Source organism: Janthinobacterium sp. SUN073 (assembly GCF_030397665.1).
Classification (GTDB): domain Bacteria; phylum Pseudomonadota; class Gammaproteobacteria; order Burkholderiales; family Burkholderiaceae_D; genus Janthinobacterium.
In genome coordinates this window covers 57,672-114,756 of sequence record NZ_JAPUBT010000010.1, presented here as the reverse complement: position 1 = coordinate 114,756, position 57,085 = coordinate 57,672, and the positions used below count along the sequence as shown (strand labels likewise).

The following is a 57,085-nucleotide window of genomic DNA, read 5'->3' as shown; positions in this document are numbered from 1 at the left end:
TCTTGATTTGAGTAAAACAAAAACACCACACGGCAAGTCAGCACGCCGCCCGACCTGCACCCTGCCACTTCGGGCGACTGTCGCTTTCTTGCCGCGTTCGTCATGGCAACGTCCCGGATAGTCGCTGAATTGCACTCTCTGCGCGGCAACGGCAACGCGAAAAAATGAATTTGCTTATATGTATTGTATATAAGCGGGATTTGTGAGAAATAGCGAATTGCCTTAAAATACAATGCTTTGCTTTAGTATGCGCCGCCGAGGTTCCTGCAGGCGCTACAGCACCTCCCCCAAAATTGATAGGACTGTTATGACCCACGTTGTCACCGAATCCTGCATCGCCTGTCGCTACACCGACTGCGTCGATGTCTGCCCGGTAGATTGTTTCCGGGAAGGCCCGAACTTCCTGGCGATCGATCCGGACGAATGTATTGACTGCGCCGTCTGCGTGGCAGAGTGCCCGGTGAACGCGATTTTCGCGGAAGAAGACGTGCCGGGCGACCAGCAAGCCTTTATCAAGATCAACGTCGATCTGGCCCGTAACTGGCCTTCGATCACCAAGACGAAGGCTGCCTTGCCGGAAGCCGAGCAATACAAGGACGTCAAGGACAAGCTCGACATGCTGGTGCGTTAAGCGCACGGCAGTTGCGGCGGTCATTCCGGCGGGGATCGCCTTCCCCGCAGGGGTGTAGCGGCAAATAAAGGTACAAAAAGCAGCGGAAACGCTGCTTTTTTTTGCTTTTAAAACATCATTGCAGGTCTATCCACGCAAGTGTGGCGCGCTGTCACATCGATGCGCAAACTATGGACCTATGCGCGGTAAAGCACATTTTGTCCTCAACAAATATCGTAGAATTGGATTATGATATTTGAGCCGATATTGGCGCTTGGAATTAAACAAGGACTCTATATGCTTTACCAACTGCACGAACTGCAACGCTCTTTCCTCACTCCGGTGATGCAATGGGCAGACATGTCCTCCAAGTTATTTACCAACCCGGTTTCCCCACTGGCCCACACTCCGTTTTCGCAACGCATCGCAGCCGGCTACGAGCTGATGTACCGCCTTGGCAAAGACTACGAAAAACCGCAATTCGACATCAAATCCGTGCTCGTCCAGGGCGAGAGCGTCGACATCCGCGAACACATTGTCGTCACAAAACCGTTTTGCCGCCTGATTCACTTCAAAAAAGAAGCCACTGGCTTGCAACAGCCCAAAGTTTTGCTGGTTGCCCCCCTGTCCGGTCACCACTCGACCCTGCTGCGCGACACCGTGCGCGGCTTGCTGGCCGAGCACGATGTCTACATCACCGACTGGACGGACGCGCGCATGGTACCGCTGACGGAAGGCCCGTTCCACCTGGACGACTACATTTATTATGTGCAAGAGTTCATCCGCCTGCTGGCGCCTGACTTGCACGTGATTTCCGTCTGTCAACCGACCGTGCCTGTGCTGGCTGCCATCTCGCTGATGGCGACGGCCAAAGATCCGCACATGCCGAAAACCATGACGATGATGGGCGGCCCCATCGATCCACGCCGCTCGCCCACGCAAGTGAACAATCTGGCGACGGAAAAGAAATTCTCGTGGTTTGAAAACACCGTGATCTACGCGGTGCCGCCGAACTACCCTGGCTTTGGCCGCAAGGTGTATCCGGGCTTCCTGCAGCACGCCGGTTTCATCGCCATGAATCCGGGCCGCCACGCACAAAGCCACCGCGAGTTTTATATGCACCTGGTGACGGGCGATGACGAGCCGGCGGAAGGCCATCGCCAGTTCTACAACGAGTACAACGCCGTGCTGGACATGCCGGCCGAGTACTACCTGGAAACCATCAAAACGGTCTTCCAGGAATTCAGCCTGCCGATGGGCACCTGGAAAGTGGGCGGCCAACTGGTGCGTCCGCAAGACATCACGAACGTGGCGCTGTTTACCGTAGAAGGCGAACTGGACGACATTTCCGGCGCCGGCCAGACGCAGGCGGCGCATGACCTGTGTTCCGGCATTCCCGCCGAGATGCAACAAGACTTCGTGGCGCCGAAATGCGGCCACTACGGCATCTTCTCGGGCCGCCGCTGGCGCGAGATCATTTGCCCGAAAATCGGCGAATTCATCCAGAAACACGGCTAATACACAGCATATCCATCAAAACGCCACGCCAGTTCACACTGGCGTGGCGTTTTTTTATGCCCAACTCATGCGCGCGACGTTTCGATTTTCACCGTCGGGCGCGTATTGACAAAAATCTGCTCGACTCGTGGCTCGCCCGGCCCCGGCTTCTTCATCGCGTAGCCATTCACGGGCTGCGAACGGTTCACCCACAGCGCGTAATACAGATGGTCGGCACGGGGATCTTCCGTATTCGGGTGGATCAATATCGTCAAGCCCAAGCTGTTGAGCTGCAGCCACGGCACGATCACGGGCAGCAAATCATTGGTGAAGCCGAAATAAAACGAGGGCGTCACGTGCGGGCCGCGCGGCTCCAGGTTCCAGTCGCCCAGCTCGATCTGGAAGCGCTCGGCCGCCCACTTGCGTATCAGCGCCGCCTTCTGGTAACTGTCTTCATCAAAATAGATATGCGCGTGATAACTCTCGATATCCGTGTAGGCGCGCGGCTTGCCCGGCAAGGTTTCCTCGCCGGGCCGCACGCTGACAGGGCGCGGTGTGGGCGCCGTATCCGTATGCTCGCCCCACGGACTTTTACCGGGTGCTGGTTTCGCGCGTTTGACGGCGCCATCCTGCGCCAGCGCCGAACCAGCCAGGCTAGAGGCGGCCAGCGCCGCCACCAGGCCGCCGCCACGCAAGACCGTACGGCGTTGCGGCGAGAGGAGATTGGCCCATTCCAGATCGATGGCCGCGTGTTGATTTTTGTCAGACATAGAGGATTTCCCGTTCTTGATTATAAGTATGGAGATAGCGATGGCAGATCAAAAGTGAATCGTGGCGCGGGCGTAGTAATAGCCGCCCAGTACGCCCAATGGGCCCGAGTTGTCATACGCGCCCGTGTACTGCGCCAGATTCGACGCGCTGCGTGCCTCGCGCGGCACCTGGCTGGGCTTCTGGTCGAAGACATTGTTGGCGCCCACCGTCACGTTGATGCGCTTGCTGATGTCGTAGCCGACGCTGACATCCGTCACGAAGGCGGCCTTCAGTTGATAATCACCGCCTGTGATGGCGTTCAGGCGCTTGAGCTTGCCGTAGCGCGTCTCGCGCAGGTTGAACGTCCAACCGGCTTTTTCATACGCCAGGGTGACGATCTCCTTGTCGCGCGGGGCCCGGTACAGCAAGTCGTACTCGGCCGATTTGCTCAGGGTGCCGATGTTCGGCAAGCCTTGCAGCACCGTTGGCAAGGCCGCCTTGCCAACCAGGCTCGTGTGGTTGAAATTCGCCGCCGCCGTCCAGCGTAGCTTGCCATCGGCCACGCGCAGCACATCGTCCGCCGTGAAATCGATGCCGCGCGTGCGCGTGTCGCCCACGTTGGCAAAATAATGCGCGACGAGGCCATTGCCTACCGTCAAACCCGCCGAGCGCAGCAGGTTTTCAATGACGGTCGCTTGCGCCGCCGTCAGCGGCCGGCCGCTGCCGTCGAGCGCCACGCCCGAGCTGCGGTCGATGCCGATGTTCGACGACACGCCCAGGCGGTCGCTGACCTTGATTTGATACGCATCAACGGCCAGGCGCAGGGTGGGCGTCGGATTGAAGGTCAGCCCGGCCGACAGATTCGTCGATTTTTCCGGTTTCAACGCTTGCGCACCCAGGGCCCGCGCGGCGGCCGAATTCGGCTGCGCCAGGGTGTAGGGAACGCCCGCATGATCAGACGTGTTCGAATACGATTGCGTCACCAGGCTGGGGGCGTGGAAACCATTGCTGACGGTGCCGCGCACGGCCACGGCGGGTGTGACGTCATAACGGGCGGACAAACGGCCCGTCGTCTTGCTGCCGAAATCCGAATATTTTTCGGCACGCAAGGCCGTATCGAGCAACCATTGCGGCGTCAGTTTGGCGCCCAGGCCGATATACGCGGCATAGCTGTGGCGCGCCGTGTCGGACGCATCGACGGGCAGATAACCGGCCAGCGCCGACGAGCCGCTGCCCTGCCAGGAAGCAGGTTCACCCGGGCTACGTTGCTGCGTTTCATGCGAATACTCGAGACCGACGCTGAGGTCGACCGGTTCGCTCAATCCCAGTACCACGGGACGGCGCAAGTCGGCGTTGGTGGTCGAACGGCTGTAGCGCTGATTGCCGATCGTAAAATCGGTCTTGCCACCCGGATAAGGCAGCGAGTAATTGGCCGAGTTTTCCACGCCCACGTCGATATCGTCGCGGCCGTAGGTGCTGCTGATATCCCAGCTCCAGCCCGCCGTCTCGCCCTTGATGCCACCCGTCAAGGAAAAGTCGTTTTCGCTCGTCGTTTCATACGGCGTGAAGCCATCGGGATACACGGACAGCAAGCCTTTGTTGTTATTGAAAATGGTGTTGGGCAAGCGGAAATTCTGCGCCGAGCGGGCATTGCGGTGGGCATACGTGCCGAAGCCGTACAGCTGCACTTCGTTCGACACGTCATAGCCGAGGTTGGCGCTGAGCGAAGCGGTCGTGCTTTGCGGCACGCCCGTATTGCGCCATGGATTGCTGTTGCGGCTCGCTTCGGCCGGGTTCGGCGAAGCGCCGGCCGGCAAGCTGTTGTTCGGTCCCAATTTCACCAGTTGCCCATCGCTGTTGCGCACGGCAGGATACGACAGATAGCCGGGATTCAGTCCGAAATTGCGCACGGCGATGCCCTGGCGCTGGACTTCGGCGCCGAAGTGGGCAAAGCCGTGTTCGCCCAGGCGCGTGCCGCCATCGATGCGCGCGGAACCGTTCGTGCCGTCGCCATCGTAGCTGGAACCGAGCTGCGTGCTGAAGCTGCCCTTGTCATCGGCTTTCAGGATGATGTTGATGACCCCGGCGATGGCGTCGGAGCCGTAGATGGCCGAGGCGCCGTCGCGCAGGATTTCCACGCGGGCAATGGCCCCCGTGGGGATCAGGGCCAGGTCGGTGGCGACGGAACCGGGAAAGCCATCCTCATTGACGATGGCCGTCGTATGCCGGCGCTTGCCATTCACCAGCACCAGCGTATGCGACGGGTCGAGGTTACGCAGCTGGCCGGCGCGCACGATGCTGCCCAGGTCCGGCTGCACGCGGGCCGGCAAGTTAAACGATGGCAAGGCCGTGTCCAGCGCATCGAGCAGATTCAATTTACCGGTGGCCAGCAATTGCTGGGCGCTGATCACGTCGATGGGCGCGGCGCTGTTGGCCACGGTGCGGCCCGTGCCGCGCGCGCCCGTGACGATGACGGCGTCGAGCGGTGCGGCGGCCAGCGCGGCTTGCGCATGCGCCACGCCAGGCGTTGCCAGCGCCAGCACGGCCACCGAGACGGCGTGCGCCAGTTGCCGCAGGCGTGCTGCGGGGTAGTGCTTGTGAATCAGTTCCAGCATACGAAAACATCCTTTCAAAGTCGTCAACACAGTGGTTGCAGACTAAAGGATGGACAAACAAACAAGAACGAATGGTTTCGTATTTAGATATTTCGTTTTGGCAACGAACAACAGTGGCGCGACAGCTCAGGGATTCGGTGGAGCCGTCGCCAGACTCTGGTCGAGCCGCTTCCAGTAATCGCGTTCCAGCCTGGCCGTGTCGATATCGCGCGCCGCCTCGTTGAAGCGCTTTTGCTGCACTGCGCCGTCTGCTGTGCGCTGGAAGCACACATGCACGGGGCGCTCCTTGAAAACGGTATCGATAATGGCGATGCGCTCACGCTCGGCCTTGCTGAAGTTGCGTCCCATCAGCAAGTGCTGCAGGACGTGGCGTTCGATGACGATCACGCGATATCGCTTGATGAACAGTTTCTTCAAATTCGTCGCGTCGTTCAAGCCCTCTTCCGTCTTCAGTTCGCCGCGCGCCACCATGCCATCGAACTGCTCGCCATTCGAATAGCCGGCCACGGTGCCGATACGCAGCTGGCCCAGTTCGGCCAGGTTGGTACCGGGCACGCCATCCTCCTTCAGGTAGGCCAGCACCCCTTGTGTGTTGCCAACCGGAACAGAAAAGTGGCAGAGTTTTTCCCGTTCAGGCGTGCGCCAGACGGCCAGGAAGCCAGCATAGCGGGGACTGGCCAGGCCGAACTGCATGGCGCGCTTCCAGGGAAAATATTCATATCTGACCGTATAACCGAGACGCTCGAAGACGGCGCTGACCATGGCGCCCGACATGCCATCAGCAGGCAGGCTATGGGAAATGAAGGGCGGCCAGTCTTCCGCCGCGAAGCGGACGATGCGCGAACTGGCAGCGCCCGGCGCCGCCATAGGAGATCCTGCCTGCCCGTGCGCAAGGGCAAGCGCAGAGTGCATGAGCAAACAGAAGGGCAAACCAACTGTCCGGAGGAAACGCATGTTTGGCTCCTATGGCCTGGCGCGCCTTGCAATGCAGGCGCGGCAACAGGACTGGCGGTCGGCTTTTTTTGATCACTGGCTTGATAAAAATCATGCTCCCACAAAAAAAAGAAATTTCAAAGTTGTTTATTTGCACTTTGACATTCCTACTGGAAATAAAATACGATTGCGGCGCACCTGCAACAGGCCTGCCATGGCACGTGCTATCCCCTTTCACGACACAGGTTTTTACTTGTGCGCGCGCCGGATGGCCGATAATGGCGTTTTACCGTGGAAAATGACCGTGCCGCACCCTGCCCCTCCCTCACTTGCCGACCAGATTGAAGACTTGCTGCCGCAAACGCAATGCACCAAATGCGGCTACAACGGCTGCCGCCCGTATGCGGAAGCGATTGCCGCCGGCAGCGCCGACATCAACCAGTGCCCACCGGGCGGCGCGCAGGGTATCGTGCGCCTGGCCGGCTTGCTGGGCAAAAAAGTCATTCCGCTCAATCCCGTCAACGGCCTCGAACGTCCGCGATCGGTCGCCTATATCGATGAATCGCTGTGTATCGGCTGTACCCTGTGCATCCAGGCCTGTCCCGTCGACGCCATCGTCGGCGCCGCCAAGCAGATGCATACGGTGGTGACAAGCCTGTGCACGGGCTGCGACCTGTGCGTGGCACCCTGCCCCGTCGACTGCATCGTCATGTATCCCGTCAGCGGCGACGCCACCGGCTGGGATGCCTGGAGCCAGGCGGAAGCGGACGATGCGCGCGCGCGCCATGATTTCCGCACGCAGCGGCTGCGCCGCGAAGCCGAGGCCAACGACGCGCGCCTGGCCGCCAAGGCCGTCGCCAAGATGCAGGAAGTGACGCAGGAAGTGCCCGTCACGCCCGACGAACAGGCGGAAAAGGAACGCAAGCGCGCCATCATCGCCGCCGCCATGGAGCGCGCGCGCGCCAAGGCCGCCGCCAGCGCCGCCACCCAGACCGAACCGCCCACCCCCACCACGCCGAAAAAAGACGCATGAACGCTGCCAAACGCCTGGAAATCTTTACGCGCTTCCGCGCCGCCAACCCTTCGCCGAAAACGGAACTCGAATACACAACGCCGTTCGAGCTGCTGATCGCCGTGCTGTTGTCGGCGCAGGCGACGGACGTGTCCGTCAACAAGGCCACGCGCTTGCTGTATCCGGTCGCCAATACGCCGGCCACAATACTGGCGCTGGGCGTCGACGAGCTGGCCAGCTACATCCGCACCATCGGCCTGTTCCGCACCAAGGCGAAGAACGTCATCGCCACCTGCCAGATCCTGCTCGAGCAGCACGGCGGCGAAGTGCCGCGCGACCGTGCCTCGCTGGAAGCCTTGCCCGGCGTGGGCCGCAAGACGGCGAATGTGGTCATGAACACAGCGTTTGGCGAACCGACCATGGCGGTCGACACGCATATCTTCCGCGTATCGAACCGCACCGGCATCGCGCCAGGCAAGAATGTCGATATCGTCGAGCAAAAACTGCTCAAATTCATCCCCAAGGAATTCCTGCATGACGCTCACCACTGGCTGATCTTGCACGGCCGCTACACGTGCACGGCACGCAAGCCGCAATGCTGGAATTGCATGATTGCCGACCTGTGCGATTACAAGGACAAGTCGCCGATGCCGGCCGTGGTGTAGGTAAAAAAACGGCCCGAATAGGGCCGATGGAGTCGCTGCGTCGGATTAGGCGCAAGGCGCCGTAATCCGACGACATTGTTGGCCTGTGGTGGTGTCGGATTACGGCCCTTCGGGCCTCGGCGGCCCCACCTAATCCGACCTACAGCAACACCATATTGTCGCGATGAATCAGCTCATGGCCTTCCATATAGCCGAGGATGGACTCGATCTCGGTGGAGGGTTTGCGCATGATGCGGCGCGCTTCGCCGCTCGTGTAGTTCGACAGGCCGCGCGCCACGGGCACGCCGACTGCATCGACGCAGGTGATCACGGCGCCGCGGCCGAATTCGCCGTTCACACCCGTCACGCCGATCGGCAGCAGGGACTTGCCTTCCTGGCGCAGCTTTTGCACGGCGCCCGCATCCAGCACGACTGCGCCGGCCGTGTGCAAATGATCGGCCATCCACTGCTTGCGCGCTGTCAATTGCCCTGTTTGTGCCAGCAACTGCGTGCCGATCGCTTCGCCCTGGGCCAGCCGGCTGAGCACGTCGCTGTCGCGGCCCCAGGCGATGATCGTATGGGCGCCGGACTTGGCGGCGCGCTTGGCGGCGAGGATTTTCGTCAGCATGCCGCCACGCCCCAGGCTGCTGCCGGCGCCGCCGGCCATCGCTTCCAGGGCCGGATCGCCTGCCACGCCTTGCGTGATCAGGTAAGCGTTCGGGTCCTTGCGCGGATCGGCCGAGAACAGGCCGTGCTGGTCGGTCAGGATGACCAGCGCATCGGCCTCGATCAGATTGGCCACCAGGGCGCCCAGGGTATCGTTGTCGCCGAACTTGATTTCATCGGTGACGACGGTGTCGTTTTCATTGATGATCGGCACCACGCCCAGGCGCAGCAGGGTCGTCAGGGTGGAGCGGGCGTTCAGGTAGCGTTCGCGGTCCGCCAGGTCGGCGTGCGTCAGCAGCACTTGCGCCGTGCCCAGCTGGTGGGCGCGGAAGCTGCTTTCATAGATTTGCGCCAGGCCCATCTGGCCGACGGCGGCGCACGCCTGCAATTCGTGGATATCGGTGGGGCGCTGCTCGAAACCGAGGCGCAGCATGCCTTCGGCGATGGCGCCGGAGCTGACCAGCACGACTTCCTTGCCCAGCGCGCGCAAGCCGGAAATCTGCGCAGCCCAGCGGGCAATGGCGGCATGGTCGAGTCCGCGGCCATCGTTGGTGACCAGCGAGGAGCCGACTTTGATGATGATGCGGGTAGCTTTTTGAATCACGGAATCCATGGGGCGGCGCTCTTCACTTAATAGACGTCAGCGCGCAGGACGCAGCAGCAGCAAGGCCAGCCCCGCCGTCAGCTCGATTGCGCACATGAACAACACAAAACCCTGGGGCAAGCCGAAGCTGATGGCCGCGTACAAACGGCCGGCGGGCTGCGCCAGGACCAACATTGCAGTGATATCGCCGAGGATGGGCGGTTCGCCCTGCCGTGCTGCGAACAGCGCCAGGAGCGCGGTAGCGCCCCAGACACCGACATGGGAGGCGTAGAACTGGCTGTAGCCATTGACGCCATTGAGGAAGATGCCCATGCCGGCCGCCATTTCATCGGCGAACAGCAGGCAGGCGACCACGCTCAGCCCGTAAGCATACGCGATCAGATGCAATACACGGCGCTGCCACGCTTGCTTGCGCGAGGACGCGACAGCGACCGTCTGTACCGACATCAGGGTAAGGCGCTTAGTCGAGGATCTTGAAACGCGGATCATCCGGGTCGATCGACGAGATACCGCGTGCTTCTTCGGTCATCTGCGTTTCTTCGGCACGGCTTTCGCTGTGTTTCTTCGCTTCCAGATGTTGATAAATCGCATTCACCAGTTCCGGGCAACCCTGATGGTTCAGCGCAGAGATCTCGAAGACGGGACCTTTCCAGGCGAAACGCTTGAGGAAGTCCTTCACCAGCTTCTTGCGGTCTTCTTCCGGCACCATGTCGAGCTTGTTCAACACCAGCCAGCGCGGCTTGTCGACCAGCGACTCGTCGTATTTCTTCAGTTCCTTGACCAGCGCCTTGGCTTCCTTGACAGGATCGACGTTGGTTTCAAACGGCGCCAGGTCGACGATGTGCAACAGCAGACCCGTGCGCTGCAAGTGACGCAGGAATTGATGGCCCAGGCCCGCGCCTTCGGAAGCGCCTTCGATCAAGCCGGGAATATCGGCGATCACAAAGCTCTTCTCGTGCGACACGCGCACCACGCCCAAGTTCGGGTGCAGGGTGGTAAATGGGTAATCGGCAATTTTCGGGCGCGCGTTCGAGACGGCCGAAATGAAGGTCGACTTGCCGGCGTTCGGCATACCCAGCAGGCCCACATCGGCCAGTACTTTCAGTTCCAGGCGCAGTTCGCGGCGTTCGCCTTCCTTGCCCTCGCCTTTTTGGCGTGGTGCACGGTTGGTCGAGGACTTGAAGTGGATATTGCCCCAGCCGCCTTCGCCGCCCTTGGCCAGCATTTCGGTCTGGCCGTGTTCGGTCAAATCGGCCAGGATTTCGCCGCTCGCGTTGTCGATGATCAAGGTGCCGACGGGCATGCGCAGATGGATGTCATCGGCGCCCTTGCCATAGCAATCTGCGCCACGGCCAGGCTCGCCATTGCGAGCCTTGTGCATTTTGGAGAAGCGGAAATCGACGAGCGTGTTGATATTGCGGTCGGCGACTGCCCAAATGGTACCGCCCTTGCCGCCATCGCCGCCATCGGGACCGCCGAAAGGCCGGAATTTTTCACGGCAGAAAGAGGCGCAGCCGTTGCCGCCATCGCCCGCGATGACTTCGATTTTTGCTTCGTCGATAAACTTCATAATTTTGCCGCCATAAAACTAAAAAGGCTCTACCTTGGGCAGAGCCTTTCGATTGAAGGCTTGCGCCTTACATCATGCGATCACGGCGGAGCGAACTGGCGCCCCGCGATGAATTACGCTGGTACTGCTGCGTTAGGTACAACGGTCACGAATTGCTTCGAGCCAGCACCTTTGACAACGAACTTCACTTTGCCCGCGATCAACGCGAACAAGGTGTGGTCTTTGCCCATGCCTACGCCTTCACCGGCGCGTACTGGCGTGCCGCGTTGACGAATGATGATGCCGCCAGCATTGATAGCTTGGCCGCCGTAGACTTTAACGCCCAGACGTTTTGATTCTGAATCACGGCCGTTTCGCGTTGTGCCGCCGCCTTTTTTATGTGCCATTTAAGACTCCTTGATAGCTGATTAATTCAAACAGCGGCGATTAGCCGTTGATCGAAACGATTTGGATTTCGGTAAAATTCTGGCGATGGCCTTGATGCTTTTGGTAATGCTTACGACGACGCATCTTGAAAATTTTGACCTTATCATGGCGACCATGCGCCACAACCGTAACCAGTACCGTTGCACCTTCGACCAATGGCGCACCAAATTTAATGGTGTCGCCCGCGCCTACTGCGAGAACTTGATCGATGGTGATTTCGGAACCAATGTCTGCCGGTATCTGTTCTACTTTAAGTTTTTCGCCAGCGACAACTTTGTATTGTTTGCCACCGGTTTTTATGACCGCGTACATGATTTGAAACCTCATCAAATGTTGAAAGAATTTGTCCCACTGTCACGCAAAGCAAGCCGTACACAACAGGGGGGAACCAGCGATTATACACGGACTGAGAAATTGCGTCAAAAACTATTCACAAAGCTTGACGATCGTGGTATGTCGACAACCTGACCATCATGTCAGGCTTGCGCCAGGCGGACAGAAAAGCACGCGCCAGTGCCAACAAGGTCAAACAATTGCTCTACAGTCATAGGCAAACATCACGTTCGCGCAAGCCTTGTCGTATAATCGCCGCACCCACAATCTAATGCAGGTTCGCCTTGTCTGACGCTAACAAACACGTTAACCAAAACACCATCGTGCAAACGATTGCCGCCGATATGGACGCAGTCAATACGGTGATCCGCCAAAAACTGCACTCCGACGTGATTCTGATTAACCAGATCGCTGAATACATCATCAGTGCAGGCGGCAAACGCATCCGTCCCGTGCTGATTTTGCTGGTGGCCAATGCCCACGCTTATCGCGGCACGGCGCACCATGAACTGGCTGCCGTGGTCGAATTCATCCATACCGCCACCCTGCTGCACGACGATGTCGTCGATGAATCGTCGATGCGCCGCGGACGCCAGACGGCCAACGCCCTGTTCGGCAATGCCGCCTCGGTGCTGGTAGGCGACTTCCTGCACTCGCGCTCGTTCCAGCTGATGGTGTCGCTCAATAATATGCGCGTCATGCAAATCCTCTCCGACGCCACCAACGTGATCGCCGAAGGCGAAGTGCTGCAGTTGCTGAACATGCACGATCCGGATGTGACGCAAGAGAGCTACCTGAACGTCATCCGCTCGAAGACAGCCAAGCTGTTCGAAGCGTCGGCGCAACTGGGCGCCCTGATCGCCGGCGCCAGCGAAGACGATATCGAAGCGGCTGCCGAATACGGCCGCTCACTGGGCACGGCCTTCCAGCTGATCGACGACGTGCTCGACTATGCAGGCGACGCCACCGAAATCGGCAAGAACGTGGGCGACGACTTGCGCGAAGGCAAACCGACCATGCCGCTGATCTGGCTGATGGAAAACGGCACGCCAGAGCAACGCGAACTGGTGCGCAGCTGCATCGAGCAAGGCGACGAACAGCATTTCGACGCCATCCTGGCCGCCATCACCAGCAGCGGCGCCCTCGACTACACGCGCAAGCAGGCGGAAATCGCCGGCCAGCGCGCCGCCGATGCCATCGCCGGCTGGCCGGACAGCGTCTACAAGCAATCCATGCTGCAACTGTGCTCGTTTGCCGTGGACCGCAATCACTGATCGCGTTTCACTATCAGCAATAAAAAACGGCGCCACTGGCGCCGTTTTTCATGAGTCGCTGCTGCGTTCGTGCTCCATCGCCGCGCCCGCCAATGCCTGGACGATGGCCGGCTCCGCCTCCAGCCGCTCGCTGTAGCGGCTGCCCAGGTAATCGCGGCGATCGCGTACCAGCAGGGTGAATTTGTACAATTCCTCCATCACATCGACCAGGCGCTCGTAATACGGCGACGGCTTCATGCGGCCCGCATCGTCGAATTCCTGGTAGGCCTTGGCCACCGAAGACTGGTTCGGAATGGTGACCATGCGCATCCAGCGCCCCAGCACGCGCAAGCCGTTGACGGCGTTGAACGATTGCGAGCCGCCCGACACTTGCATCACAGCAAGCGTGCGCCCCTGCGTAGGGCGCACGCTGCCCGTTTCCAGCGGCAGCCAGTCGATTTGTGATTTGAACACGCCGGTGACGGCGCCATGCCGCTCGGGACTGCACCACACCTGCCCTTCCGACCAGAGCGACAGCGCGCGCAGCTCCTGCACCTTCGGATGCTCGGGCGAGACGCTGTCGACCATGGGCAAGCCGTGCGGATCGAACACGCGCGTCTCGGCGCCAAAATGGCGCAGGATGCGTTCCGCTTCCAGCGTCAGCAGCTTGCTGTAGGAGCGCTCGCGCAAGGAGCCGTACAACAGCAGGATGCGCGGCGCGTGGGTGGACACCTGCGCCGGCGCCAGCTTGTCCAGATCCGGCACGTCCAGGTGCGCGGCGCTGATATTCGGCAAATCCTCCATGGCCGGCCTCTCAAGCCACCGGCTTGCCGTCGGCGCCCACCACGGGCTGGCCATCTTCCTTGGCAAAGGCGCCTTGCTGCGGCAGCGGCAGGATCTCCAGCACTTTTTCCGACGGCCGGCACAGGCGCACGCCCAGTTCCGTGACGACGATGGGGCGGTTGATCAAAACAGGATGGGCTTGCATGGCGTCCAGCAGGGCGGCATCGCTCAGCTCGGGATTGGCCAGACCCAGCTCCTCGTACAGGGCGCCCTTGTCGCGCATCACCGCGCGCACGGACAAGCCCGCACGCTTGATCAAGTCGACCAGTTCCTCGCGCGATGGCGGGTGCTTGACGTAATCGATGATGACGGGCTCGACGCCCGTGTTGCGGATCAGGGCCAGGGTATTGCGCGAGGTGCCGCACGCCGTGTTGTGATAAATGGTGATCGTCATGTCGTCGTTTCCTTCAGTAAATGTGGTTCGCTGACGCAGCAAGGCGCGCCAGCGCAGCAGTTCTCGCTCAAAAAAGCCAGCAAGCCGTTCATGCCCGCATAGTTGGCGGCATAGATGATGGAGCGGCCCGCCTTGCTCGCCGTCACCAGATCGGCGTGCGCCAGTTCCTTCAGGTGAAACGACAGCGACGATGGGGCAATGGCCAGCGCCTCGGCGATTTTCGTCGCGGCCATGCCCTCCGGTCCCGTCTGCACCAGCAGGCGGAACACGGCCAGCCGCGATTCCTGTGCCAGCGCGGCCAGCGCAGCGATGGCGGCCGTGCTCGTCAGCGGCCCGGCTTGCAGCGTCATTGTGTTTTCATTTTCCATACTTCAATAATAATCGAATTATGGAATCAATGCCAGCAATCGCGATGCGTACGTAACCCAGCGCACCGACCAGTATGGACAATCGGCCTACCTTGATGACAAATCACTGCGATTGGCATCCCCATGACACGTTCGACACCCCTGAAAATCCTCGGCTGGAGCCTGGCCGCCCTGCTGGCCCTCATCGCCCTCCTCGTCATCTTCGTGCTGACCTTCGACTGGAACCGCGCCCGCCCCTACATCAACCAGAAGGTGTCGGAAAGCACGGGCCGCAGCTTCGTCATCGCCGGTGACCTGCAAGTGAAATGGAAACAAGGCCTCAAAACGGAGCCGGGCTGGCATCGCTATGTGCCGCGCCCTGTCATCAGCGCGCAGGACGTACGCATGAGCAACCCGGACTGGGCCACGGCCGGGCCGCAACTGGCCAGCGCAAAACGCATCGACGTGGCCCTCCATCCACTGCCCCTGTTGCAGCATCGCGTGGTGCTGACGGACCTGGCGCTCGAGGCGCCAAACATTGCCCTGCAGCGGCGCGCCGATGGCAGCAATAGCTGGACCTTGAAGGATAACGGCCCTTCGGCATGGGAGGTGGAAATCCAGCGCATGGCCTTTGGCGACGGCGCCATCCGTTACCTCGACGAGGGCATCGCGCTGGACATGCGCGCCAAGGTCAGCTCGACGGCGCCCGATGCCACGCCGGGCGATGCACCTGGCAGCGCCCCCGTGCAGAAATACGGCATCGCCTTCACCCTGGGCGGATCCTACCGCAAGGCGTCCGTGACGGGCGGCGGCAAGGCCGGCGCCGTGCTGTCCCTGACCGACAACAACACCGTGTATCCCGTGCAGGCGCACGCCGTGCTGGGCAAGAACAAGGCTGCCATCGCCGGCACCCTGACGGACCCGCGCTCATTGTCGGGCATCGATTTGCAGCTGAGCCTGGCCGGCGCCAGCATGGCCGATCTGTATCCGCTGATGGGCGTGCTGTTGCCGGAAACGCCGGACTACGCCACCAAGGGCCGATTGTTGGGCAAGAAGGACGGCACCAGCTGGAGCTGGACGTACCAAAACTTCAAGGGCACGGTGGGCCAGAGCGACCTGGCCGGTACCCTGCAGTATTTGCCGCGCCAGCCGCGTCCCTTGCTGCGCGGCGAGGTGACGTCGCAGCAACTGCGCCTGGAAGACCTGGGCCCCACCATCGGCGCGGACAGCAATGCGCAGAAACAGGCGCGCGGCAAGGCGCCCGTGCAACCCGACAACAAAGCCTTGCCCGTGGAACAGTTCAACACGGCCAAATGGAATGCGCTCGATGCCGACGTGAAGTTTACGGGCAAGAAACTGGTGCGCACGCACGACATTCCATTCAACAACGTCGTCGCCAACATCCACATGAAAGACAAGGTACTGAGTCTGACGCCGCTCAACTTCGGCATGGCTGGCGGCGACATCACCTCGAACATCACGCTCGACGGCCGTCAAAAGACCATCGCCGCGCAAGCCAAGGTGACGGCACGTCACCTCAAAATTCGCGAACTATTTCCCAAGCTGCAATCGATGCAAGCGAGTTTCGGCGAAGTGTATGGCGACGCGGCACTGACGGGCCACGGCAATTCCGTCTCGGCCATGCTGGCCAGCGCAAATGGCGAGCTGGCGGCCACTGTCAGCGAAGGCTCCGTCAGCCAGTTCATGCTGGAACTGGCCGGCCTGAACCTGGCCAATGCCGTCTTCGTGAAAATCTTCGGCGACAAGCAAGTCCACCTGAACTGCCTGGCCAGCGACTTCGCCGTCACGAATGGCCAGGCCGACGTGCGCCGCTTTGTGCTCGACACGGACACGGCCGTCGTGAATGTCACGGGCAACGTCAACCTGGCCCACGAAACCCTGGACCTCGACGTGCGCCCACGTACCAAGGGCGCCCGTATCATCACCCTGCGCACACCGCTGTACGCGAAAGGCACATTCAAGAACCCGGACGTGGGGCCGCAAAAAGGTCCGTTGGCATTAAAAGCTGGCGCCGCCGTGGCGCTGGCCACCATCGTCACCCCGCTGGCCGCCCTGCTGCCGCTGGTCAGCGTCGACAAAGCCCCCGACACGGACTGCGCCGCCGTCATGGCGCAAGCGAACGCCACGCGCAAGGCGCCCACTTCACCGGCGACGAATGCACCGGCGAAAAAAGTCAGCGAAGCGGAGATCAAAAAGGCGCAGCAGGAAAAGAAATAGGCCTTGACGCAGCCGCTTGAAAGCCGCCCCGCCATCTGCTGTAATGAAGGGGCGGGGTGTGGCTCAGCCTGGTAGAGCGCTGCGTTCGGGACGCAGAGGGCGCTGGTTCGAATCCAGTCACCCCGACAAAAATTCCCTTGCAAAACAAAGAGTTATTGCAACACCACTTCGGTTTGAAGTCAATTCAGTGGCAAATCGGTGGTGGTTGCCATCTGACGAAGTAGCGATTGCAACAACAGAGCTTATTTGCAGGGACATTTGGCGAAGTGTTGTCGAACGCGCAAATTCATCACTTCGGTATCGATCTATACCGTGCTCCACAACTTCACGGAGTACGGACATGGCGTCCATTGAAAATCGCTCGCACTACCAGGTCTCGGTCAAGAACCGCGACGATCTTACGAAGACCTTCCCCCACGATAAGCAGAAAAATGCGGAAGCTTACTGCCAGTCCCTGCGGGTGCAAAAATTCAAACCCAAGCTGATCCTCCTGGATGACCACTACATGGTCCGCATCCGCAAAAAGGGGCACGAGGACCAAGTGTTGTACGCGAACTCCCTAAAAGAGGCTGAACTTGTGAGGGCTAAGCTGAAGGTGGAACACAGCCAAGGCCTCTTTGTCGACTATTCAAAAGCTCAGAACACTACGCTCGCGGAACTGATGATCCGCTACTTGCGCGAAGAGGCGCCACGCAATAAGAGCTTCGAGATTGATGCCTACAAAATCAACGCGATGCTGGAGGATGCGGGCTTGCAGCGGCAATCCATCGCGGAGATTGTCGCCAGCCATCCTAATCCCTGTGCCAAGGTCAAGGCGATGAAGATTCGCAAAGAGACCGGCAAGAAAATGCGCCCCGCAGCATGTTCGGCGACGCGCTTCATTCTGAAGCCATTTGCGCAAATCGTGCCGGACGACCTGACTGAGTATGTTGACGAGCGTTGCCAGGCGGTATCGAAGTCGACTGTAGACCGTGAACTGGACATCATCTCAGCCGTCTGCAACATCGCCATCAAGACTTGGCGCATCCATCTCCTCGTTAGTCCAATGGACGGTGTGAAGCGTCCTAAATACTTCAACGAACGGGACCGCCGCCTCAAAGCAGATGAGGAAGGTCGTCTGCTGGAGGGGGCATTTGTGGAAGACCAGAAGTGGTCCCAGGCATTCCGGCTCGACCAATTGGTATCCCCCGAGCTTCAACAAGCTGAAGGGTCGCCTACCCGCTATCGCATCTGGCAAACCCGCAAGCGAAATCTAAGAAAAGCACAAGCCAGTTTGGTTCATATTCCTATGTACGAAACCTTTGTGCAATTCCAGCTCATGACTGGCGCACGCCGTGGCGAGTCGCTCTCTCTTCTCTGGTCCAACGTCGACTTGGAGTTGCAAACAGCGTTCCTTCCTGAAACGAAAAACGGGCGGCCACGCAAACTGCCGTTGCGCAGCGACCTGATCGAACTGCTTCGACAATTGCCGCGCACCAGCGAGCTTGTATTTGACTTTACCAATGAGGCCTTGCGCAAGGCCTGGAGCAGGATGTGTAACCATGCGGCGTTCACCGACGATGATGACCTCCATGTGCACGATTTGAGGCACGAAGCAATCTCCAAGGTTGCGGAGATCGGTAGCAATACGCCTGGTGGATTTTCGCTACTTGACCTTCAAGCCTTTAGCGGACATCGCGATGTACGGATGCTGCTTCGATACGCGCATTTGTGCACCCAAGGCCTCGCAAAGCGGCTCGATATGGCATTCAGTTCTGATAAGACGTGCACTACCCACCGTGGGCGTAAGCGCCTTAAAGCAGAAGCGAAAATCCCCCTCAGAGGCCTCATTGACGGCGTAATAGAGCAGCCAGCTGAAACCTGTGAAGACTCATCGGAAGATCAAGTTGCACCTGCGACGATGATCACACCCAGGGTCGAGAACGTTTCGGTGGAATCAAAGGCATCGGAGTGGAACGCTCCGCTACCGAAAAACGTCATCAGCGTGGACTTTAGACGCCGAGCCGCCTAAGCATTTTATTTTCACCTCTGGCCCGCCAATTTCGGCGGGCCTATCATCTAATGATTCGACACCAAGTGCGAGGTAGTTCTGGGTTTAATCTCACTAAAAAACATCAATGAATTCTTTCCATTTAAATTTTTTAATTCCAAAGGTGTAATTAATTAAATTCTTCCACCACCAAAAAATAAATTTATCCCGACGACATTCATCCGGAAAATAATAAAATTCTCGATTTACGTGAATATTTTATACCGTAGAACTACCGCAGTATAAATCTTACACAAGATTTACTTAATTTTCTGGATGGTAACTTGAGCATGTACTAAATATTTGTGCTCCCCGATTCCATCGGAAAACGGCCGGCTTGTCTGCTCTATTATTTTCCAGCCTGTCTGGGTTAAGATAGCAATGCGAACCTCTTTTGTTTCGTGTCCTTTGCAACGCACCTTATCTGTATCCGTCAAGCTGACGACGCTACCTGGAGTGCTGCCAACGCCGTAACTTGTCTCGCAGAAAATCCGACTACCTAAAGGTTCTTTTTGCCAATATCTCAACTCATTTTGAGCCTCCATTTGAAATTTAGCAGTTCTTTCTGGAGACCGCAGCGAGGCTAGTTCTATATCTTCTTTTTCTTTCACTCTAATTTTCTCGGATTTTCGTATGGTTATATAGTCATCAATACGACTTTGGACTTTTCGAAATTCTTCACCAGTTAATACTTTGATTGATACTCCGGTAGATGGCATGAGTGGGCGAGATGCCACGTCAAAAACAACAGCACTTTGATCGCTATGCCTCCCCAATTCCTTTTCTTTAGCAAAAGAAAACACTCTATCAAAGTCGTTCATTGGATCAATATTTGCCATACTGGTAATCCTTCCACCTTCTTTGCAAGGAATACTACCAACTGAAACATTTCTACATGCTATCCAATTGATTTTTCCATATTGGGCTTTGATTACCTCTCCTGTACGGAGACGGACCGACAAAAAATCCCCGCTAGAATTTTCAGATATTCTTTCAAAGGATGCAACATCTATGAAGTTATATGCTGTCCCACCAACATCCAATGCAATTAGATAATTTGGCTTGTTAATCCAATACCAAATTCCACCGATGCTAAAGCCAAACTGATTATCCTCGTAAACTTTTACTGCAGAAAAAAGTTGCGCACGCGCTTCTTGTTGTGTTTGGGGCGCCGCGTGTACGGCACTGAAAAATCCTCCGGAAAGAACAGCAAGGACCGGAAGAAGCTTTTTTAGAATTTTATTCATAATTTCTCAGTTGTTACATCAAAAAAAAGGGACGGAATCACGTAAGATCAGAATTTTGTCCGTAGCTTTTGATCTCTCATTAATTTCGTGAGTGCCGGACAGGGTCGATATCTGATCGCGCTTTTTACACCTGGAAAGTAGCTTGAAGCAGATTTTTAGCTTGCAGTCGGCATATTTCCCACTATAGCGGGAAGACCAATTCTACGAAAATTGAGAAATTCCCGCAATAGGGGGAATTTTGAACACGATAGCGATTGCATTTGGAACGGTTTTGCGCCGCCTGCGAAAAGATGTTGAAATGACACAAGAGCAGCTTGGTTTTGAAGCCGGTTTACAACGGAAATACATCTCTGAACTTGAGTTGGGGATTAAATCGCCCTCCTTGGAGAGTGTGATGAAAATTGCAAGCGCCCTGAAGATTCCTCCCGGGGACTTTGTAGAGTTGGTCTGGAAAGCTATCCCAACCATGAAGAGTGGCTGCTAACGTAATCAGTGCAACAATCTGAGTGGAGCGCCCGAATCGACTGGGCGCCTACCCGCACCGAACTTGAGCACAAAAAACGCTACGGGGTCTTCGATGTGGAAGTTGCCAACAGTACCAATGTTTTCGAAGTGCGCATCGATGGCGACAAGGGTCCGGTGCTGTTCTCGCCAGAGGGCGAGGCCAACCACGCAGGCCGCGAGCACGACGACTGATCCTGCAAACCCAGGCCGTCCACCAGGCGTGGGTTATTGCCAATGGAACCCTACAGAAGAGGGAGCTGAGTTAATTTTAAGAGGTCTGCATCCAGTCGGTAGACTGCAAGGCGCTCGCTCAAAATCCGGGCGTCAAGTTCACGAATTTGGCGTGGATATCCACTATCAGATAAATGCGTCAACGCTGCACGCAGACGCTTCCCGATGGTCTTGGCGCCTGCGGCAGTGACAACAAACCACACCTTATCAGCCAAGGGAGCCGGATGCTCAAAGATGCGCCGCAAAAACCAGATAAGTTTCTGAAAATCCCGTGCGCCCCGGTATCCATTCTCTACCTCGACCCAAATAGGTCCAGAGACCCCTTGTAGCAGCAAATCAGGAATCTTTTGAAGACTGTTACCTTCATCATCTTTATAGCTAAAAACCAACAGTTTGGTCAGGGCGCTACCTGCCCGAATCTGTAATTCTGAATAGCCAATATGCTCATCGAGTCCTCGGGTCAGAGCGGCAAAAACGGAATTGCATGCTGTGCGATGTTTGTGCGCATGGCGAAGCCAGTCACGTGCGTGCGCTCGCCCATCAGGCAGCTCGACGAATTCCGCGAGTGCTGCCACACCAGCACGATTTAGCGCCACCATTAGCTCCCCCGCTACCGAATTCCCATCACGCTTCTCCGCCAGATATCCAAGTACCCGCAGCCTGCGAATGGTTCTGCCAGCCATCTTGCGGCTGCTTACGTCGCATGCACCGAGCACGGCCATCGAGATTTGACGTGTGGTGGCGTAGCCTACGCAAGCCAAAAACTTAAGCGTCTTAATTCGATACTCCTGGCCGATCTGTTGTTTGCTTTTCATTTAAGAAAAATCCTGTACATTGTTACTGCGTATAACTTATAAGCCAGAAGGTCTTCCTGCCTGTTCAGGAGTTTGATGTCCGTCGGATCGCCCTCCTCCCGTACGCTTGAACTAATGTGAATAGTTAAGCCTAGATGTCGCGCAACGGGCTACTCGCAACCGGTTTGCGGCCCATGGCCACGCGTAAGTCCAGATCGTTGGATCGCATTGCCGCAAGAATGATTCGGGTGGCCTCAGCATGGCCTTTTTCTTTCCAGATGCTTACGGCATCGGCTCCGACGTATTCATCGGCGTTTTCGCTGAATAGTTGACGGTTGTCCGTTCGAAGTGCCATCAGCACTTCTACAGCCCCGTCAAAGCGCAACCTCGCCTCACCTATCTTGGCCTTGTTAAAACTGGATTCTGTCCCGGTAGTTTCGCCCGCACAGAACTCTTCATCCAGCAATGTCAGGGCTTTGGCATACTTCGTATAGAACTCTTTGCGCAGAGGGGAATTTTTCGACACGCCTGCGTAGTCGGCTCGGATACCAATAGCACGCTTGTCGGCTGCTAGCATCTGTCCCATATCCTGCGCAGCGTCAAGAATCCAGATGACTTCATTTTCCTCGTCATACTTGACAATACCCAGATTGATGAACTTCTGGACGTAGTCCATCAGATCGGATTCCGCCATGGACAGGTCCATGCAAGCCTGATCGCGGTTCAGGTAAAAGATACCGATGTAGTTACCCAGCGAAGCGGAGTTCAGGTAAAGGTATACCAAGTGGCCTTGAGGACCAGTTTTGGCGATGAGACGGCTACGACGATCAGACCAGTAAGTGTTGTGCAACTTGAAGAAGCGCATGGTAAAAATCCTTTACGATAATGAGATTAGCTCGGGTTGTCGGACGGTGCTACCTGACGGTCCGTAACTGTGAGGCAGTGTCCTTCCTACTTCCGTATATGGCAGTTAGCCGGCCATGACGAAAGTGGTATGAAATAGGCCTAGATTTGCGCGTGATCGGTTTGGATGCGATTCAGCTGGAACCAGGCAATGTCGGAGTTTGGGTTACACATGCAGTCGGGAGATCGCGAGTGCTGAGCGAAGTGCCGCACTGTGAAGGTGGTCGTAGTCACGAAATTCCGGACTTTGCTGCTAACCGGGTCATGGAGACGGCTACCAAGTGGATGCGTGCGTTTTCAACATGAAGTAATACAGTATCGCCCGAAGGGCCTTCGAAGGACCTTCGAAGCATAAAGATAAAGAAAGATAATTGAGATGCTCAAGCAATGAGTAGTGCACGTGCACGCGAGGAGGTTTCATTTCGACACACGTTCAAGTGTTCCGTTTTTGGTCACACGGTGATTGTGTGGAAGGCATCGCGATGATTGTGGACGGGGATGCATGAGCTGGAATGGTGTGTTCTGGGTTCGGGGAATTTCGGCAACGTGCGCAATGTTTGAGGCGTTGATCGTTTTTCGCCTGCGGCTCGCACACAACCAGGGAGGACGCTCTCGCGTCCTCGCCGGCCTCTGGCCGGCAGCGCGGAGTCCACCAACAGTCACGCTAGCGTGCGAGCAACGAGTTGTCATAAACCGGTGAATACTTGCTGATGGTGCGGTTCGTCGAGCCAGCAACTTCCAGGTTTCGTCCTCGTGCTTGAGGCGTCAGGCGGCCAAGTCCAGTCAGGGACGCCTGGCCTGCGGATGATCCTCTCGTTGCTTACGCGGGGGATATTTCATGCGTTTGATTGCCTTGCCTTTGCATGGAAAGGGCTGCTTGCAGACGACGAGGACGCAACAGCGTCCTCCCTGGTGGTCGCGCCGCAGGCCAGATTGCAGTAGGCGGAGGAGGTATCTAACATGCTCGAATAGTCAGGCATAAAGGATGCCTGATCGCTATTTTTGTTCGTTCAGCGTTTCTTGCTTTTCATTTAGAAAACTCGACTTCGTTGTTTCCTCGAATAGCTCTACCGGTGGAAACAACACTTCTTGCGCCTCTATGTTTTTTTAGCCAGAGTACGACCTTCGCCCTGCGGGCTGCGCGGAGTTGAAAACTCCTTGCGGGACAGCGCATTTGGTTTTACGGGCTGGACGCCCTGCCAAATACTTCGGGGCCAGCGCCCCGATGTCCTGCGGCCCCGCTACGCTCGGGTTCCCCGCTTTCAGCAGCGCCCAAAGCTGACGCTCTGAGCGGTCCAGATGGACTCGACCTTATCCCTTCGGGATGCGGTCGCCATCGAAAGCGAGGAACCCGACCGCAGTCGGGGCCGGGAGCTCTCGCCCCCCGGTGGGAGGTCAGCGCTCGGGGCGCTTCAATTTGACCTGGACGGTCAATTGCCCTTCCACCGGCTCCCCCAGTGGCACTATTCCGCGTGGGCGCGGACCAGTCGCTCTGGCCGTATGGCCTACGCGCCCCTTTCGGGTGCCGGTAGACATCGGCCAAGTGGCTTCGCGTTAAGAATGTGGATCGCACCAGTCCAAGAGTGTTCCGAGCGCATTTGCTTCGCAAATGTCCCCGGGATCGAAAAAAACGGCCTTGGCAGAAACTATAGGTGTTGTCAAAAGGGCCTGTGGCATAGGCGGATTTTGAAATATCAGAAAGACTCTGAAAATGCTCGTTGCATCCTATACTAGTAGGTAGGAGGAAATATGCTGCCGCAAGTCTATCGGGTAATAGTTTGCGAAAAGGAAATAGACAAACATTCTCGCGGGGGGAGAGGGGGCCCGAAGCCTCTCCCCCCGCACCCCAAATACTGCACGCTTTCCTCCGCAATTTAGCAGCCTCCAGCTACCATCCACCACACCCCGCAGCCAGTATCATTCCCATCATTTCCTCATGTCGTGAGTATTTTTTCAGTTCAGACAGCACTTCCCTTCTCAAACCGGACACCTAATGACACTGGAAACCGGACATCGGTTCCCCGGCCCGGACACTTACTCTCATCTCGTGAAGTTTACTCCGGTATATCGTATTCCAAAAGTGTGAGATTCCGCGCATTTTTCAGATGAGCAAAATACTATTCTCTTGGCCACCGACCGCGTTCGGCCAACAACAGACATAAGGGCCATATATATCCCGTCATTAAGGAAGAAGTTCCACGACTAACAATCCTTCTCGCCCGCGGCACCATCCCGATGCAGCAAGAGCCGCAGGTAAGCCGGACGGAACTGGTCGCCCTGCCCGGGTGCGGAATTGACGCCGCATTGTTCGAGCAGTGGCCTGCCGTAGCTTGGGCCAGCGCCTCACGGCGCACGGCACCGAAGCATCGCAGAAAGCCCTGCGCCATCATGACTGCTTCTGCTATGCTCGCAACGCGCAGGCATTCAGCGCATGGTCTGGTTCGGCTCCGCACCGGCATGCTTGCTGCCCCCAGATGCGTTTTCCGGCTTCCTCCCGGCGGGCAACACACCTTGTTGCTATACCTGCCAGCATGGACATGTCGATCCGATCTGCCTCGGGTAAGCAGGGCCGGGGCAACCATCCTGCTCACGATCATGCTGATAAGGTGGTCTACCCTGGCAAAAAATCATCCTGCATAGTACTCTATAATTTCCGTACTACAATTCAAGCATATAATTGCCCGCTGCTACCTGCGAACGACGGCAAGCGATCCAAGCTGTGTAAAAACGCAGAAAAAATCGGCATGAGAAAAAAGGACTGTTCAGAACGGCCGCCACACAATTGTCTCGACACAGGGAATAGTCACACTATCCATGAAAATTTCGTGTTTTGGCATTTTTACACAGCTTGTGCCACAAGCGGACGGAGACAGTATAATAATGATTGTCTGAAATCCAATTGAGTCGGCCGAGATTTAAATTTTCCGTATAACCAGCATGCTTCATTTATATCTGGTTAAAAACTTCGTGGAAATTTATGCAGAATGACATTATATTCTATAAGTTGCAAAATGCTTTCAACAAGAAATTCCCCTTGAAGATGACCTTGCTCCACAAATTCATAATTCATTTATTTAAAATAAAATAATAATTTATTTATTTTAAAATAAAAGGCTACCGCTTAGTAACAAAGCTGAAGCTGGCTGCAATCATAGCAACATTCCTTGTAAAATAGTGTCCCATCTCAATGAAATATTTTCATCTCTCACCCACATGTCCATTCTAGCAAAGAAAATGCCCCAAGATGTCTTGCAAGACATGTTTGATCTGATCGACATCCAGCCTTGGATAAAAAATCACTCTGGTGAGTTGACTGATTTGTGGAATATTTGTGATACTAGGGAGGAGCAACTTCTATTAAAGACGTTGATTAGCGATTTTTGCATGTTTGATCAGCAGAAAGAAATTCTAGCCTGTAAGAAAATTGATGAAAAAATTCAATCCTGGGGATTATCTTATAAAAATACATGGATTGTTGCGACAGCGAATGCAGGAGAAGTAGATGGCTCAACGGCTGGATTACAAAAACTTAAAAATAAAATCCATCCAACTGACGACTGGCATCTACGTACAATTGGAAATATCCCGGCTGCTGTTGCTAAGATAAAGGATGGCGACACCATAGTACTCTTTGATGATTTTATAGGCTCGGGGAAAACAATGGTGAGGAAAAAGAATTGGCTAAATAGCCTACTGGAAAAAGAAAAAATAAAAGAAGTAAAATATTATTTTCTCGCATTTAGCGGAATGAAATTCGGCATAGATCATATTAGACTTAATACGGGATGTGAAGTATATTCGCACATATCTTTGCAGAAAGCAATTACGGAGAAATATGACGTCTTGGAGGCCTCGCATATGACCACGACGATGCGGACAATTGAGGCGAAGCTTGGCGTTACGTATAAAAGAAAAAAAATAGCCGAGTACTCACTTGGCTATGAAGAAAGTGAAGCTCTTTATTGCGTGCAAAATGATAACTGCCCAAATAATGTATTCCCCATTCTTTGGTGGCCGCTGCTTAAAGACGGTACTCGACTACGAACATTGCTAACTCGAGCGGGCTAGTATGAGCGAAAATATAAACACTGCGACAAGGGAAATTGTAACTACGTTGCAAGATCGGTGTTGGCATGAGATATATGAATTCCATGAAGTTTTTAACTTATCACCGGAAGAAATATACGAAGTAATTACTCTTATGCTACACGAAAATTTGATTGAAAAAATTGGATATAGAATTAGACTAAAAACCAGTTTAAACAATATAGACCTTTCGCGTTTAAATAAAATGAAAAAGACAAAAAGACCTGTAATTCTTGAAACTTATCAGCCAAAACACTTGACGAAAGTCAAAAAACACGTAAGATGAGCTTGCAGGTGTCTTCCAATAGCAATCGAAGGTGTATCCGCCTTTATCATTCAGGCTGCTTTTAGCCACTGAATAAATACAACTCTACTTCAGCGGCTCCGGGGCTTCCCCCCTCCACCGCTGAAGTAGAGTGAAATTCATTCACTGACGTGAATAATTTGTGTGAAAAGAAATAGTTCGTATTGGTTGACTCCTGCATTATGAGAAATGTTATAAATTTTTCCGAATTCGTAGAGCTGCTACAGCTCGATAGTGATCTCTTATCGCTTATTCCACCAATTTCAGCAGATTCGTCGAAATTCTATAGAAAATTCAAAATTCCTAAGCGCAGAGGAGGATACAGGACAATTGATTGTCCCTATCCATCGTTAGCTGCTATCCAAGGTAAAATATTAAGCAAATTTTTTATTGATTTTGAAGCCCATCCTTGCGCTTTCGCGTATCGGAAGAAAGCAAATGCACTTCAACACGCATCTTGTCATCTTGGTGAAGATGAATTGCTTACTGTCGATTTGAAAGATTTCTTCTCAAGCATTTCGCGTCAAATGGTATTTCAATCACTCGAAAAATGTGGAGTAGAGGCTGACGTATGCCAAGCAATCTCTCTTCTCTGTTGTGTTGACGGAATATTGCCACAAGGAGCTTGCACTAGCCCCGTAATCAGCAATATCGTATTTCATAAAATAGATTCACGATTACAATCTTTGGCAAAGATGTTGAATCTTACTTATTCCCGGTACGCAGATGATCTAGCTTTTTCAGGCAAAAGGATTCCTCGTAGTCTTCCTCGATTAATTGACAACATCTTAAAATCGAGAAGTTTTCGATTGAACGCCGATAAAACGAAGCTAAAGATACTCGGTGCTAAAAAAATAATTACAGGAGTTTCCATTTCTTCTGGAGTTGCCAAAGTTCCCAAAACTTACAAGCGTAAACTTCGTGCAGAAATACACGAGCTGGAAATGAATGTTGACAATTTAGCGGCCATGAAAAAAGTCGACCCACTGATTTATGAGAAATTACTTGGGAAAATTAATTATCTATTGCAAATTGAGCCAGAAAATAAATACGCCCAAGCTAAGAAGGCTCGACTTAGTAATTCACATCAGCAATTCATGAGCTTAACACCATCTATTTTTTGAAATAATTCATTATTATTTCACTCTACCTTTCCGCATAAACTCATAAGCTATTGATTTATTTTAATGAAAATATCAATGCTATATTGATAGCTGATTTCAAAATAAAAAAGCTTAACGTCTATTTATGCAATAGCCGTAAGTTGCAATAAAGCTGGCATCAACTTAACCAAACGCACATTTTCCTCAATCGTATCGCTATCGCGGGAATCGATTGATTCCGCAGACGAAAGCGGTCTTTTGCTCTACTTATTAAACAAGGGTGTCTGCACTGGACTCCTATCAACTAGACAATTCTAGCCGCACATTGAGGCGTATTTGAAACCCTCCACGCCTTCCTCGCATCGGCGATGGCGTCCGCGCCTGGTTGAATTTCAGTGCACTGGCCAACGTACTCCCCGGTGGGCGGCACATCATGACACGCAAAAATGGCAGATCAGTGGCTGGCCGAACAGTTCAAAAATCAGTGCCAAATCAGTGGCAGTTTTCTCTTTTTGCCACGCATTTTGATATCTACGAAGAAATATCTTTAAATTCTAAGTCTTTGATTTATAATAAATATCTCTCAAAATGAGTATAGTATAGATCGGAAAGTTCACGTTCGGGACGCAGAGGCCGGAGGTTCGAATCCTCTCACCCCGACCAGCATCGTCCAATGCCATCGGCATCACTCCATACCTGAATTCGCGTCACAAGTCTGCGTCGCTGGGTGGCATAACTTTCTGAAAAGGCGCCTAAGCCATGATGAATCATCCGCCAGAGCAAGCAGCAAATAAGAAGAAAGCATATCTGCTTGGGCTGCTCATCGGATTTCTCCCGATCCTCACCTTTTTCCTGCTCCTGATCGATCACCCGACTGAGTTAATTGGGATATTCACAGGCATCAGCGTGCCTGATTTCAACGACAGGCCACTGAAAATCCCGCTTGCGTGCGTCGCACTGTGCCTGTTTCTTTGGGCATCGTTCAAGCTGCAAAAATCAGGCCAACTCACAATGGGCGAGCAGTATGGATTGGTTTTTATTGCAACACTCATTGTCGTGGTGCGGTTCTTGATCTTCCTGCAGCAATTGGGACAAGCCTTGAGAGGCATGCCATGGTAATCGTCACCAAAGCAGCCGGAGCAGTCAACGCCGGCGTCAGGAAACAGACGCCGCGCCGCAGGCTAGCGCCCCAACAAGGAGCATGATAATGCGTCCAAGCATGACACGAACACCTCAGGCAAATCAAGGCAAGCGTACGGCATCTGGCGCCATGCGCACCAGGCTGTCACGTGACAATAGCAACGCTGTCAAGAAGACCAGCAACAGCATGACATGGGGTATCACCATCATTTCGGCCAGCAGCCTGGCCCTTACATTGCTTGGTTATGGCGTCGCCATGGCGGTTGAAACGACATTTGGCATACCACACCAGACAGTCTATACATCCGTATTGGATCTCCTCGGGTTATCGGTATACGCCATGATTTCCGCGGTTCTGGGAATCGATGCAATCAAATGGCAGCCGATGCTTGAACAGGCTTGGCCACTCGGCCTTGTGGCGACAGCGGGCATGTTCATTTTTATATGCGCCCTGCTTTACTCAGGAACCCGCCAGGCCAAAACACTCATGGGACCGAATAGTTTCTGGCGCTATTTTTGGCGCCCGACCAAACATGACTCAAGCGGCCGCTTACTGGCCAAGGGGATGATCGAATCAGGCTTGTTTGGCGGATTCATATTCATTAGTCCATTTTTGGTTGCCGGTGTTCTCATATTCACAGTGATCCTGATTTCCATCGTCCCCATGTTTGGCATGCAACTGGGAACCCTCTACTTCAGGAAGTTTGTAATTAGCCCCGCCACTTGCGAGCCGGTCAGAGCACATGCAGCGTTGCTGCAGGTGTTGTCCACCCCTCGAAAAAAGAATGTGCCTGTCATCTCGACAGCCAACTGCGTTGCGCTTTTCAAGGATGCAACCCGGGTGGCAATTGGTCGGGTGGTCGTCTCGACACCTGCTGCTATCGTGCTGTTCGAGCCGGTCAGCGGTTCTACACAGCGAGTGCCGATAGGCGAATTAACCGTGCAAGCTGTCGATCATGTTCCAGCAATCAGTCCCCCTTAACCCTGGCGCAATCCTGGAGCACTCAAACCGATGACTCACACCAGCCCGGTCAGATAGTATGTAGCAATCACCAAAAACACGACGCCGGTCTTGATCACGGTAATGCCGAAAATATCGCGGTAGGACTGCCGGTGCGTCAGTCCCGTCACGGCCAGCAGCGTGATGACGGCGCCGTTGTGCGGCAGGGTATCCATGCCGCCGCTGGCCATGGCCACCACGCGGTGCATCACTTCCAGCGGAATGTGGGCCTGGTGCGCGGCGGCGATGAAGCTGTCGGACATGGCGGCCAGCGCGATGCTCATGCCACCCGAGGCCGACCCCGTGATGCCGGCCAGGGCCGTCACCGAGACGGCCGCATTGACCAGCGGGTCGGGCACGCTGCGCAGCGTATTGCTGACGGCGATAAAACCGGGCAGCGCGGCAATGACGCCGCCGAAGCCATATTCGGAGGCCGTATTCATGGCCGCCAGCAAGGCGCCGCCGACGGCGGTTTTCGTGCCTTCGGCAAAGGAGTCCTTGATGCGCCGGAAGGCGGTGGCGCATACAAGTAAAATGCCCAGCAACAAGGCCCCTTCGACGGCCCAGATGCCGACCACGGCGCTGATCGAGGTGGTCACAGGCGCATGCAGGCCCGGCAGCTCATCGCTGGTGATGACGTGGCTGGCGCCATACCAGCGCGGTATCGCATGCGTCAGCAGGAAATTGGCCACGCCCACCAGCAATAGCGGCGCAAGCGACAGCAGCGGCGACGGCAGATTCGCCGGGTCGGCCGGCGCGACCGGCTCGGTATCGCCGCCATAGCCTTCGCCGCTGGCCATCACCGAACGCCGCCGCCATTCCAGGTAAGCCAGGCCAGTTGCCACCGTCAGCACGGCGCCGATGGTGCCCAGCCATGGCGCGGCCCAGCCCGTAGTCTGGAAAAAAGTGGTGGGAATGATGTTCTGGATCTGCGGCGTGCCGGGCAAGGTATCCATGGTGAAGGAGAAGGCACCGAGGGCGATGGCGCCCGGCATCAGGCGCTTGGGGATGTTGCTTTGGCGGTAAAGCTCGGCCGCAAACGGATACACGGCAAACACCACCACGAACAGCGACACGCCGCCATACGTCAGGGCGCCGCACACGGCGACGATCACGGCATTGGCGCGCGAGCGGCCGATGTAACGGATGGCGGCCACCACGATGGACTGGGAAAAGCCGGACAGTTCGATCAGCTTGCCGAACACGGCGCCCAGCAAAAATACAGGAAAGTAGAGCTTGATAAAGCCCACCATCTTTTCCATGAAGATGCCGCTGAACACAGGCGCCACTGCCGACGCGTCGGTCAGCAGCACCGCACCCAGCGCGGCCACGGGAGCAAACAGGATCACGCTGTAGCCACGGTAGGCGGCCAGCATGAGGAAGGCCAGGGCGGCCAGCACTATCAAAAAAGACATGTCGTTCGGACCTCTGTGGAAAATTTATCGTTCAACAACCATGCAAAAAGTATCATGGTTTGTACTGATTTCCTATTGGAAATATCAATTTCTCCGCAGGTGCAACGTCCCGGACATATTCCCCGCCCCGGCGAGACGCATACCTTTTAAGTATCGAATGGATACCCAATCGGTGTTGGACGCCACCGCACCAGTTATCTATTCTCTATATATCAGATAACAGCCAAGGTGATATCTTGCCGCACAGCATAAAACCACAGCAGCACGCAGCCGGCCTGCCGTCGGAACCGCGCGACAGCGGCCGGGCCGCCGGCGGGCTGCGTCTGGCTGACTGGTCCGTATCAGCCGTGGCCGCCGGATTCATGGCCGTGCTGGTGTCGTATGCGGGTCCGCTGGCGATTTTTTACCAGGCGGCCCAGGCGGCGCACATGAGCAATGCCATGTTTGCCTCCTGGGTCTGGGGCATTTCCGTCGGAGCGGGGCTGGCGGGTATTTTCCTCAGCTGGAAGCTGCGCATCCCCGTCATCACGGCCTGGTCGGCGCCCGGCACCGCACTCCTGATCACCCTGTTTCCCGCCATGCCGGTCAGCGAAGCGGTGGGCGCGTACTTGACGGCCGCGCTGATCCTGCTGGCCATCGGCGTGATGGGCCAGTTCGACCGTCTGATGGCGCTCATTCCCAAAGGCATTGCCAGCGGCATGATGGCCGGCATCTTGCTGCCATTTGGCCTGAATGCCTTCAAATCCATCGGCTCGCTGCCACTCCTCAGTTGCGGCATGATCGCCGCCTACCTGGTGTTCAAGCGCCTGCTGCCGCGCTATTGCATCGTGCTGCTGCTGCTCACCGGCGCGCTGCTGGCTTGGGCCGGCGGCCACACGCACTTTGGCGGCATCACGCTGGAGCTGGCCACGCCGCGCTTCATCGCGCCCACCTGGTCGTGGGCCGGCACCTTCAGCCTGGCGCTGCCGCTGGTGCTGACCACCCTGACCGGCCAGTACCTGCCAGGCATGGCCGTGCTGCGCGGGGCCGGCTATGACAGCCCGGTGCGCCCCATCCTCACGGCCAGCAGCCTGGCTTCGCTGGCCGTGGCCTGCGCGGGCGGGATCACGATCGCCATCGCCGCCATCACCGCGGCCATGTGCACGGGACGCGATGCGCATGACGATCCCGCGCGGCGCTACATCGCTGGCGTGGCCAACGGCCTGTTCTACCTGCTCGCCGGACTGTGCGGCGGCTCGCTGGTGATGCTGTTCGCCGCCCTGCCGCGCGAACTGGTGGCCACCCTGGCCGGCCTGGCACTGCTGGGCGCCATCACCGTCAACCTCGCCGGCATAGCGGCGGCCGAAGACCACCGCGAAGCGTCCGTCATCACCTTCCTTGCCACCGCCTCGGGCATGAGTTTCCTGGGCCTGGGCTCGGCCTTCTGGGGCATTTTGATCGGCATGCTGGCCTGCTGGCTCCTGCATGCCAGGCGGCGGCAGGCCGCGCCCCCCTCCTGACGCACATCCCGTACTTCATTTCACCACACCCGTGCGCCCATCCGGCCGCGCGGCTGGCCCGCCACAACCCACAACAACACCCAGGAGACTTGCATCATGCGACATATCGACGTACACGAATTATCCGACAAGGCCCGTTTCAACCGCTTCCACGCCGGGGTGCTGCTATGGTGCGCCCTCATCATCATCTGCGACGGCTATGACCTGGCCGTCGCCGGCATCGCCCTGCCCTCGATCATGAAGGACATGGGCGTGACGGCCCAAAACGCGGGCTTCATGGTCAGTTCCGCGCTGTTCGGCATGATGTTTGGCGCCATCTTCCTCGGCACCATCGCCGACCGCATCGGACGGCGCAAGGCGATTGCCATCTGCATCGCGCTGTTCAGCGTTTTCACGGCGGCGGCGGGTTTCACGCACGACCCGTACACCTTCAGCGCCATGCGCTTCCTGGCAGGACTGGGCATCGGCGGAGTGATGCCCAATGTGGTAGCGCAAATGACGGAATACTCGCCGAAGAAAATCCGCGCCACCATGGTCACCCTGATGTTCAGCGGCTATGCCGTGGGCGGCATGCTGGCGGCGTTGCTGGGCAAGGGACTGCTGGAAACCTATGGCTGGTCGTCCGTCTTCCTGGCCGCCGGCCTGCCCGTGCTGCTGATACCCGTGATCCTGAAAGCGCTGCCCGAATCGATGCCCTTCCTGATCCGCGAAAACCGCCTCGATGAACTCAAGCAGATCGTCGCGCGCATGGAGCCGTCGTATCGTCCCGATGCGGACGACCGCTTCGCCCTGCCCGCGCAGGACCGCGCCGAGGGAGCCCCCATCGGCAAGCTGTTTCAGGATGGGCGCGGCTTCAGCACCGCGATGTTCTGGATAGCCTTTTTCATGTGCCTGTTCATGGTCTATGCGCTCAGCTCCTGGCTCACCAAGCTGATGGCCAGCGCCGGCTACAGCCTCGGTTCGGCCCTGACCTTCGTGCTGGTGCTGAATTTCGGCGCCGTCATCGGCGCCGTCGGCGGCGGCTGGCTGGCGGACCGTTTCAACATCAAGTATGTGCTGATGGGCATGTACGCGCTGGCGGCCGTGTCGATTACCCTGCTTGGCTTCAAGGTGCCCACCGAACTGCTGTTCCTGCTGGTGGGCCTGGCAGGCGCCTCGACCATCGGCACGCAGATCGTCACCTATGCCTATGCGGGCCAGTTCTATCCGATGGCGATCCGTTCGACCGGCATCGGCTGGGCATCGGGCGTAGGTCGCAGCGGCGCCATCCTGGCGCCCATCGCCATCGGTACGCTGGTCGGCATGGCGCTGCCGCTGGAACAGAATTTCATGGCCATCGCCATCCCCGCGGCCATCGCCGTCATCGCCGTATCGCTCATACGCCATGGCCGTTCGGCCTCGGTGCAAGCGGCACCGGCGATGCCGCCACGCGCGCGCGCCGTTCAATCATAAGCACGACAACATTTACAACAACAACGGAGACCAGCATGAACAACACTATCGCCTGCGCGGCACTGATCGCAGCAGGATGCCTGAGCACGGGTGCACACGCCCAGCAAGTAACCATGTACGGTCTGCTTGACCTGGGCGTGGCCTACACCACCAATGCCAACGCCGCCGGCGACAGCATCGTCAAGATGCCGTCGCTGACGGCCTCGCTGCCCTCGCGCATCGGTTTTCGCGGCAGCGAAGACCTGGGGGGCGGCGCGCAAGCCATCTTCGCCCTGGAAACGGGCATCGGCGCCGACATGGGCACCATGGGCCAGGGCAACCGCCTGTTCGGCCGCGCCGCTTATGTCGGCCTGAAAAATGCGTACGGCCAGCTGATGCTGGGCCGGCAGGTAAACATGACTTTCCTCGCCACAGCCAGGTCGGACATCATCGGGCCCAACATCTTCAGCATCAGCAGCCTCGATCTGTACCTGCCCAATGCGCGCAGCGACAACGCCATTGGATACCTGGGCGTGTTCAAGGAATTGACGGTGGGCGCCACCTACAGCTTCGGGCGCGATGCATCTTCGACGGGCGGGCCGGCCGCCACCGGCTGCGCGGGGGAAGTGCCCGGCAATGCGCGCGCCTGCCGCCAGATGACGGGCATGCTGGCCTGGGATACCAGGACATGGGGCGCCTCGGCCTCGTACGACCAGCTGCGCGGCGGCCCCGGCGCGGCCAACGGCCTGGTGCGCGCAGCCGATACCGACCGGCGCATTTCGCTCAATGGCTACGCCGTGCTGGGACAAACCAAGATCGGCGGCGGCGCCATCGAGCGCCGCATCGATGCGGCCAGCGACAGCCGTCTGGGCCTGTATTACCTGGGCGCGTCCTACACCTTCGACGGCCCGTGGCAGCTTGACGGTCAGCTGTCGCGCCTGGACGTCAAGGACAGCTCGAAGGCATCCAACCTGGCGGTGCTGCGCGCCACCTATTACCTGTCCAAGCGCACGGCCGTCCACGCCTCTCTGGGCCGCATGCAGAACAAGGGCGGCGCCGCCATCGCCCTCGATGCCGGCGGTACCGTGGGCGCGGGGCTGAATCAGTCCGGCGTGCTGATGGGCGTGCGCCACGCGTTCTGAACCCGTTGCTTCATCAGAGCGTTTCCTTCACGTGCGGCAGCTTGCAGGCGTCGTAGATCTCATAGATCACGGCCAGCATGTTGGACAGTTCTTCCGAGCGGTCCATCAGCCGCACGCTGAAGATGATGGGCGAGATGGCTTGCCGGTCATCGATGGTGCGGTACACGACATCATTGCGTTTCATGCCCTGCAGGCTGTCGGGCACGATGGCGATGCCCTGGCCCGCGCCCACCAGGCCGATGGCGATCTGCAGCTCGCGCACCTCGATCACCTGCTGCGGCACGATCATGCGATCGCTGAAGGTGGCCAGCACCTGGTCGGCAAAACTGGGACGGGGCGCCTTCGGGTAAACGATGAGCGGGTCGTGCAGCAGGTCGTTCATCTTCAGCGGCCCCGTTTGCGCGGCGAGCCGGTGCCCCATGGGCAGCGCCACGATCAGCGGCTCTTCGCGCAGCACGATGCGGCGTATCGCGGCATCCTCGCGCTTGAGGCGGCCGAAGCCGACATCGATACGGCCTTCCTTCAATGCCTGCAGTTGCTCCATCGTGGTCATCTCGTGAAAGCTGATCTCCACCGCCTGATAGCGTTCGCGAAAGCGCCGCACGATCTCCGGCAGCAGGCCATACAGGGTAGAGGCGACAAAGCCGATCGACAAGGTGCGCTCGATCTTGCCCACGCGCTGGGTCATGGTCTTCAGGTCGGCAGCCTTGGACAGCAGCTCCTGCGCATGCGCATAAAAGAAGCGTCCCGCCTTGGTCAGCCGCAAGGGACGTGATCCCTTTTCGATCAGCTGCACTTCCAGCTCTTCTTCCAGCTGCTGGATCTGGCGGCTTAACGGCGGCTGGGCGATGTGCAGGCGCTCGGCGGCCCGCGTGAAATTCTTCTCTTCCGCGACGGCGACGAAATAACGCAGGTGACGCAGCTCCATATATACCTTTTAAGTATTGAAACCATACCAAAACAGTGTTGGACGTGGGGTGTGACGGGGAATATCGTACACATACCTGCTCACATTATACAAATTAAATATGATACTCAGCATAGAAACCATCCTCGCCGACGTGCCAACCATCCGCGCGCACAAGATGTCGGTAGCCACCATGAAGTCGCAAACGCTGGTGCTGGTGCGCGTACGCTGCGCCGACGGCATCGAGGGCTGGGGCGAAGCAACCACCATCGGTGGCCTGAACTATGGCGAAGAGAGCCCGGAAAGCATCAAGACGAATATCGACACGCATATCGCCCCTTTGCTGGTCGGCATGGAGGCGAGCGGTGTGGCCATGGCCATGGCGAAAGTGCGCAAGATCATCCAGGGCAACCGCTTTGCCAAATGCGCGATCGAGACAGCCTTGCTCGATGCGCAGGGCCAGCGCCTGGGTGTGCCGCTGAGCGAACTGCTGGGTGGCCGCGTGCGCGATGCGCTGCCTGTCGCCTGGACCCTGGCCAGCGGCGACACGGCGCAGGACATCGCCGAGGCGCAGCAGATGCTGAAACTGCGCCGCCACCGCATCTTCAAGCTGAAGATCGGCTCGCGCAGCGTGGCTGACGATGTCTCGCATGTGCTGGCCATCAAGCGCGCCCTGGGCGAAGCGGCCAGCGTGCGGGTCGACGTCAACCAGGCGTGGAGCGAGCTCGATGCCATGCGCGGCATCGCCGCACTGCAGGATGGCGGCGTGGACCTGATCGAACAACCGGTGCGCGCCGATAACACGGCCGCGCTGGGTCGCCTGGCCGCCCGTTTCGACGTCGCCATCATGGCCGACGAGGCGCTGCACGGCCCCGGCGACGCCTTCCGCCTGGCCTGCGCCGGCAGCGCCGACGTGTATGCCGTCAAGATTACCCAGTCGGGGGGGCTGATCCCCGCGCAGCAAGTGGCCACCGTGGCACAGCTGGCCGGCATCGGCCTGTATGGCGGCACCATGCTCGAAGGCAGTATCGGCACGGCGGCCAGCGCCCACCTGTGCGCCACCTTTGCCGACCTGTCGTGGGACACGGAGCTGTTCGGCCCCCTGTTGCTGACCGAGGAAATCCTGCGTGAGCCGCTGGTCTACCGCGACTTCATGCTGCAGGTGCCCACCGGTCCCGGCCTGGGCGTACAGATAGACACCGACAAACTGCGCCGCCTGGCGCGCCAATAAGGAGATTGCCATGCTGTTTCACGTGAGGATGGATGTAAGACTGCCGCCCAACATGCCGGCCGACCGGGCCGACGCGCTGAAGAAGGAAGAAAAGGCGCTGGCGCAGCGCCTGCAGGAACAGGGTCAGTGGCGCCATCTGTGGCGCATCGCCGGCCAGTATGCCAACGTCAGCATCTTCGACGTGGCCGGCAACGAGGAGCTGCACGCGTTGCTGCTGTCGCTGCCGCTGTACCCCTACATGCAGATCGAGGTGATGCCCCTGTGCCGGCACCCGTCGTCGGTCCGCGCAAACGATCTTTAACCGCCGCAGCATCATTCCCAACAGAGGAGACAAACATGACACACAATGACATCGATACCCTGGTAAAAAGCTGGATCGTCGACGCCGCCGACCGGCCGGCCCATCCACGCGTGCAGGCCATCGTCCTGCGCCTGGTGGGCGATCTGTGCAAGGCCATGGAAGACCTGGATATCCAGCCCGCCGAATTCTGGACTGGCCTCGATTTCCTGTCCAAGGCCGGCGCCTCGCACGAACTGGGCCTGCTGACACCGGGCCTGGGCCTGGAGCGCTTCATGGATATCCGCGCCGACGAAGCCGAGGCCAGGGCGGGCCTGAACGGCGGCACGCCGCGCACCATCGAAGGCCCGCTGTATGTCGCCGGCGCCCCCGCAAGCGAAGGCTTTGCCCGTCTTGACGACGGTAGCGAAAGCGCACAGGCTGAAGTGCTGTTCATGCAGGGTACCGTCTATGACCAGCAGGGCAAGCCGCTGCCGGGCGCCAAGGTCGAAGTCTGGCACGCCAACCTGATGGGCAATTACTCGTTCTTCGACCAAAGCCAGTCATCCTTCAATCTGCGCCGCACCATCTACGCCGACGCACAGGGACGCTATCAGTTCCGCAGCATCATGCCCAAGGGCTACGGCTGTCCGCCGGGCGGCAGCACGCAGCAACTGCTCGACCTGCTGGGCCGTCATGGCCAGCGCCCTGCCCACATCCACTTTTTCATCAGCGCCGACGGCCAGCGCCAGCTGACCACGCAGATCAACATCGATGGCGATGAATACCTGTGGGACGACTTCGCCTTCGCCAGCCGCGAAGGCCTGGTGCCGGCCGTGACGCGCATCAGCGACCCGGCAACCCTGGCCGCGAAAGACCTGCAGCAGCCGTTCGCCTCGATCGACTTCGACTTCCACCTGTATGCGGAAACGGCCACCGCGCCGACCTCGCAAATCGACCGCAGCCGCGCTGCTGCCTGAAGGTGATGCCATGATTCCCATCCATCCCTACCGGCCCGCCGTTGCGGCGGCGCCCGACCTGGACGCCCTGCTGGTCGAAGACCAGGCGAGCGGCGACCACCGCCTGCACCGCAGCGCCTTCACCGACGAAGCCCTGTTCGAACTCGAGATGAAGCACATCTTCGAGGGCAACTGGATCTACCTGGCGCATGAAAGCCAGATCGCCAACAACAACGACTACTACACCACGCATATCGGCCGCCAGCCTGTCTTCATCGCGCGCAACCGGCAAGGTGAGCTGAACGCCTTCATCAACGCCTGCAGCCATCGCGGCGCGCAGCTGTGCCGCCACAAGCGGGGCAACAAGGCCACCTATACATGCCCGTTCCACGGCTGGACCTTCAACAACAGCGGCAAGCTGCTGAAGGTAAAGGACCCGGAGAACGCGGGCTATCCGGAATGCTTTAACAAGGAAGGTTCGCACGACCTGAAAAAAGTCGCGCGCTTCGCCAACTACAAGGGCTTCCTGTTCGGCAGCCTGAACGACGATGTGGCGCCGCTCGAAGAATTCCTCGGCGAGGCTGGCAAGATCATCGACATGATCGTCAACCAGTCGCCGGACGGCCTGGAAGTGCTGCGCGGCGCCTCCACCTATACCTTTGAAGGCAACTGGAAGCTGCAGGCGGAAAATGGTGCGGATGGCTATCACGTCTCGGCCGTGCATTGGAACTATGCGGCCACCACCAACCGCCGCAAGGAGCAGCTGGCGCAGCGCGAAGACAAGATCCGCGCCATGGACGCGGGCAACTGGGGCCGCCAGGGCGGCGGCTTCTATGCCTTCAAGCAAGGCCACATGCTGCTGTGGACGCAGTGGGCCAATCCGCAGGATCGGCCGAATTTCTCGCGCCATGCCGACTATGCGCGCCAGTTCGGCAAGCCGACGGCGGACTGGATGATCAGCCGTTCGCGCAATCTGTGCCTGTACCCGAACGTCTACCTGATGGACCAGTTCGGCTCACAAATCCGTTTGCTGCGCCCGATCTCCGTCGACAAGACGGAAGTAACGATCTACTGCATTGCGCCGAAGGGCGAGGACGACGAAGCGCGTGCGCAGCGCATCCGCCAGTACGAAGACTTCTTCAACGTCAGCGGCATGGCCACGCCGGACGACCTGGAAGAATTCCGCGCCTGCCAGCAAGGCTATGCGGGCAGCGCCATGCCGTGGAACGACATGTGCCGCGGCGCCACGCACTGGATCGCCGGCCCCGACGCGGCGGCGCAGGAAATCGGCCTGGAGCCGCTGATGAGCGGTGCGCGCACCGAGGATGAGGGTCTGTACACGGTGCAGCACCGCTACTGGCTCGACGTCATGAAACAGGCGCTGGCGGCCGAAGGAGAACAGCCATGAGCACCATTGCGCAGCACGACATCGCCAGCTTCCTGTACCGCGAAAGCCGTCTGCTGGACGACGAACAATGGGATGACTGGCTCGCGTGCTATCACCCGGATGCACAGTTCTGGATGCCGGCCTGGGATGATGACGACACCCTGGTCACCGATCCGCAGCGCGAGATTTCGCTGATCTTCTACCCGATCCGCCAGGGCCTGGAAGACCGTGTCTTCCGCATCAAGACCGAGCGTTCCAGCGCCACCATGCCCGACACGCGCACCAGCCATAACATCGCCAACATCGAGCTGGAAAGCCAGGACGGCGCCATCTGTACGGTGCGCTTCAACTGGCATACGCTGAGCCATCGCTACAAGCGCGACTACAGCTACTTCGGCATGTCGCGCTACGTCATCGATTTTTCCGGCGCACAGCCGCTGATCCTGAACAAATATGTCGTCCTGAAAAACGATTACATCAACCAGGTCATCGACGTGTACCACATTTAACAAGCTTCACCAGCAAGGAGACCGACGATGAGCCATAACATCGCCCTGCAATTCGAAGACGGGATCACCCGCTTCATTTCATGTAACGACAATGAAAAGCTGTCCGATGCGGCTTATCGCCAGAAAATCAACATCCCGCTCGATTGCCGCGATGGCGCTTGCGGCACCTGCCGGGGGCACTGCGAGTCCGGCAGCTACGACCTGCCCGCGTCGAGCTATATCGAGGATGCGCTGACGCCGGAAGAAGCGGCGCAAGGCCATATCCTGGCTTGCCAGATGCGTCCCACATCCGACTGCGTGGTGAAGATCCCGGCCACCTCCGCCGCCTGCAAGACGGCCGTGGCCAGCCACGCCGGCACCGTGGCATCGGTACGGCATCTGTCGCCATCGACGATTGCGTTTGCCATCGATCTGGCCGATCCTGCCGCGCTCGGCTTCCTGCCGGGCCAGTACGTCAACGTGGCCATTCCGGGTACCAGCCTGACGCGCTCGTACTCCTTCAGCTCTGCCCCGGGCGCGGCACAGGCGCAGTTCGTGGCGCGCAATGTCCCTGGCGGGCAGATGAGCGGCTACCTGAGCGACGCGGCCCAGCCGGGCGCCGCGGCCAGCTTCGCCGGCCCCTATGGCAGCTTCTACCTGCGGCCCCTGCAGCGCCCTGTCCTGCTGCTGGCGGGCGGCACCGGCATCGCGCCATTTTTGTCGATGCTGGGCGCACTCTCCGCGCACGGCTTTTCCCAGCCGGTGCGCATGGTCTACGCCGTCACCAACGAACACGACCTGGTGGAGCTGGAACAGCTTGCCCGCATCGCCTGCGCGCATCCGCAGTTTTCCTATATCACTTGCGTGGCGGCAGCCGATAGCGCGCATGCGCGCAAGGGCTATGCGACGGCCCACGTGGAACCGGCATGGATGAACGGCGGCAATGTCGATGTGTACCTGTGCGGCCCTGTCGCCATGGTCGATGCGGTGCGCAACTGGCTCAATGAGACGGGCGTGACGCCCGCCAACTTCTACTACGAGAAATTCTCGGCAAGCAGCGGAGCATGAAAAATGAGTGATCGTCAACGATTTTCCGACAAGGTCGTGCTGGTAACGGGCGCGGCGCAGGGCATAGGCCGCGGCGTCGCGCTGCGCGCCGCGCGCGAAGGCGCGCAGCTGGTGCTGGCCGACCGCGCCGACCTGATCGAACAAGTGGCCGCCGAAGCGATTGCCCTGGGCGCGCGCGTCAGCGTCTGCAAGGCCGACCTGGAACACTATGCGGGTGCGCGCCAGCTGGCCGAACTGGCCATGGCCGATTTCGGCCGCATCGACGTGCTGATCAACAATGTGGGTGGCACCATCTGGGCACAGCCTTTCGAGGTCTACCGGGAAGAACAGATCGAAGCGGAAATCCGCCGCTCGCTGTTTCCCACCCTCTGGTGCTGCCGCGCGGTGCTGCCGGCCATGCTGGAACAGGGCGGCGGCGCCATCGTCAATGTCTCGTCGATCGCCACGCGCAGCATCTACCGCGTGCCGTACGCGGCGGCCAAGGGTGGCGTGAATGCGCTGACGGCCAGCCTGGCGCTGGAAAACGCGGAACACGGCATCCGCGTCAATGCCGTCGCCACGGGCGGCACGGAAGCGCCGCCGCGCGCGATCCCGCGCAACAGCACACCCCTCAATGAACAGGAACTACGCTGGTACCAGGGCATCGTCGACCAGACCATCGCCAGCAGTGCCATGCACCGCTATGGCAGCATCGATGAACAAGTGGGCGCGATCCTGTTTCTCGCCTCGGATGAAGCGTCGTACATCACGGGCAGCGTGCTGCCTGTCGGTGGCGGCGATCAGGGATAAGGGATGCACATGCCAATCGCAGACATCAATGGACTATCACTGCATTACCGCAGCGAAGGCGATCCGCACAAACCCTGCGTAGTGCTGTCGAACTCACTGGGGACGGACCTGTCCATGTGGGATGCGCAAGCCGAAGCACTGGCGCCACACTTCCACGTGCTGCGCTATGACACGCGTGGACATGGCGCCTCGGCCAGTCCGCCAGGACCGTATAGCGTGCAGATGCTGGCACAAGATGTCCTCGCCCTGCTCGACCACCTGCATATCGGACAAGCGCATTTCTGCGGCTTGTCGATGGGCGGAGTGACGGGCCAATGGCTGGGCATCCATGCGCCGCAGCGCCTGCGCAAGCTGGTGCTGGCCAATACAGCGGGCAAGGTAGGCACACAGGAAGGGTGGAATAGCCGTGCGCGCGCCGTGCGCCAGGAGGGACTCGACGCCATCGCGGACGGCGCGGCTGGACGCTGGTTCAGCCCGGGATTCATCGCCGCGCGCCCGGCCACCATCGCCGCCATGCTCGACAAGCTGCGCCGCCAGGATCCGCAAGGCTACGCCAGCTGCTGCGACGCACTGGCCGAGGCCGACCTGCGCGGCGCCATCCAGGACATCGCCGCGCCCACGCTGATCATCGCCGGCACGCTCGATCCCGTCACCACCATCGCCGATGCCTTGCTGATGCAGCAGACCATCTTCCATGCGGAATTGGCCACTGTCGATGCGTCGCATCTGTCGAATATCGAAGCGGACCTCGCATTTACGGGACTGCTGCTCGATTTCCTGCGTGCCGACTGACGGCGTGCAGCACCTTACGCCGCGTCGGCCAGCAGTTCCGGCCGCAGCGCGCGGATGCGCAGCTCCGTGAAATAGCCGCCCGCCTCGTTGTAGCGCAGGTAGTGGCGACCGCAGTTCAGGCAGCGCGCCACCTGGCTCAGGTTGGCGGGATAGTAACGGGGCGCGATGGGCGCATCGATGCTGTCATAGCGCGTGCCGTGCGGGTGGTATTCGGCAAACGTCGGTTCCTCGTACGGGTCTTCGCGCAGGGTACCGATTTCTTCAAACCGATCCAGCTCCAGCGAGGTGGGCAGCCGTTGCCAGGAGTCCAGCGGGACGGCGCAGCAGCTGCATTTTTTTGTCACCAGGGCCGACGCGGCGGCCAGTGTGGACAAGGCGGGAAAGTCGATGAATATCATGCGTCAACCAGTACAAGGGTGCGGCCCATGGCAACGAGCCTGGCCGCGCCCCTTATTCTAGCGCAGTCGCATCCTGCCGATACGCGCACCGCATTTCGCCAGCAGCAGCTCCAGCAGCATCAGCATGCAGCCGGAAATGAGCAGCAGCGGCATCAGCGCGCACATGCCGGCCGCCACCAGCCAGGCCAGCGCGGATGGCGAGGTCCAGGCGCCCGGCAGCAGCCGGGGCAAGCCCAGCGAGCCTGGCAAGCGGCGCTTGAAAAACATCACCCAGCCCGATACCAGCGAGAACAGCACGCTGGCGCCGAACAGCAGCAACAAGGCCTGGTTCCACCAGCCAAATTCGCCGCGATGAAATGGAATGCCGATGGCCGTAGCCTTGCCGAACGCCGTCTGCGCCTGCCACCCCGCATAGTACAAAGGCTTGCCGCTGTAGGCGTCGAATTGCAGGTCGAAGCGCAAGGTGGGCTGGCTGCGGTCGGCCATGGTGGCGCGCCACACATCGTCCTGGCTGGCCGGCGCCGTCAGCTGCACGGCGATGGCCGGTGCATGGCTGCGCGCCACCTGCCAGGCATCCTGCCAGTCGAGCGGAGCGCCCTCCTCGCGCGAATGCAAACCGCGCGGCACGGGCGGCGGCGCCTGGCCGCTGACGTCGCGCAGCGCGCGGATGCGCCCGCCCGCCTGCTGGCTCCACGTCAGCCCAGTCGTCAGGATCACGACGCTGACGATGCCCAGCGCCACGCCCAGGAAGGCATGCCACTGGCGCCAGCCATTGCGCCCGCGCGCGCCCCGCTTCGGCAAGCCAGATTGCGCGCCGCGTGGCCACCACAGCACCACGCCCGTCACCAGCATCACCATCAGCCAGCTGGCCGCCAGCTCGATCATCCAGCGCCAGCCATCGTTTTGCAACAGGCGCGAATGCAGCTTCTTGGCCCAGTTGCCGAAGCGCTCACTGCCGGCCAGGCTGCCCAGCACGCGCGCGTCATACGGATTCACATACACGATGATGGCTTGTGCGGGCAGGCCGAATTTCGGTTTGGCCGGCGCGGCATGTCCGCCATGGCCCGCATGTTCATCCTGCGCGCCGCCGGGCGGTGCGAACGCCACCTGCACCACGTCGTCCTGTTGAAACGGCGGCACCACGTGTTGCACTGTCCAGCCACGCGGCGCCGCCCGTTCGGCTGCCGCCACGGCGGCGTCCAGCGGCAGCATGGACGCTTGCGGTGCCACATGGTCGAGGTGCTGGTACAGCCTTGCCTCGATCTGCGGCGTAAACACATACAAAATGCCCGTCAGGGTGGCCACCAGCGCAAACGGCGAGGCGATCAGCGCGGCCCAGAAGTGGATGCGCCAGTACAGGCTTTTACGCCGTGCGATAAGAAAAGTGTGATCGTCCATGGCCAGCCTCACAGTGCGTTGAAGGTATAGCCCAGGCCCAGCATTACGCTGCGCGGCGCACCGGGCGTGTACTGGTTCTGCGTATTGGCCGCGTAACTGCCCACACCCGAATAACTGCTGCTGGCCGAATCGGCATAGCGTTTGTCCATCAGATTGCGCACCTGCGCCCACGCTTCCAGCCCGCGCGCGATCTGGTAGCTGGCGCGCAGGTTCAGCAGTGCATGACCCTTGTACTCCACCGTATTGGCGTTGTTCATCCAGTAGCGGCCTTGGTGCACGGCTTCGAGCGCGATACGCGCGCCGGCCATGGGCTTGTAGCCGATCTCGATCGAGGTGATGTCGCGCGGCGCCTGCGGCATGGTGCGGCCGCTGTAATCGAGGCTGGCGGAGACCTGGTAGCGCAGGTAGCGGTGGCGTGCGATGGCCGTGGCGAAGCGCGCGTCGAACGGGCCGCTGTCGTAGTTCAGGCCCAGCTCCAGCCCTTCGCTGCGCGTGCGTCCCGCATTGCGGTTTTCGCTGTTGCCCGGCGAGAGCGTGTAGCTGACGATGGTGTCGCGCCCGTCGAGGCGGTACAGAGCCGTGTCGAGTTTCAAGCTGCCCTGCAAAAAGGCCCAGCGCAAGCCCAGTTCATAGTTGTTGTAGACGGACGGCTGCAGGTCGGCGATGCCCGTCTTGCCATACAGCTGGCTGACCTCGGGCGGGGTAAAACCCTGGCTGACGTTTGCATACGCGCTGCCCGCCTGGCCGATGGCGTAGGTGGCGCCCAGCTTCGGGCTCACATGCGAAAAGCTGCGCGACTCGTCGGGCGCGCCGTAATTGACGCTGCCGCCGGGCGCCAGATTGTTATGGTAGTCGTAGCGGATGGCGTCCGAACGGCCGCCCAGCACCACGCGCGTGCCCGCCAGCGGAGAAAATTCCCATTGCGCGAAGACGGCCGTATTCAGAATGTCCGTCTGGTAGTCGCGCACGCCCTGCGGATTACTGGCATTGGCCAGCGTATAGCGCAGGTAGCGGCCCGTGGCCGCATCGCGCACAATGGACAGGTTATCGCTGACAAAGGGATTGTCGCTCTTGTCGACATACACGCCGGCAATCAGGCGCGAACGCAGCCACGCGAATTCCTGCTGGTGTTTCACGTCCAGCCCCAGCGAATCGACGTGGTTGTTGTTGATGACGCCCTTGCACAGCATGCCCGCGCAGCTGCCGATGGAATACGCGGGAATCTGCCCATGGTCGTTCTTGCGCGTAAACACGGTAACGGTGCTGGTGCCATTGGGCGTCGTCGCGCCCTCCCACGCCAGATTCATGCGCGTGGTCTTGTCCTTGCGGTAGGTAAACGTGTTCAGGCTCTTGCCGGGATTGCTGCGGTAATCATTCTCGAACAGGCTGCCCGTCATGGCCGCATCGAGATCCGTGTGCACGATGGTGGCGCGCAGCTGCGAGGTGGGGCTAAGCGCATAGTCGGCGCGCAGCGAGAACGAATCCTTGTCGCCATAGCTGTACTCTTGCCAGTTATCGCGCGAACGGCGCGAACTGTAATGAGAAAAGCGCAATCCCAGCGGACCCCAGGTATCGCTGGCGGACGTGTCGTAACGGGTGTAGCCGCCCACGTTATCGCGCCGCACGCCCACCTTGGCCGTCGGCGTGGCGCTGGCGCCGGCCGTCAGGAAATTGACGGCGCCACCGACGGCATTGCTGCCATACAGCGAGGAAGCGGCGCCCTTCACCACTTCCACACCGCTGGCCCCTGCCATGTTCATTTCATTGAGCGAGTTGTGGTTGAAAACGCCCAGCGGACGGATGGGGATGCCGTCTTCCAGGTACTGATAGACGGCATTCGTGCCGATGGGCTGGCGGATGCTCATGCTGTGCTGCTCGTTGCCCAGGTCATTCCAGTACACGCCGGCGATGCGGTTGAGGATATCGCCCATGGTCTTGGGCTTGTCGCGTTCCAGGGTTTTGGCATTGACGACGCCGATGGCCTGCGGTGTCTCGGACAGCCATGATTGCGCGCGCGAACCGGAAACGACGACGGTGTCGATGGCGTGGTCGGTTTGCTCAAGTTGCTGCGCCCGCGCGCAGGGGTAGGCCACGGTGATGGCCACGGCCAGTACCAATAATTTCTTGTTCATGTGATTCTCGTATAAGTGTGCGGATGCGGCGCTTCACACCGCAAGGTGGATAGCGCCAGCACTAAAAATGCAAAGACTTAAATGAGGGCGGGCGGCGCGCGCGACTGCGCGGTGGACCAGATGAACAGCGGGGATGGGGACTGGTAGTACAGGGCCGGGAAAATCGCCGTGCCGCTGGCAACGGGCAGCGGCAGCACGGGGCTGGTGGGCGGCAGGCCGACGGAACCCGCATGCGTGGCACAGAAGGCGCAATGCTCCATCTGCATGGCCTTGGCGCCCGATTTTTCATCGGCGGCGCCATCATCGGCCTGGCCAAGCTGGACAAAACGGATACCGGCCACCGAGCAGATTTCCGCCCAGCCGGAGCCGGATTCCTGCTTGGCGTTGGCGACGGCCTGGGAAATCGATGGCGCGAGCGCCGCCAGCAGGATCGCAAAGCAGGCGATCCAGGCGGCAAAGCGGCGCGTGAACAAGGTCATTCCCATGGCCGTATTTTACCAGCGGCCGCCGGGACTGGGTAGCGCAATGCCGCTCAGGCGGCCGGGCAGGCGGCGTTGCCGTTGTCAAAAGCACGCACCACGCTGGCCGCATCGGCGGCGATGCGGCTAACGGCACGGCGGTGACCCAGCACCAGTTCATCGTAGCCGGCGCCCACCTTTTCATTGGCGATCGTGCGGCAAGTCACCACTTTGCTGCTGGCCAGCTGGCGCACGCTCCACACGGCATCGATCAGCGCATACTGGCCCATCACGGACTCGAAACGCTGCACATTGGTGCTGATGCGGTACACGGGCAGGTTGTCGGGATGTGGCGTGCGGAACACATCGATGGCGCCCAGATCGTTCGTCACGGCCGTGGACAGGGCCTGGCCGATTTCGCCAGCCAGCGGCCCCGCCCAGCGCTGCTGCTCCAGTAATTCGATGCGTCCCGATGGCGCCGTCACGACAAACTGGTTGCGGCTTACCTGCTGCGGCACGCTGACGGCCAGCACCTCGACATAGTATTTGACGGGTTTGGCCGGCTGCGCGTCGGCGCCGCCACTGAGCGTATAGAAATGCTCGGGCTGGGGCGTGGAGCAGGCGCCCAGCAGGCTGGTCGCCAGCAGCGCGGAAAAAATCGGTTTCATCATTTTTTTTCATCTCCTTTTTTACCGCGGATCAGGGACTCGGGGTGACGCTCCAGGTAATCCGACAGGGCATTGAGCGATTGCAGGGTTTGCGTCAGTTGCTGCAAGGCCTGGCGCACGTCCGACTGCAGCGGCGAATCCTTTTGCAGCACCTGTTCGGCCGTGCCGAAGGTCTGTTTCGCCGCCGTCAGAGTGTCGCGCATTTCGGGCACCACCTGGCCATCGAGCTGCTTGAACAGGGTATTGGCCTGCTTGATGGTGGCGTTCAGGTTATTGCCGATCTCCGCGTATGGCACCTGATCGAGCTTGCGGGCGATGCTGGCGATCTGCGTCTGCAGTTCATCCAGGGTATTGGGCACGGTGGGCACTTCCAGCGGATATCTGTTCAAGTCCAGCGCCACCTTCGGCGCTTTCGGGAAGAAGTCCAGCGCGATGTACAGCTGGCTGGTGAGCAGGTTGCCCGTGCGTAGCTGGGCGCGCAAACCGCGGCTGACCATGCGTTCGAGCAGCTGGTGGCCAGCCGAGCCTTCCGCATCGTCGACGGCCGTCTTGAAACGCATGCCCAGGCGGGCCGGATACAGACTGACGGTGACGGGCATGCGGAAGTTCTTCTTCACGGGATCGAATTCGATGCCCACCGAACGCACCTCGCCCAGCACGATGCCGCGGAAGTCCACCGTGGCGCCAGGCTGCAAGCCGCGCAGGGACTGGTCGAAATAGAATACGGTGGTGATCGCCTCTCCATCGGGTTCGCGCATGGCGCTGGCCTCGTCAGCCGCCAGACGGAAATTGGTATCGGCCGGCGCGGGCTCCTCGGGCTTGCGGCCGTTCTCCGCCTCGAAGGCGATGCCGCCCACCAGCATGGCCGCCAGCGACTGCGTATTCAATTTGAAGCCGCTCGAATCGAGGCGCACGTCGACGCCGCTGGCATGCCACCAGCGCGCATTCTTGCCGACGAACTGGTCGTACGGGGCGTTCACGAAGACCGACATGGTGATGCCATTGCCATCCTTGTCCAGCGCGAAGCTGACCACCTTGCCCACGCGCAGACGGTGGAAGAACAGGGGCGAGCCCACGTCGACGGAGCCGAGGCTGTCCGCATGCAGCGTGTACAGCTTGCCCTTCTGGTCGCCCGCCACGGCGGGCGGATTTTCCATGCCGACGAAGTTCTCCTTTTTGGCTTCCGACTTGCCCGTGTCGACGCCGATGTAGGCGCCTGACAGCAAGGTGCCCAGGCCCGTCACGCCGCTGGCGCCGATCTGCGGGCGCACCACCCAGAAGCGCGAATCGGCGGTGGCGAAGCGCCGCGCTTCCTTGCTCATGTCGATCGTCACCAGCACCTTGCTCAAGTCCTCGCCCAGGGTAATGGCGCGCACCTGGCCGATGTCGACGTCCTTGTACTTGACCTTGGTCTTGCCCGGTTCCAGGCCTTCGGCGCTCTTGAAGCTGACCGTCACCGTGGGGCCCTGGTCGAGGATGGACTTGGCGGCCAGGCCGGCGCCGATCAGCGCGGCCAGCAGCGGAATGAGCCATACCAGCGACGGCAGCCAGCGGCTGCCCTGTTCCACATCGGGTTCCGGCAACGGGGGGACGCCCTGGCCACCCGTTTCGGCAAGGTCGCCTGCTTCTTTGTCAGACATGCTGTTCTCCAATCACTGTATTGTTTCCGGTATTTGCCACCACCACGGGTTCTTCCTCGCCAGGCACCTGCCCGTCGACGGGGTCCCATATCAGGCGCGGGTCGAACTGCATCGCCGCCAGCATGGTCAGCACCACCACGGAGCCGAAGGCCAGCGCGCCGGGTCCGGCCGTGATCACGGCCAGCGACTTGAAGCGCACCAATGCCACCGTCAGGGTGACGACAAAGATGTCGAGCATGGACCAGCGGCCGATGAATTCGACCATGCGGTACAAGATGGTGCGCTGGCGCGGCCGCCAGCGCGAACGCCGCTGCGCCGTGAACGCCAGCAGCGCCAGCACGCCCAGTTTCAACATCGGCACGACCACGCTGGCGATGAAAATGATGATGGCCAGGCCTTTCGAGCCGCTGGTCCAGAACAGCACCACGCCGCTCATGATGGTGTCGTCCTGCGCGCCGAACAGCGATTGCGTCACCATCACGGGCAGCAGGTTGGCGGGAATGTAGAGGATCATGGCGGCGATCAGCAGGGCCCAGGTGCGGTTGATGCTGTCCGGTTTGCGTACATGCAGGGCCGTGCCGCAGCGCACGCACGCCAGATGCTTGCCCTTGCCCAGCGGCGGCGCCACCAGGCCGCAAGCGTGGCAGGGCACGATCTTCGCGCCCGGCGCGAAGGCCTTGTAGCGGATGCCCGGCAGCCCTTGACGGGTCAGGTCGTCGCCCAGGTTCCACAGGGCCTTGGGATCGAACGAGACGACGATGGCCAGCATCAGGGTCAGCGCACCAAACGCGAACAGCCCCGGTTGCGGCAGCACCGTGGCCAGGCTGGTCATCTTGACGACGGTGATCAGGATGCCGATCATCAGCACTTCCGTCATGCCCCATTCGCGCGCCGTCTGCACGGCGCGCAGCACGCGGTTAAAGCCCGGCACCTTGACGCCGCCGCGCAAGCCCAGCGCCACATATAGCAGGGAAGCGAGTTCGATGGCGGGAAAGAGGATGGTAAACAGGAAGACCATCGTCGCCACGATGTGCATCTGCTCGGACCACAGCACGCGGATGGAGCCGAGCAAGGTGGCGCTGGAAGTGAGGCCATTGACGTCGAGTTCGACGATGGGAAAAAACTGCGCGATCAGGAAGACGAAGGCGGCGCCCAGGGTCAACGCCACCACCTTGCTCAATTCGGCCGATGCCCCCCGCGCGTGCGCGCCCCGGCCTGGCGCGGCCCGGTACAGCACCGAGCGGCAACGGATGCAGCGCGCCTTTTCGCGTGGACGCAGCGGACGTTTGCGGTATAGCACGCCGCAGTCATGACAGCTAATCAGGTCGTATCGGTGCACAGTTGAAGTTTGCCGGCGCGCAAGCGCGACTATCTCATGTCAATGCCAGCCATCATGACAGAGTTGGCATTTTCCTGCACTACGGCACTATTCTTTTCCACTCCCCCGCAACAGCGCCTCCACGGCGCGGCCGATTTGCAGCACTTGATCGTCGGCGCCCGCCAGGCCGCAAATGCCCAGCCCCACAGGTAGCTCACCCTCGGCGTGGCAAGGCAGCGACAGCGCGCAGCCGTCGAGGAAGTTGATCACGCTGGCGTTGCGCAGCGCCAGGCCATTCGTGGCAAAGAAGGTGGCGTCATCCGCATCCAGCGGCGCGACTTCCGGTGCGAGAATAGCCACGCTGGGCATCAGCCAGGCGTCGAATGGCGCCAGGCGCTGCTTCGCGATGGCGATCAGGCGCGCGCGCGCATCGAGCAAGTCGATGTAGTCCGCTGCGCCTTGCTGCTGGCCGCGGCGGATGCGCGCCGCCACGCGCTGGTCATACTGCGTGCCCTTCTCTTCAAGTAGCACCCTGTGCCAGTGCCAGGCTTCCGCCGCCACCAGGCCACCGCCGCCATTGATCGTCGGCAGCTCCAGCAATTCCGGGAAATCGAACTGTTCCACCAGCGCGCCGGCCGCGCGCAATTTGTCCAGCGCGCGCCCGAAAGCCTGCCGCACCTCCGGCTCGACATTGGCGCCGACGTAGTCGGTGGTAAAACCGAAGCGCAAGCCCTTTAATGCCAATACGCCGTCGGCGATCTCCCTGCCCGACAAGGCTGCGTACAGGATGGCGCAGCAATCGACGCTGCGCGCGATAGGGCCGGCCGAATCGAGGGAGCGAGATAACGGCACTGTGCCGGCCAGCGACACGAAAGCGGCCGTCGGTTTGAAGCCGGTCAGGCCGCAAAAGGCGGACGGGATGCGGATCGAGCCGCCCGTGTCCGTGCCCAGCGCGCCGGCCGCCATCGCCAACGCCACCGTGACGGCGCCGCCCGAGGTGGAGCCGCCCGCCACGCGCGTGCCGTCGTGCGGATTGCGCGGCGTGCCGTAATGGGGATTCAAGCCCAGGCCGGAGAATGCGAATTCGCTCATGTTGGTGCGGCCCAGCAGGACGGCGCCGGCCGCGCGCAGGCGCGCCACAGCAAGCGCATCGGCACCGGCGGGCGGCGCGTCGGCCAGCGCCAGCGAGGCGGCGCTGCTGACCTGCCCCCTGACGTCGAACAGGTCCTTGATGGAAATAGGCACGCCGGCCAGCGGCGAGGCAACGATGCCAGCGGCGCGCGCCGCATCGCTGGCCCGCGCTTCCATCAGCGCCTGTACGCCATCGAGGCTGACATAGGCATGGCCGCCCTGCGCCCGGTGCGCCTCGGCGCGCGCCAGCATCTGCTGCGTCAGTGCCACGCTGGTGGTGCGGCCGGCGGCCAGGTCGGCCGCCAGTTCGCGGATGGTCTTGGTCAACTGGGTCATTCTCTTATCCTTCCACGGGCAGGGTTTGCACGGCATAGCGGTGCTGCAGGCGGCGCTGCAAGGCTGGATCATACAGCTCCAACTCAAACGCGTCGCCATGGCCCATTTCGCCGATGATCGGTTGCGTGCCGCAGAACATGGCGCTGCCCACGGGCAGGGTCGCTTGCCCCATGTAGCGCAAGATCAGGTCTTCCGGCGACAGCATGCGCGTCACGGGGCCGTCCTGATACAGGGCTGGCACGCCTGCGCGTTCGCGCCAGGAACGCATCTGCAACTGATCCCAATGGCCGGCCACGTCGGCATAGCGCCACAGGGTATCGCCCACGGGCTTGCCGCACATCTGCTTCGACACCGTCACGCCATAGCTTTCCACCTTGCGGTCCGTGTGGTCGGAACCTATCCCCACCAGCAAGCCGTATTCGGTGGAAAACAGCACGAACTCGGCCTCGCCGGACGAGTCCAGGCCCGGTACTTCGATGGCGGCATCGCTCGACAGCAGCGCCGCCGCCACGCGGTAAAACATCGGCACGCTTTTCGGGCGCGCCACGCCGATGGCTTCCAGTTCGGCGATATGGTGTTCGACCATCGCCATGTCGCGGCCCGTCCAGCCGGCGATGATGAGATTGTCGATGTCGAAGGTAACTGGGCCATGGCCTGCCAGTTGAAAACTCAATGTCGTCATGATGTTATTCCTCAAGAGGGCCGCGGCCCGTTTCGCGGGCCGCAAAGACGGCCGCGCCGGTGATCAGCAAGGCCGCCGCCACGTACAGCGAGACGGCCATGGTGCTGTTGTACGAGCGGTACAGGCTGGCGATGACGAGGGGCGCGAAGCCGCCGCCGATCACGCCGGCCAGGGTGTAGGCCAGCGAGGAACCCGCATAGCGCACCTTGGTGGGGAATTGCTCGATGACGAAGGCCGCCTGCGGGCCGTACATGATGGCGTGGATGACCAGGCCCACGACGACGGCCGTGACGATGGCGGCTGGGCTGGCAGTATCCAACAAGGTGAAGAAGGCAAACGCCCACACCAGGCCCAGGATGGCGCCCAGCGCATACACGGGGCGACGGCCAATCTTGTCCGATAAAGCGCCAAACAGGGGCACCGACAGCGCATTGCAAGCCGTGCCGATCATGATGGCGGTCAGTGCCAGGGTCGACGACAGGTGCAGCACGGTGGTCACATAGGTCAGGGTGAACACCACCACCAGCGCATACAGCACGTCCGAGCCGATACGCACGCCGCCGGCGATCAACAGACGGCGCCAGTAGATGCGCAGCACGTCGCCGATCGGCGCTTCGGCCTTCGCGTCCTGCTGGTCGAGCTCCTTGAACAGCGGGGTTTCCTCGATGCCGCTGCGTATCCACATGCCGAACGCCACCAGCAGCAGGCTGGCGATGAATGGCATGCGCCAGCCCCAGTCCATGAACGCTTCATGCGGCAGCAGATAGGTGATCAGGCCGATGCAGCCCGTCGCCAGCAAGGTGCCGAACGATGGCCCCACCTGCGTCCAGGAAGCGTTGCGGCCACGCTTGTCCGGCGCGCCGTGTTCGACGGAGATCAGCACGGCGCCTGCCCATTCGCCACCGAGCGCGATGCCCTGCACGAAGCGCAGCGCCACCAGCAGGACCGGGCTCCAGATGCCGGCCGTGGCATACGTGGGCAAGAGACCCATCAAGCCCGTCGTCACGCCCATCAGCATCAGGGTGACCACCAGCACCCAGCGGCGTCCCAGCTTGTCACCCAGGTGGCCGAAGATCACGCCACCGATAGGACGCGAAATATAGCCGACGGCATACGTGGAAAAGGCCAGGATGGTACCCGTCAGCGGATCGAATGAAGGGAAGAACAGATGGTTGAAGATCAGCGCGGCCATGGTGTTGTAGACGGTGAAGTCATACCATTCCAGGGTCGTGCCGACCATGCTGGCCGTGGCCAGGCGGCCCGTCTTGGATTTTTTGCCCGGTGCGTCCGCGTGCGCACTGATGTGCGTACTACCTTGCGCGGTGGTGTGTGTAGTCATTGCCTACCTCTCTCGTCAGTTTTTTTTGCAGGCCCGGCGCAGGATGCTATGCCCTGCGCCGTGGCCCGTGTCTCGTGTTATCCGTGCCGGCAAGATGCGCGTGTCCGCGTCAGGCGGCGTGCAGGTCCGCCTCGCGCAGCTGCCAGGACAGTTGCAGGATGGCCGCCTGTTCCACGTCGAGGCCCAGCGCTGCGCTGGCGGCATTGACCGCCGCCACGGCGGCGCTTTCCGACGAGGCGTCGATCAGGAAGATCGGGTCAAGCACGCGGCCTTCCTTCTGCTCCGCCGGCAGGGGGCCGGACAGCTTCGCGTCGGGCGTCAGCAAGCGCGTGGAAATCACGCCGTCAATCTGCAGCAGCTTCGTCCCCAGCACCGCCAGGCCGGCCACCGCCTGTGCATCCTGGCCGATGGCTTGCCCCCCAAGGCGCAGCACGGCCAGCCAGGCGCCCGTGCCCATGCCCGTTTCCGCCTCGATGGCACAGACGCGGCGCATCGGGTCAAGCATGCGCTGCAGATTCGTCACCGACCATGGCGTCTGCTGGCCGAAGGCCTTGAAGTAGTCGGGTGTCTGGAAGGCATCCAGCGAGTCGGTGCGGTACAGGCCCAGGTATTTACGGGGACCGCGCACGCTCTGATAGCGCGTGCCGCTGACAAAACCGGGAATGCGCACGCGCTCTTCCACGTGCTCGCGGTCGTACCAGCGGTTGAAATCGAGTTCGTGTTCCGGGTCGGCGCTGGTCCAGACAAACAGGATGCCTGGCAAGGTGGTGGTGGAGGTCGTCATGATGGTTCCGTTTGCGTTGTAAGTGGGTGCCAACCCAGAATAGGTGGCACGCCATCACTTGGCAAACGGGTTATTCTGAACGCGACTGATAAGTTTTTCTTGTGGGTCGCGCTGGGGACGGGCCAACAATGTTGTCGGATTACGCGCCGTGGCGCTAATCCGACCTACGACACAGCGTCAAGCTCCGTACTCCTCCGCGAGCCCCAGGGTGAACCTGGCCGCTTCCTCGCACGCCAGCATGGCCACCAGCTGGATCGCCTCCGTGGTGATGTCTTCGCTGTAGCTGATGACGATGCGCTGCGGTGCCAGGGCGCTGGCGCAGGGAATCAGGGCGATGTTGCCTTGCTCGATTTCCTCGCGCAGGGGCGCCAGCGGCAGCACGGCGATGCCGAAGCCGGCCTTCACCAGGCGCACGATGGCGGAAATCGAACTGACGCAGTGCACGCGGCCCAATTGCACGCCCTCGTCCTGGCACAGCGCCTTCAATGCGGAATGCGGCTGCGATCCCCGGTTCATGGTGATGATCGGGTGCTGCGCCAGTTGCGCCACCGTGAACGGTGTGCCCGTGTCTGGCCAGTCGGCCTTTCTGCCCGCCCAACCCATGGCGATGGCACCGCTGCCCGTGCTGCGGATATGGTCGCCCGTCAGCATGTCCGTCTGCAGCGCGATATCGAGCTCGCCCTGCTGCAGCTGTTCGTGCAGGCGGCGCGTCGATTCGGACGTCAATTGAATCTCGATGCCCGGATAGCGCTCCTGCACGCGCTGCAGGAACGGGATCAGCCAGGTATGCACGATGGTTTCGATGACGCCGATGCGCACTTCGCCCGTGATCTGCGCGGGCGAAGAATTGGCCGCATACATGTCGCGGCACAGTTCCAGCATGCGTTCTGCGTACACGAGCAGGTTGCGCCCGGCGAAAGTCAGGCGGATTTCACGCGCGTCACGGTCGAACAAGCGCGTGCCGAAGTCCTGCTCCAGCGAGGCGATGCGGTTGGAAATGGCCGCCTGCGTGATGTGCAGCTTGTCGGCCGCCGTGCGGAAGCTGCCCAGCCGCGCAGCCCAGACAAACGCTTCGAGAAAACGGGTATTCAATTTGGCTCTTCAATCAATGGGGACTCATCTTCACAGTGTGAGTGTTCGCCCCATTGTAAGCCAAAGTACCCCGGCCTATTTTTCACCCAGGAAGTCAAGCAGGGTCAGGGCGACGATCTTGCTGGCCTTGCGCAAGTCGTCCAATGCCAGGCGCTCATCGGCTTTCTTCGCGTTCGACTCGGGCACCGTGCGCGGACCGGCGCCATACAGCACGGCGGGGATGCCCCGTTCGCCATACAGGCGCGCAT

The 57,085-nt window shown here is 59.6% G+C and carries 54 protein-coding genes and 1 tRNA gene (1 of these 55 running past the window's edge); 26 read left to right on the top strand and 29 right to left on the bottom strand.

All coding sequences use genetic code 11. The features are described 5' to 3' along the window. Positions 1-307: 307 nt before the first annotated feature. Together fdxA and phaZ are read left to right on the top strand one after the other, a co-directional pair. Positions 308-631 carry a ferredoxin FdxA gene (gene fdxA / locus O0882_RS22875; protein ID WP_010395176.1) on the top strand — a complete coding sequence of 108 codons (324 nt, stop codon included), beginning with the start codon at positions 308-310 and terminating at the stop codon, positions 629-631. 276 nt (positions 632-907) lie between these two features. Next, positions 908-2,128 (top strand): polyhydroxyalkanoate depolymerase, encoded by a 1,221-nt coding sequence (gene phaZ / locus O0882_RS22870; protein ID WP_289951778.1) that lies wholly within the window; start codon positions 908-910, stop codon positions 2,126-2,128. Between the two features lie 65 nt (positions 2,129-2,193). On the opposite strand, the gene O0882_RS22865 is transcribed toward phaZ, so the two are convergent. From O0882_RS22865 to O0882_RS22855, 3 genes are all read right to left on the bottom strand, one after another. Further along, entirely contained in the window at positions 2,194-2,877 is a 684-nt protein-coding gene (locus O0882_RS22865) for a DOPA 4,5-dioxygenase family protein (protein ID WP_289951776.1), read from the bottom strand. A gap of 48 nt (positions 2,878-2,925) precedes the next feature. After that, positions 2,926-5,472 carry a TonB-dependent receptor gene (locus O0882_RS22860; RefSeq protein WP_289951774.1) on the bottom strand — a complete coding sequence of 849 codons (2,547 nt, stop codon included), beginning with the start codon at positions 5,470-5,472 and terminating at the stop codon, positions 2,926-2,928. A 126-nt stretch (positions 5,473-5,598) separates the two neighbouring features. Continuing rightward, the gene (locus O0882_RS22855) at positions 5,599-6,339 is read right to left on the bottom strand and encodes a transporter substrate-binding domain-containing protein (RefSeq protein WP_289951772.1); all 741 of its coding nucleotides are present in this window, start codon (positions 6,337-6,339) and stop codon (positions 5,599-5,601) included. Between the two features lie 364 nt (positions 6,340-6,703). Here O0882_RS22855 and rsxB point away from each other — a divergent pair, with 364 nt between their 5' ends. Both rsxB and nth read left to right on the top strand, forming a co-directional pair. Further along, entirely contained in the window at positions 6,704-7,438 is a 735-nt protein-coding gene (gene rsxB / locus O0882_RS22850) for an electron transport complex subunit RsxB (protein ID WP_289951770.1), read from the top strand. Further along, a complete protein-coding gene (gene nth / locus O0882_RS22845; RefSeq protein WP_099379363.1) occupies positions 7,435-8,082 on the top strand; it encodes an endonuclease III in 648 nt (215 codons plus the stop codon). Before rsxB ends, nth begins: the two co-directional genes overlap by 4 nt. 139 nt (positions 8,083-8,221) lie before the next feature. Here nth and proB read toward each other — a convergent pair whose 3' ends face one another. The 5 genes from proB to rplU form a co-directional block, all read right to left on the bottom strand. Continuing rightward, entirely contained in the window at positions 8,222-9,340 is a 1,119-nt protein-coding gene (gene proB / locus O0882_RS22840; protein WP_289951767.1) for a glutamate 5-kinase, read from the bottom strand. Between the two features lie 27 nt (positions 9,341-9,367). Continuing rightward, positions 9,368-9,778 (bottom strand): hypothetical protein, encoded by a 411-nt coding sequence (locus O0882_RS22835; protein WP_289951765.1) that lies wholly within the window; start codon positions 9,776-9,778, stop codon positions 9,368-9,370. Positions 9,779-9,791: 13 nt separating this feature from the next. Then, the gene (gene obgE, locus O0882_RS22830) at positions 9,792-10,901 is read right to left on the bottom strand and encodes a GTPase ObgE (RefSeq protein WP_096234008.1); all 1,110 of its coding nucleotides are present in this window, start codon (positions 10,899-10,901) and stop codon (positions 9,792-9,794) included. Between the two features lie 113 nt (positions 10,902-11,014). Further along, positions 11,015-11,287: a 50S ribosomal protein L27 gene (gene rpmA / locus O0882_RS22825; RefSeq protein WP_010395157.1), complete on the bottom strand. Its 273-nt coding sequence runs from the start codon at positions 11,285-11,287 to the stop codon at positions 11,015-11,017. 40 nt (positions 11,288-11,327) lie between these two features. Beyond that, a complete protein-coding gene (gene rplU / locus O0882_RS22820; protein WP_038500602.1) occupies positions 11,328-11,639 on the bottom strand; it encodes a 50S ribosomal protein L21 in 312 nt (103 codons plus the stop codon). A 305-nt stretch (positions 11,640-11,944) separates the two neighbouring features. On the opposite strand from rplU, the gene ispB reads away from it, so the two are divergent. Continuing rightward, the gene (gene ispB, locus O0882_RS22815; protein ID WP_096234007.1) at positions 11,945-12,934 is read left to right on the top strand and encodes an octaprenyl diphosphate synthase; all 990 of its coding nucleotides are present in this window, start codon (positions 11,945-11,947) and stop codon (positions 12,932-12,934) included. A 48-nt stretch (positions 12,935-12,982) separates the two neighbouring features. On the opposite strand, the gene arsH is transcribed toward ispB, so the two are convergent. The 3 genes from arsH to O0882_RS22800 are packed head-to-tail and all read right to left on the bottom strand — an operon-like array spanning position 12,983 to position 14,500. Next, positions 12,983-13,717: an arsenical resistance protein ArsH gene (gene arsH / locus O0882_RS22810; protein ID WP_289951761.1), complete on the bottom strand. Its 735-nt coding sequence runs from the start codon at positions 13,715-13,717 to the stop codon at positions 12,983-12,985. 10 nt (positions 13,718-13,727) lie between these two features. Further along, positions 13,728-14,150, bottom strand: coding sequence for an arsenate reductase (glutaredoxin) (gene arsC, locus O0882_RS22805; protein ID WP_289951760.1), 423 nt, complete (start codon positions 14,148-14,150; stop codon positions 13,728-13,730). Continuing rightward, on the bottom strand, positions 14,147-14,500 hold the full coding sequence (locus O0882_RS22800; protein ID WP_243136217.1) for a metalloregulator ArsR/SmtB family transcription factor: 354 nt from the start codon (positions 14,498-14,500) through the stop codon (positions 14,147-14,149). The genes arsC and O0882_RS22800 overlap by 4 nt, the downstream gene beginning before the upstream one ends. 141 nt (positions 14,501-14,641) lie before the next feature. Between O0882_RS22800 and O0882_RS22795 the strand changes: the two genes are divergently transcribed. The 3 genes from O0882_RS22795 (at position 14,642) to O0882_RS22785 (ending at position 18,746) form a co-directional block, all read left to right on the top strand. After that, entirely contained in the window at positions 14,642-16,735 is a 2,094-nt protein-coding gene (locus O0882_RS22795; RefSeq protein WP_289951758.1) for an AsmA family protein, read from the top strand. Between the two features lie 52 nt (positions 16,736-16,787). Further along, positions 16,788-16,861, top strand: a tRNA-Pro gene (locus tag O0882_RS22790). A gap of 214 nt (positions 16,862-17,075) precedes the next feature. Further along, on the top strand, positions 17,076-18,746 hold the full coding sequence (locus tag O0882_RS22785) for a site-specific integrase (protein WP_289951757.1): 1,671 nt from the start codon (positions 17,076-17,078) through the stop codon (positions 18,744-18,746). 278 nt (positions 18,747-19,024) lie between these two features. On the opposite strand, the gene O0882_RS22780 is transcribed toward O0882_RS22785, so the two are convergent. After that, on the bottom strand, positions 19,025-20,011 hold the full coding sequence (locus tag O0882_RS22780; RefSeq protein ID WP_289951756.1) for a hypothetical protein: 987 nt from the start codon (positions 20,009-20,011) through the stop codon (positions 19,025-19,027). Positions 20,012-20,249: 238 nt separating this feature from the next. Between O0882_RS22780 and O0882_RS22775 the strand changes: the two genes are divergently transcribed. Next, a complete protein-coding gene (locus O0882_RS22775; protein WP_289951753.1) occupies positions 20,250-20,495 on the top strand; it encodes a helix-turn-helix transcriptional regulator in 246 nt (81 codons plus the stop codon). A gap of 262 nt (positions 20,496-20,757) precedes the next feature. Here O0882_RS22775 and O0882_RS22770 read toward each other — a convergent pair whose 3' ends face one another. Together O0882_RS22770 and O0882_RS22765 are read right to left on the bottom strand one after the other, a co-directional pair. Continuing rightward, entirely contained in the window at positions 20,758-21,561 is an 804-nt protein-coding gene (locus O0882_RS22770; protein ID WP_289951751.1) for a hypothetical protein, read from the bottom strand. 130 nt (positions 21,562-21,691) lie between these two features. After that, positions 21,692-22,405, bottom strand: coding sequence for a hypothetical protein (locus tag O0882_RS22765; RefSeq protein WP_289951749.1), 714 nt, complete (start codon positions 22,403-22,405; stop codon positions 21,692-21,694). 3,272 nt (positions 22,406-25,677) lie between these two features. On the opposite strand from O0882_RS22765, the gene O0882_RS22760 reads away from it, so the two are divergent. From O0882_RS22760 to O0882_RS22735, 6 genes are all read left to right on the top strand, one after another. Then, positions 25,678-26,511 carry a hypothetical protein gene (locus O0882_RS22760; RefSeq protein ID WP_289951748.1) on the top strand — a complete coding sequence of 278 codons (834 nt, stop codon included), beginning with the start codon at positions 25,678-25,680 and terminating at the stop codon, positions 26,509-26,511. A gap of 1 nt (position 26,512) precedes the next feature. Then, on the top strand, positions 26,513-26,815 hold the full coding sequence (locus tag O0882_RS22755; protein WP_289951746.1) for a hypothetical protein: 303 nt from the start codon (positions 26,513-26,515) through the stop codon (positions 26,813-26,815). 200 nt (positions 26,816-27,015) lie between these two features. Then, positions 27,016-27,957, top strand: coding sequence for a reverse transcriptase family protein (locus O0882_RS22750; protein ID WP_289951744.1), 942 nt, complete (start codon positions 27,016-27,018; stop codon positions 27,955-27,957). A 412-nt stretch (positions 27,958-28,369) separates the two neighbouring features. Beyond that, the gene (locus O0882_RS22745; RefSeq protein ID WP_289951742.1) at positions 28,370-28,528 is read left to right on the top strand and encodes a hypothetical protein; all 159 of its coding nucleotides are present in this window, start codon (positions 28,370-28,372) and stop codon (positions 28,526-28,528) included. 167 nt (positions 28,529-28,695) lie between these two features. Beyond that, positions 28,696-29,055 carry a hypothetical protein gene (locus tag O0882_RS22740; RefSeq protein WP_289951740.1) on the top strand — a complete coding sequence of 120 codons (360 nt, stop codon included), beginning with the start codon at positions 28,696-28,698 and terminating at the stop codon, positions 29,053-29,055. A gap of 88 nt (positions 29,056-29,143) precedes the next feature. Beyond that, positions 29,144-30,058, top strand: coding sequence for a hypothetical protein (locus O0882_RS22735; protein ID WP_289951738.1), 915 nt, complete (start codon positions 29,144-29,146; stop codon positions 30,056-30,058). Between the two features lie 35 nt (positions 30,059-30,093). Here O0882_RS22735 and O0882_RS22730 read toward each other — a convergent pair whose 3' ends face one another. Next, on the bottom strand, positions 30,094-31,491 hold the full coding sequence (locus tag O0882_RS22730; RefSeq protein ID WP_289951736.1) for a GntP family permease: 1,398 nt from the start codon (positions 31,489-31,491) through the stop codon (positions 30,094-30,096). A gap of 317 nt (positions 31,492-31,808) precedes the next feature. Here O0882_RS22730 and O0882_RS22725 point away from each other — a divergent pair, with 317 nt between their 5' ends. From O0882_RS22725 to O0882_RS22715, 3 genes are all read left to right on the top strand, one after another. Further along, entirely contained in the window at positions 31,809-32,990 is a 1,182-nt protein-coding gene (locus O0882_RS22725) for a benzoate/H(+) symporter BenE family transporter (protein ID WP_289951931.1), read from the top strand. A 96-nt stretch (positions 32,991-33,086) separates the two neighbouring features. Then, positions 33,087-34,442 (top strand): MFS transporter, encoded by a 1,356-nt coding sequence (locus O0882_RS22720; RefSeq protein WP_289951732.1) that lies wholly within the window; start codon positions 33,087-33,089, stop codon positions 34,440-34,442. Between the two features lie 35 nt (positions 34,443-34,477). Continuing rightward, positions 34,478-35,563 (top strand): porin, encoded by a 1,086-nt coding sequence (locus tag O0882_RS22715; protein WP_289951730.1) that lies wholly within the window; start codon positions 34,478-34,480, stop codon positions 35,561-35,563. Positions 35,564-35,576: 13 nt separating this feature from the next. On the opposite strand, the gene O0882_RS22710 is transcribed toward O0882_RS22715, so the two are convergent. Continuing rightward, the gene (locus O0882_RS22710) at positions 35,577-36,491 is read right to left on the bottom strand and encodes a LysR family transcriptional regulator (RefSeq protein WP_289951728.1); all 915 of its coding nucleotides are present in this window, start codon (positions 36,489-36,491) and stop codon (positions 35,577-35,579) included. Positions 36,492-36,591: 100 nt separating this feature from the next. On the opposite strand from O0882_RS22710, the gene O0882_RS22705 reads away from it, so the two are divergent. Genes O0882_RS22705 through pcaD form a run of 8 tightly spaced genes read left to right on the top strand, consistent with a single transcriptional unit; the run spans position 36,592 to position 43,461 of the window. Continuing rightward, on the top strand, positions 36,592-37,701 hold the full coding sequence (locus O0882_RS22705) for a muconate/chloromuconate family cycloisomerase (RefSeq protein WP_289951726.1): 1,110 nt from the start codon (positions 36,592-36,594) through the stop codon (positions 37,699-37,701). A gap of 10 nt (positions 37,702-37,711) precedes the next feature. Next, complete coding sequence (catC, locus tag O0882_RS22700) at positions 37,712-38,002, top strand: muconolactone Delta-isomerase (RefSeq protein WP_289951725.1); 291 nt, start codon at positions 37,712-37,714, stop codon at positions 38,000-38,002. A 35-nt stretch (positions 38,003-38,037) separates the two neighbouring features. Further along, positions 38,038-38,958, top strand: coding sequence for a catechol 1,2-dioxygenase (gene catA / locus O0882_RS22695; protein WP_289951723.1), 921 nt, complete (start codon positions 38,038-38,040; stop codon positions 38,956-38,958). A 10-nt stretch (positions 38,959-38,968) separates the two neighbouring features. Next, on the top strand, positions 38,969-40,345 hold the full coding sequence (gene benA, locus O0882_RS22690; RefSeq protein ID WP_289951721.1) for a benzoate 1,2-dioxygenase large subunit: 1,377 nt from the start codon (positions 38,969-38,971) through the stop codon (positions 40,343-40,345). Continuing rightward, on the top strand, positions 40,342-40,833 hold the full coding sequence (gene benB, locus O0882_RS22685; RefSeq protein ID WP_289951719.1) for a benzoate 1,2-dioxygenase small subunit: 492 nt from the start codon (positions 40,342-40,344) through the stop codon (positions 40,831-40,833). The genes benA and benB overlap by 4 nt, the downstream gene beginning before the upstream one ends. 27 nt (positions 40,834-40,860) lie before the next feature. Then, the gene (gene benC, locus O0882_RS22680; protein WP_289951717.1) at positions 40,861-41,880 is read left to right on the top strand and encodes a benzoate 1,2-dioxygenase electron transfer component BenC; all 1,020 of its coding nucleotides are present in this window, start codon (positions 40,861-40,863) and stop codon (positions 41,878-41,880) included. A gap of 3 nt (positions 41,881-41,883) precedes the next feature. Further along, the gene (locus tag O0882_RS22675; RefSeq protein ID WP_289951716.1) at positions 41,884-42,669 is read left to right on the top strand and encodes a 1,6-dihydroxycyclohexa-2,4-diene-1-carboxylate dehydrogenase; all 786 of its coding nucleotides are present in this window, start codon (positions 41,884-41,886) and stop codon (positions 42,667-42,669) included. Positions 42,670-42,678: 9 nt separating this feature from the next. Beyond that, complete coding sequence (pcaD, locus tag O0882_RS22670) at positions 42,679-43,461, top strand: 3-oxoadipate enol-lactonase (protein WP_289951714.1); 783 nt, start codon at positions 42,679-42,681, stop codon at positions 43,459-43,461. 14 nt (positions 43,462-43,475) lie between these two features. Here pcaD and O0882_RS22665 read toward each other — a convergent pair whose 3' ends face one another. The 13 genes from O0882_RS22665 to O0882_RS22605 all read right to left on the bottom strand — a co-directional run. Further along, positions 43,476-43,859 (bottom strand): hypothetical protein, encoded by a 384-nt coding sequence (locus O0882_RS22665; RefSeq protein WP_289951712.1) that lies wholly within the window; start codon positions 43,857-43,859, stop codon positions 43,476-43,478. Between the two features lie 57 nt (positions 43,860-43,916). Next, positions 43,917-45,257 carry a PepSY-associated TM helix domain-containing protein gene (locus O0882_RS22660; protein ID WP_289951710.1) on the bottom strand — a complete coding sequence of 447 codons (1,341 nt, stop codon included), beginning with the start codon at positions 45,255-45,257 and terminating at the stop codon, positions 43,917-43,919. Between the two features lie 8 nt (positions 45,258-45,265). Continuing rightward, positions 45,266-47,389 (bottom strand): TonB-dependent receptor, encoded by a 2,124-nt coding sequence (locus O0882_RS22655; RefSeq protein WP_289951708.1) that lies wholly within the window; start codon positions 47,387-47,389, stop codon positions 45,266-45,268. A gap of 77 nt (positions 47,390-47,466) precedes the next feature. After that, on the bottom strand, positions 47,467-47,874 hold the full coding sequence (locus O0882_RS22650; RefSeq protein WP_289951706.1) for a DUF2946 domain-containing protein: 408 nt from the start codon (positions 47,872-47,874) through the stop codon (positions 47,467-47,469). Positions 47,875-47,921: 47 nt separating this feature from the next. Then, positions 47,922-48,518 carry a PqiC family protein gene (locus O0882_RS22645; protein WP_289951704.1) on the bottom strand — a complete coding sequence of 199 codons (597 nt, stop codon included), beginning with the start codon at positions 48,516-48,518 and terminating at the stop codon, positions 47,922-47,924. Next, a complete protein-coding gene (locus O0882_RS22640; RefSeq protein ID WP_289951702.1) occupies positions 48,515-50,155 on the bottom strand; it encodes an MlaD family protein in 1,641 nt (546 codons plus the stop codon). Before O0882_RS22640 ends, O0882_RS22645 begins: the two co-directional genes overlap by 4 nt. Beyond that, positions 50,148-51,494: a paraquat-inducible protein A gene (locus O0882_RS22635; protein WP_289951701.1), complete on the bottom strand. Its 1,347-nt coding sequence runs from the start codon at positions 51,492-51,494 to the stop codon at positions 50,148-50,150. The genes O0882_RS22640 and O0882_RS22635 overlap by 8 nt, the downstream gene beginning before the upstream one ends. An 87-nt stretch (positions 51,495-51,581) precedes the next feature. After that, the gene (locus O0882_RS22630; protein WP_289951698.1) at positions 51,582-52,940 is read right to left on the bottom strand and encodes an amidase; all 1,359 of its coding nucleotides are present in this window, start codon (positions 52,938-52,940) and stop codon (positions 51,582-51,584) included. A gap of 4 nt (positions 52,941-52,944) precedes the next feature. After that, positions 52,945-53,622 carry a DUF2848 domain-containing protein gene (locus O0882_RS22625; protein ID WP_289951696.1) on the bottom strand — a complete coding sequence of 226 codons (678 nt, stop codon included), beginning with the start codon at positions 53,620-53,622 and terminating at the stop codon, positions 52,945-52,947. 4 nt (positions 53,623-53,626) lie between these two features. After that, positions 53,627-54,961, bottom strand: a complete 1,335-nt coding sequence (locus O0882_RS22620; RefSeq protein WP_289951694.1) for an MFS transporter — start codon at positions 54,959-54,961, stop codon at positions 53,627-53,629. 109 nt (positions 54,962-55,070) lie between these two features. After that, positions 55,071-55,745: a DUF4286 family protein gene (locus tag O0882_RS22615; RefSeq protein WP_289951692.1), complete on the bottom strand. Its 675-nt coding sequence runs from the start codon at positions 55,743-55,745 to the stop codon at positions 55,071-55,073. Between the two features lie 177 nt (positions 55,746-55,922). Then, positions 55,923-56,837 (bottom strand): LysR family transcriptional regulator, encoded by a 915-nt coding sequence (locus O0882_RS22610; protein WP_289951690.1) that lies wholly within the window; start codon positions 56,835-56,837, stop codon positions 55,923-55,925. A 75-nt stretch (positions 56,838-56,912) separates the two neighbouring features. Further along, a protein-coding gene (locus O0882_RS22605) for a M20/M25/M40 family metallo-hydrolase (protein WP_289951688.1) crosses the window boundary here: on the bottom strand, positions 56,913-57,085 show its final stretch. Its footprint extends 1,063 nt past the window's final position; only the last 173 of its 1,236 coding nucleotides appear in the window; its start codon lies beyond the right edge, outside the window — the gene reads right to left on this strand; it ends in the stop codon at positions 56,913-56,915.

Bases quoted from the DNA above. Each gene is read 5' to 3' on its own strand.
- O0882_RS22780 (WP_289951756.1), bottom strand. From the start codon at position 20,011: ATGAATAAAATTCTAAAAAAGCTTCTTCCGGTCCTTGCTGTTCTTTCC.
- O0882_RS22640 (WP_289951702.1), bottom strand. From the start codon at position 50,155: ATGTCTGACAAAGAAGCAGGCGACCTTGCCGAAACGGGTGGCCAGGGC.
- arsH (WP_289951761.1), bottom strand. From the start codon at position 13,717: ATGGAGGATTTGCCGAATATCAGCGCCGCGCACCTGGACGTGCCGGAT.
- O0882_RS22620 (WP_289951694.1), bottom strand. From the start codon at position 54,961: ATGACTACACACACCACCGCGCAAGGTAGTACGCACATCAGTGCGCAC.
- O0882_RS22755 (WP_289951746.1), top strand. From the start codon at position 26,513: ATGAGCGAAAATATAAACACTGCGACAAGGGAAATTGTAACTACGTTG.
- proB (WP_289951767.1), bottom strand. From the start codon at position 9,340: ATGGATTCCGTGATTCAAAAAGCTACCCGCATCATCATCAAAGTCGGC.
- benA (WP_289951721.1), top strand. From the start codon at position 38,969: ATGATTCCCATCCATCCCTACCGGCCCGCCGTTGCGGCGGCGCCCGAC.
- benC (WP_289951717.1), top strand. From the start codon at position 40,861: ATGAGCCATAACATCGCCCTGCAATTCGAAGACGGGATCACCCGCTTC.
- O0882_RS22710 (WP_289951728.1), bottom strand. From the start codon at position 36,491: ATGGAGCTGCGTCACCTGCGTTATTTCGTCGCCGTCGCGGAAGAGAAG.
- O0882_RS22675 (WP_289951716.1), top strand. From the start codon at position 41,884: ATGAGTGATCGTCAACGATTTTCCGACAAGGTCGTGCTGGTAACGGGC.
- O0882_RS22655 (WP_289951708.1), bottom strand. From the start codon at position 47,389: ATGAACAAGAAATTATTGGTACTGGCCGTGGCCATCACCGTGGCCTAC.
- O0882_RS22750 (WP_289951744.1), top strand. From the start codon at position 27,016: ATGAGAAATGTTATAAATTTTTCCGAATTCGTAGAGCTGCTACAGCTC.
- O0882_RS22855 (WP_289951772.1), bottom strand. From the start codon at position 6,339: ATGGCGGCGCCGGGCGCTGCCAGTTCGCGCATCGTCCGCTTCGCGGCG.
- O0882_RS22665 (WP_289951712.1), bottom strand. From the start codon at position 43,859: ATGATATTCATCGACTTTCCCGCCTTGTCCACACTGGCCGCCGCGTCG.
- O0882_RS22715 (WP_289951730.1), top strand. From the start codon at position 34,478: ATGAACAACACTATCGCCTGCGCGGCACTGATCGCAGCAGGATGCCTG.
- O0882_RS22625 (WP_289951696.1), bottom strand. From the start codon at position 53,622: ATGACGACATTGAGTTTTCAACTGGCAGGCCATGGCCCAGTTACCTTC.
- O0882_RS22645 (WP_289951704.1), bottom strand. From the start codon at position 48,518: ATGATGAAACCGATTTTTTCCGCGCTGCTGGCGACCAGCCTGCTGGGC.
- O0882_RS22650 (WP_289951706.1), bottom strand. From the start codon at position 47,874: ATGGGAATGACCTTGTTCACGCGCCGCTTTGCCGCCTGGATCGCCTGC.
- O0882_RS22615 (WP_289951692.1), bottom strand. From the start codon at position 55,745: ATGACGACCTCCACCACCACCTTGCCAGGCATCCTGTTTGTCTGGACC.
- O0882_RS22860 (WP_289951774.1), bottom strand. From the start codon at position 5,472: ATGCTGGAACTGATTCACAAGCACTACCCCGCAGCACGCCTGCGGCAA.
- O0882_RS22730 (WP_289951736.1), bottom strand. From the start codon at position 31,491: ATGTCTTTTTTGATAGTGCTGGCCGCCCTGGCCTTCCTCATGCTGGCC.
- O0882_RS22765 (WP_289951749.1), bottom strand. From the start codon at position 22,405: ATGCGCTTCTTCAAGTTGCACAACACTTACTGGTCTGATCGTCGTAGC.
- O0882_RS22720 (WP_289951732.1), top strand. From the start codon at position 33,087: ATGCGACATATCGACGTACACGAATTATCCGACAAGGCCCGTTTCAAC.
- O0882_RS22735 (WP_289951738.1), top strand. From the start codon at position 29,144: ATGCGTCCAAGCATGACACGAACACCTCAGGCAAATCAAGGCAAGCGT.
- O0882_RS22705 (WP_289951726.1), top strand. From the start codon at position 36,592: ATGATACTCAGCATAGAAACCATCCTCGCCGACGTGCCAACCATCCGC.
- O0882_RS22835 (WP_289951765.1), bottom strand. From the start codon at position 9,778: ATGTCGGTACAGACGGTCGCTGTCGCGTCCTCGCGCAAGCAAGCGTGG.
- O0882_RS22785 (WP_289951757.1), top strand. From the start codon at position 17,076: ATGGCGTCCATTGAAAATCGCTCGCACTACCAGGTCTCGGTCAAGAAC.
- rpmA (WP_010395157.1), bottom strand. From the start codon at position 11,287: ATGGCACATAAAAAAGGCGGCGGCACAACGCGAAACGGCCGTGATTCA.
- O0882_RS22760 (WP_289951748.1), top strand. From the start codon at position 25,678: ATGCCCCAAGATGTCTTGCAAGACATGTTTGATCTGATCGACATCCAG.
- pcaD (WP_289951714.1), top strand. From the start codon at position 42,679: ATGCCAATCGCAGACATCAATGGACTATCACTGCATTACCGCAGCGAA.
- O0882_RS22800 (WP_243136217.1), bottom strand. From the start codon at position 14,500: ATGACGCTGCAAGCCGGGCCGCTGACGAGCACGGCCGCCATCGCTGCG.
- benB (WP_289951719.1), top strand. From the start codon at position 40,342: ATGAGCACCATTGCGCAGCACGACATCGCCAGCTTCCTGTACCGCGAA.
- O0882_RS22770 (WP_289951751.1), bottom strand. From the start codon at position 21,561: ATGAAAAGCAAACAACAGATCGGCCAGGAGTATCGAATTAAGACGCTT.
- rplU (WP_038500602.1), bottom strand. From the start codon at position 11,639: ATGTACGCGGTCATAAAAACCGGTGGCAAACAATACAAAGTTGTCGCT.
- O0882_RS22660 (WP_289951710.1), bottom strand. From the start codon at position 45,257: ATGGACGATCACACTTTTCTTATCGCACGGCGTAAAAGCCTGTACTGG.
- O0882_RS22865 (WP_289951776.1), bottom strand. From the start codon at position 2,877: ATGTCTGACAAAAATCAACACGCGGCCATCGATCTGGAATGGGCCAAT.
- fdxA (WP_010395176.1), top strand. From the start codon at position 308: ATGACCCACGTTGTCACCGAATCCTGCATCGCCTGTCGCTACACCGAC.
- arsC (WP_289951760.1), bottom strand. From the start codon at position 14,150: ATGACGATCACCATTTATCACAACACGGCGTGCGGCACCTCGCGCAAT.
- catA (WP_289951723.1), top strand. From the start codon at position 38,038: ATGACACACAATGACATCGATACCCTGGTAAAAAGCTGGATCGTCGAC.
- O0882_RS22740 (WP_289951740.1), top strand. From the start codon at position 28,696: ATGATGAATCATCCGCCAGAGCAAGCAGCAAATAAGAAGAAAGCATAT.
- nth (WP_099379363.1), top strand. From the start codon at position 7,435: ATGAACGCTGCCAAACGCCTGGAAATCTTTACGCGCTTCCGCGCCGCC.
- catC (WP_289951725.1), top strand. From the start codon at position 37,712: ATGCTGTTTCACGTGAGGATGGATGTAAGACTGCCGCCCAACATGCCG.
- O0882_RS22630 (WP_289951698.1), bottom strand. From the start codon at position 52,940: ATGACCCAGTTGACCAAGACCATCCGCGAACTGGCGGCCGACCTGGCC.
- O0882_RS22795 (WP_289951758.1), top strand. From the start codon at position 14,642: ATGACACGTTCGACACCCCTGAAAATCCTCGGCTGGAGCCTGGCCGCC.
- rsxB (WP_289951770.1), top strand. From the start codon at position 6,704: ATGACCGTGCCGCACCCTGCCCCTCCCTCACTTGCCGACCAGATTGAA.
- O0882_RS22745 (WP_289951742.1), top strand. From the start codon at position 28,370: ATGACACGCAAAAATGGCAGATCAGTGGCTGGCCGAACAGTTCAAAAA.
- obgE (WP_096234008.1), bottom strand. From the start codon at position 10,901: ATGAAGTTTATCGACGAAGCAAAAATCGAAGTCATCGCGGGCGATGGC.
- phaZ (WP_289951778.1), top strand. From the start codon at position 908: ATGCTTTACCAACTGCACGAACTGCAACGCTCTTTCCTCACTCCGGTG.